Below are 46,970 nucleotides of genomic sequence, written 5' to 3' on the forward strand. Positions count from 1 at the left end.
TTCTCACATTAATTTTCCCGCCTAAAACTGCTTGCGAAATTGAAATTTGTTCCTGCGAATATAAATTATAACCCTCGCGTTTAAAATATTTATCTGGCCTGATATGCAAATGAATATATAAATCGCCCGCCGTCGCGCTCTTAGCGCCAGCTTCGCCATAACCAGCTAAACGAATAACCCCGCCGTCGTTTACACCGGCTGGAATTTTAACTTTAATATTCTGATATTGCTGGTATCGGCCCTCACCTTTACACTGCACACATTTCTTACTCGTTAATTTACCTTCTCCTCTGCATTCTGGACACTCACCAACAGTGCGAAAAGTACCAAAAAAGGTTGTCTGGTCTTGCGCTACTTGCCCGGTTCCGCGACAACGAGAACAATTAATAATTTTACTGCCTGGCTCAGCGCCAGTCCCGCCACACTTTTGACAGGTGGCATTTTTTTCTAGTCTTAATTCTTTCTCTGTACCAAAAACAGCTTCTTTAAAGTCAACGCTTATTTCTATTTCCATGTCCCGTCCGGTCTTTTTTCTGGCCCTTGTACGGCCACCGCTAAAACCGCCAAACAAGTCTCCAAAGATATCTCCCAAATCGCCGAACTCGGCTCCCTGAAATCCCTGATTGGTTTGATGACCATTTTGTTTCATAGCTTCGGCCCAAGTGGCCCAATCGCGGAAATTATCAAATCCAGAAAATCCGCCTTGTGAGCGAGCCTGTTGGAATGTTTCGCCATACTGGTCATACATCTTTCTTTTTTCGGCATCAGAAAGGGTCTGATAAGCTTCGTTCACTTCTTTGAATTTTTCCGCATTGCCACCGGCTTTGTCGGGATGGTATTTGTGCGCCAATTCACGAAACGCTCGCCTGATTTCATCAGCCGAAGCATTCTTATTGATTCCTAAAGTTTTATAATAATCTGCCATAAATCTTAAAATTTTTGATCCGCCGGCTGGCGGAGATAAATTTTTAGCAACAATTATGAGCACTCCGACTGTCTCGTCGGAGTAGCCATAAATATTAACGATAGAACTATTTGATAGTCATGCGAATAAAATTAATGATAGTTGGCCAACCAAAATAAGCAATAATAATTGCTATTATTATTCCGATAATTTTCCATAAATCTTTCTTAAACTCTCTACCTGATTTTATATCATCTGATTTTATAACGAGAGGAGGATAAAATCGAGGAAAGACCCGAATAATAAAATAAGCTATGCCTCCGCCCAATAGAATAAAAAATATAAAAAATAAAAATATATAAATAATACTAGGAGATTCATGAACGGAAATGAATTTTCGAGCTGGTATTATGAAAAGGGGTACTAATATTATAAACATTATCATGGGACCGAAGATGTCTACCCCCCTATAAATAAATGTATTCCAATTTTTATTTTGAAAAAATTCAACTATCTTTTTTTTATAAACTATCGTTAGTTTTTCGTCTGAACTAGTTATATCGAGATAAAGATCATCTTCATTATATGAAAAAACTATATCTATATCATGACCATAATATCTTAATTTTAATGATTCTATATTTAATATATCTTTCTTAATTCTATCTTCGAGTTCTTCTGATTTTTTAAATTCATAAATTTCTCCATTTTTAAATGATGCTATAAAGCATGGTTCTTTAAAATATTCATCTTTAAATATATTTTTTTCTTCTAAATATATGGTAATTAGAAAATCGGTTAACTTTTTTAAATCAATTAAATTTATACTAAAACTTTTAATTTTTGTTCTGGATTTAAACTTGCTCATATTATTAATTTATTTTTAAAAAGATTAAAACTTATTAATCAGAATGAAAAATAAGTTTATATTTTAATCACTTCTGCTTCTTTCATTTCTTTTTCAATAGAAACCACGTCAATCAACCTGAAAACATAGAAAATAATTTGTGTTAATATTAGACCGATTCCGGCTAAAAAGCTAAAAATAAATTTGGCTAATAAAAACACTATGATAAGAATTAAGTAAGAAATATATTTTCCATACGGACCAATAAAATCGCCCAAGCGGTTGTTGATAATGGTCGTTAAAATGTCGTCCATTTTTTCTTTACCGGTTAAAGTAATGCCCAACGATTGGCCCATATCAACTCTCATTTGAGTAATCAAATTCGGGTTAATTTTTTTTGCCTGTTGCGAAAGTTGCAATAAAACAGTTTGATTAATTTCTGGATTACCAGCCAAAGCGCTAAAGTCTATTTTACCCGTTTTCTTGTCGACAAACTTCTCTAGATTGATGGAATTAGGGTCTAAGCTCGGCTGAAATTCATTCGCCGCCAAAGACATCGACAATATTTCGTCCAGTGTTTTGTTTGAATCACAAAATGGTAATATTTTATTCAAGAACGGAGAAATAGGAACAATAGTCCATTTTATCAATTGTGGCGGCAGGGTAATTTTATTATTTTCAAACTTTATTAAAGGATGAACAAAATAGATAGATGAAAGAAAAATCGCCAAGCCGATTGATAATAGCGGAATACCGCGGCGGCAAAATCTTATTAGCGATACTTTGCAATATAAATCTTTTTCAGTCGCAATAAGCTCGAAAGCAATAACCAAAGAAAAATAAAAAATAACCAAACCGATTAAATACCAAATAAGCGTACCGTGGCCAAAATACCGAAAACCGACTGCGACAAACACGATCACCAAAATCAAGCTTGTGCCATAAATCACTCGCCTATCTTCGATTAAGCCAAAAAGCAACAAAACGGCGCCGAAGAAAAACACAGCAATAACCGCTGCCGCAATCGCATTAGCCGTAGAAATAGGCTTAACAAAAAAACTTAAAGTTTTATCTACAAGTAAAACTCCTGTTAATAAAAATAAAAACGATAAAATCAGAATAACTGCCAATTTCTTGGACATACTTCTGGTTATGAGCTAGCTTATATTGCTATCTTAATTCAAAACCTAACGTAACATTAACGGTAATTTCTTGACTACCCTGTTCTATGCTCGGGGCGCCGCCTCCACCAATACCGCTCATCGCCTTGTCTAAATAAATCGGTTGCGAATAAGTATATGTCCCGTCATTTTCAGAGAAAGAAACTACTCGACCAAGGGAAAAGCCAACGCTCTTGGCAATGTCTCTGGCTTTTTCTTTTGCCTGGGCAATAGCTTTTTCTCGAGCATCATTTCTTAATTTTTCCTTGTCGTCAATAATAAATTGAATATCGCCAACCTGATTGGCGCCACGAGAAACCGCACCATCAATAATTTCACTAACCTTATCCAAGTTTCTCATTTTTACTGAAATACTTGAGGTCAACTCATAGCCGCGATCGATTCTGATACCATCTCTCCAATCATAACGAGGGCTTAAATAATAGCCAGTTGTTTGAATGTCTTTCACGTCAACACCGCTGTCTTTCACGAATTTAATGATTTCGTTCATTTTACTGGAATTTTCTTGCATTACTTCTTTGGCCGTTAACTTATCGGTAACTACCGACAAAGTAACTAGGCCAATATCTGGTATGCCAATGGCCTTGCCTTCACCGCTGACAGAAATATTCTGCTGCGGATTAAATTTTGCCTTCCAGCCGCCAATTTGGCTAACCGACAAGGTCAGCAATAAAACAGCCAACAAAATCATAATAATGATTTTTATAGCTTTGTGGCCATGACACATTGGATGGTGCATCATTTGTTGTTCATCCATAAAATTTTAATTACGAATTAAATTTACCCTCACACCAAGTTAAAGGTATGGGAATTAATTATTTAATAATGTTTTTGCTTCTTTGATTAATTGCAATAAAATATTAAGGGGGATTCTGTTTGTTCTGGAAAATTTATCAGGATCGATCTTCAATAAGTCTTCGGCGAGCATTATTCTCTTGTTCGCAAAAATATCAAAATGAAATTGTTTTAAAGACGGTAAAATGGTAATGGGATATAATTTTTGGCTCTCAATATAATACTGTAAATTATTCGTTCCGGGATAACCCCAGCCCAACAATTTATTTCCTACGCAATTCGAGTAATCTATCGCCTGCTCGCTAAACTTAGTGTTGGTAACCAAAAGGCTGGAAATTTTGAGCCCGGCAAATTCTTTTTTATTAAAAAAGTTCCCTTGCTTAATGTCTAAAAATCTGGCGTGATTTGCCAGCGCCACCTTTAAATCAGTACGAAATCCCAAAACATTATGATACTTGCATTCACCGACAAAAAGCTCTTTATCCTTCTTAGCTAAAAAATCTATTTCGTAATCAACACAATAGCCCTTAATTATTTGATTGAGCTGCACCCAATAACCTTGTTTGGTTAAAATTGCAGCAATATATTTTTCAAATGGAAATCCACTCGGCCCTAATTTACGCAGAGAGCTCTTTAAGCTAAATTTAATAGCCACGGCCGGAACCTCTTTTCCTAAAAGTTGTTTAATGCGATCATAAATCTCGGTAGTTGTTATTCCGGGTCGAGCTTCTCGCCCAATAACTTCCATGGCCTTGCGCGCCACAAATTTGTCGGCTCCGGCGTGCCTAGCGCTACGATAAACCTTTTTTAAAGATAAAGGTTCTTTCTCTCCCAATAAATTAATGACGTAGATGGATTTCATGGCTACTATAAATTATAAATTTTTACTCTATATATCATACAGGAAATATTTTATAAAAACAAGCTAGTTTACTTCTTTAAGCGCCGTTGGCGGCGACTTAAACTCAAAGCAAAACGATGGGCCTCGTCGCGCACTCTTAAAAATACATTTTTTGACAATAAAACCATATCTTTTAGCGCTTTTTTACTTTTGGGCGGAAAAACCAACTCGTCTCCCCCGTATTTAGAAATGCCCACTAGAGGAATATTTATATTTTTATCTTTTAAAACTTTGGTCAAAAAATTAATCTGCGGACGCCCGCCATCGATCATTAGATAATCTGGGAACAGCCATTCTTTATGATTAAAACGCCTAATTAAAACTTCTTCAAGGGCCCGCAAATCGTCATTGGCTGGCGCGGTTCTAATCTTAAAAAGTCGATATTGATTCTTGTCTGCTGCCCCGTTAACAAAAACCACCATCGAGCCAACGGTTTCTCGACCGGTTAAATGGGAAATGTCATAACCTTCAATCTTGGTCAAGCGTTTGTCAAAATTCATATTCATTTCATTTTCAATAGACAACAAAGCTACATCTTGCAAGTGCTTTAAGGCTAAAGCTTGAGCCGGATTTTGCTTGGTTAATTTTTTTAGCAATGACTTCTTTTGTCCACGCAACAGGGCAATGATATTTTTTATACTTTCTTGGTATTGCTCATTTGATATCTTGCCAACGCAAGCTCCAGGACAAAGACCAATTTGGTAATTAAAACATGCTTCTCCGGACAATGGCCGGCAAGTGCTATAAGGAAAAACTTTTCTAATCAAACGCAAAAATTTTCTAACCAACATTAAACTTTGATACGGACCGAATATTTCAGCTCGGCTCGGCGGATATTTCTCCAATTCCCTTCGGCGCATCACCATCGGATACGGCCATTCGGTTTTCGGAATAACGATATAAATAAACGAACGGTCGTCTCGGTCTTTGATGTTATACTTCGGCCAATGTTTTTTTATCAAATTTGCTTCAAGAATTATTGCCTCCAAAACCGTATCAGTCGAAATGTATTTAATCTCTTTAGCCTTTTTTACCATCTCGAGTAGCCGTGATTCAAGATTTTTCTGAAAATAACTAGTCACTCGCCTTTTAAGCGAAGTGGCCCGGCCAACGTAAAGAATCTTTTTATTTTTATCAAGATACAAATATACGCCGGGCCGATCCGGTAAACTGCTGGCTCTTTTTTGTAATTTCCCCAAAGCCATAATTATTTCAAGTATTCCTTTAGATAATAACCGGTATATGAACCTCTTTTCTGGGCCACTTCTTCGGGCGTACCGGAAACGACAACTTCGCCACCGTGCTCGCCCCCCTCAGGCCCGAGATCAATCAGATAATCCGCAGATTTTATAAAATGTAAATTATGCTCGATAACAATAACCGTATTGCCTTTATCTACCAACTTATTAATAACCTTCAAAAGCATTTCAATGTCATGATAATGCAAACCAACCGTGGGCTCGTCTAATAAATATAATGTTTTTTTGCCTAAGGGCTGAGTCAATTCGCGGCCTAATTTTATTCTCTGCGCTTCACCGCCAGACAAAGTCGTAGCGCTTTGGCCCAGTTGAATATAGCCCAAACCGACTTCTTTTAAAACTTTTAATTTGTCAGTAATTTGATAGATGTCTTTGAAAAAATCGTAAGCTTCGTCGATGGTCATGGCCAAGACTTCGCTGATATTTTTCTTTTTATACTTAACCTGCAGCGTCTCTCGATTAAAACGCAAGCCACGACAGACGTCACATTGGACCAAAACCGGCGGCAAGAAATGCATTTCCACTAAATTAAAACCTGCTCCACCGCAAGCTTCACAACGGCCGCCAGGTACGTTAAAGGAAAAACGCGAGGCCTTATATCCTCTCTCTTTGGCTTCGGGTAATTCGGCAAAAAAGTCCCTAATCGGCGTAAAAATTCCAGTGTAAGTGGCTGGATTAGAGCGCGGTGTACGGCCTATCGGTGATTGATTAACCATCACAATTTTATCCAAATAATCGCTGCCGCTAATTTTACTAACTCCGATTAATTTATCGGAAATGTGATTTTTCATTTTATTGACATTTTGATACAAAACATCATGGACTAAAGTCGACTTGCCGCTACCGGAAACTCCGGTCACACAGACAAATTTGCGCAGCGGAATCTCGACGGAAATATTTTTTAAATTATTAATCTTAGCGCCAGTAATTTTCATTTTCTCGTTGATTTTCACGCGGCGATGAAGAGGTAGGGCGATTTCTTTTCGGCCACTTAAATAATCAAGCGTCATAGATTTTTTAAAGGAGCGCGAATTGATGATTTGCGGCAATTCGCCCTCGGCCACTATCTCGCCGCCCAATCGTCCAGCGGCCGGACCGAGATCAACTAAATAATCGGAGTTTAAAATAGTTTTTTCGTCATGCTCAACGATAATAACCGTATTGTTCTGATCGCGCAACGACTTAAGAGTTTTAATTAATTTTTCGGTGTCGCGTTCGTGTAAGCCAATTGTCGGTTCATCTAATACATATAGTGTACCAGAAAGTTGCGAACCGATTTGCGAAGCCAAGCGAATTCTTTGCGCTTCACCGCCCGATAAGGTCTCGGCTTCGCGCGATAAAGACAGATAATCTAAACCGACTTCCAATAAAAATTTCAATCGATCGCTTATTTCTTTAACCAAGGTTATGGCAATGGTTTTTTGCCGCGCAGTCAATTTTTTTTCATAATCGGCGAAGAAATCAGCCATCTGGCCAATACTCATTCTGGTTAATTGGCAAATATTTTTGCCGCCGATCTTGACTGATAGAGATTCGGGCTTTAAGCGTTTGCCCTCACAATCAGTGCAAATAGTATTTAAAAATAAATCTGTTTTACCCAAGCCATGACAAGTCGGACAAGCGCCCATCGGACTATTAAAAGAAAACAAACGCGGTTCGATTTCCGGAAAAGCGAAATTATCTTCTGGACAAGTCCAACGACTCGATAAAACAAATTCTGCTTCGTCTTTTTTGCCCTCCTTAAACACGAAGGTCACCAATCCCTTACTGTAATCAAGGGCATTTTCCACAGCTTCAAACAATCTTGTCTCATCGGTCAGCATAACGCGATCCATAACAATATCGATGGAGTGGACTTTATAACGAGAAAGAATTATTTGATCGTGAAGCGAATGCATTTTACCGTCAACTCTAGCTTCAGTAAATCCAAGATTAAGATAATCATAAAGCATTTGGTAATATTCGCCCTTTCTGCCGCGCACCACTGGCGACAAAATGGTTACGATTTTTTCCTGCGCTGCCTTGCCTTGCTTAATAATAATATTAACCATTTCCTCGACAGAAAGTTTTTGAATTTTCATATTACACTTAGGACAAAAAACTTCGCCCAAGCGCGCATATAAAACTCTCAAGTAATCATAAATCTCTGTTAAAGTGCCGACGGTTGAGCGTGGATTATGCGACAAAGCGCGCTGGTCAATGGCGATAGCTGGTGACAAGCCGGTGATTTTATCAACGTTCGGTCGATCCATCTGGCCCAAGAATTGCCGAACATAAGGCGACAGCGATTCAATGTAGCGGCGTTGGCCTTCGGCAAAAATTGTATCAAAAGCTAGTGATGATTTGCCGCTGCCGGAAACGCCGGTAAAAACTATCAATTTATTTTTCGGCAATTCTAAGTCCACATCCCTGAGGTTATGGACTTTAGCGCCCTTGATTTTTATGGTATCAATTGACATAAATTATTTTTCTTCTAAATTAATTAAATTCTCAATATTTCTTGAAACGGACTTAGCTACTAGGTGGTGTTTTTTATTATAAGCCATTTGTTTTTCCCGTCGACGGTTAACTTCGCTGACGGCACGCTTAATCGAACCGGTAATGTTGTTGGCATACAAAATAACGCGACCGCTAACATTGCGGCTGGCCCGGCCCATGGTTTGAATAAGAGATGTTTCACTACGCAAAAATCCTTCTCGGTCAGCATCTAAAATCGCGACCAGCGTTACTTCGGGTAAATCAAGACCTTCACGCAAAAGATTCACGCCAACTAAAACATCAAATTTGCCCTGGCGGAATTCATTTAAAATCTGCGTCCGCTCCAAAGTCTTGGTATCCGAATGCATAAACTTGGCCTTGTAATCTTTTTGTGTCAAAAAATCTGTCAAATCTTCGGCCATTTTTTTGGTTAAAGTATTAACTAAAATTCTTTCTTTTTTAGCGACAACCTTTTTTATTTCATCCATTAAATCTTCTATCTGGCTGTGGTTGTGGACCTTATCGAAAACCTTGCGCACCTCAACCGGCGGATCAATTAGGCCAGTAGGTCTGATAATTTGTTCAACCACTTGTTGAGATTTTTTTATCTCCCAATCGCTCGGCGTAGCTGAAGTAAAAATAACCGAACCGACACGTTGTTCAAACTCAGTAAACTTTAACGGCCGATTATCAAGCGCTGACGGCAAGCGCCAACCATATTGGACTAAAATTTCCTTGCGGCTGCGGTCGCCTGCATACATACCGCGAATCTGCGGCACGGCCACGTGCGACTCATCAATGATGGTAAGAAAATCCGGCCAGCCGTTTTTTTTGGGGAAAAATGACAATAATGTTTCCGGCGGTTCGCCGGCCAGCTTACCACTCAAGTGCCGTGAGTAATTTTCAATGCCATGACAATAACCCACGGTCTTAAGCATTTCTAAATCATATTTTGTCCGCCGTCCCAAACGGTCGGCTTCTAAATACAATTTTTTCTGTTTGAAATATTTTAGCCGTTCTTGCAATTCCTGCCTAATATCTTTAATGGCTTGTTCTCGTTGCGGTTCGCTGCTGATAAAATGTTTGGGCGGAAAAATAACAATATCTTGCAGTTTATTGACTATTTTTCTAGTAGTCGGATCAACCAACATTATTTCATTAACCTTCTGATCTAATAACTCTAAATAATAAACTACCTCGCCCGAGGCTGGCATTATCTCAACGATATCGCCGCGAGCCCGAAATAATCCGCGCGCTAAAACGCCGCTTGTCCGCTCAAAATGCATTCTGACTAATTGTCTGATTAAATCGCCGCGCGTTAAGGGCTTGCCGATTTCTAAATGTAAAGTCGCCGACAAATAATTTAATGGCACTCCTAAGTTATAAATACAAGAAACCGACGCGACAATAATCACGTCGCGGCGGGACAATAAAGCACTAGTAGCTTTGTGGCGCAAACGATCTATTTCTTCATTTATCATCGCCTCTTTCTCAATATAAGTATCGCTAGTCGGCAGATAAGCTTCGGGCTGATAATAATCGTAATAAGAAACAAAATAATTGACCGAATTATGAGGAAAAAAATTTTTATATTCTCGATAAAGCTGAGCGGCTAAAGTTTTATTCGGCGCCATAACTAAAACCGGCTGGTCAAAATGGCTTAAGACATTGGCCGCGGTGAAAGTTTTGCCTGAACCAGTCACACCCAAAAGCGTCTGGCGGTCATGTCCCTTTTTTAAACCAGCTACTAGTTTTTTTATCGCTTCCGGCTGATCACCAGCCGGGCGATACTTTGATTCTAATTTAAATAAAGACATATTTATATAATAAAATAATTTTCGTTAATTCAAGACTAACCTCAACTAACCAAAAAGTCCCGCTTGTCGCGGTCTAGGGGGCTATAGATCTGTAAAGATATTATAGCATAAATATAAATTTTAGCCAGAGATAAAAAGAGGAGGGCCAGCTTTCGCCGGCCCTCATTGCACTCCAGGTTGTAGTCTGTCTTTCGACAAGACCGAGCTCGCCATCCGAGACAACGATAGCCTTCTTAAGGCTTAGGTTATAACCCCGGCTGTTCGCCGAGCACCTGTTTTGTTGTCTCCGATAACTCGCCCGTATTCTAGTAGTCCTTCTCCACTGCGCCTCCATGGGGAGCCGCGCGACTCGACGCCGCACGACGGTTTAGAGCTTCCGGATCTTGCTCGACCGTACAGCGCACCAGTGAAACACCGGCGCGGCGGACAGACGATATCCGTTAGGACGTATCCATGATTATTAATATACCAAAAACAAAAAAAATGTCAAGGGATTTTTCCACAGACCTAACCCCCGCTTTCTTAGAAAGCGGGGGTTGACAAAAGCCAAAAAATATATTAAAATAAAAACATTCAAGGAGGCCTATGGCTCTTCCCATAACGAAAAATCCACCTACGACGATTAGTAGAGGTGACGTCATGAGGCGCCTAAGAGAATCCGGAAATCCTGTCTGGAGAAGCTTTGTCCTGCCAAGGCGCGAACATCTACGGCCCGATGAGAAACTCCGACTCTTCAGCTTCGCACCGGTTCAAGAGACTCTTCTGCCGATCCCCTTGTCAGTTGACGAACTGAGAATAGAAGCGATCGAAGGCGACCGGATCATCTTTGCCGATCCGTGGCAAGACGGCATTACGCCAAGACCCAGTCCGCTGTCCATCGTCGAAATACTCACAGACACAGTCAGGCTGACGCCGGAAGGAGAGTTCACGCTCTATCTGGTACGCCTTGAACGCCCCCGTCACTAATCGAAAGCCGGCTCGCGCTATACGCGGGCCGGCAATTAGTTTTTATGAATATTTTATCTTTTATTGATTGCCCATAAAAATCCCATCTTCTTGTCAAATTGCGAAGGGAAAATTTTCACGCTGAATCCATTACTTCTTAACTTTTCTTCTATTAAGCGATAATCGCGCCAATTATCATTATGATACTCTAAAACCATGGCTTCAATTATTTTAAAATCATCTATAGATAAACTATCGATTATCTGATATTCGCCGCCTTCGATATCCATTTTTAACAAACCTATTTCGGTAATTTTATTTGCTTGACGCCAATCGCTCAAATTATATATTTTTACCTTTTGAAATTTTTGCTCCGGAGCTGCTTCTTGCTCGGCTAAATGATGATTATGATTATCAGCTGCTATGACCAATTCCCCTTCTCCACTTTTCTCGCCTATCGCCGCTCTGATTAAATTAATCCGTAAATTATTATCTATATTTATTTTTTCAAGCGCTTTAAAATTATTTTCTTCCGGCTCGAAGGCGTAAATAAAAACATTCGGGTTTAAGGCCCGACAATATAAACTAAACAGGCCAATGTGGGCTCCGATATCTAAAATCGGCGCTTTGGCCTGTTTTATTTTATCTATAGCGCAACGATATTCTTCTATTTTAAATATCTCATTAAAAACACTCTGGTCAACTTCGTCGCGCAATAATACTTTAAAATCACATTGATTATAATTTAAGTTAATTAATTGCATATTAAGGCTGTAAAGAAGTCTCTGAATCGCCATTAACGGAAATAATCACGCTCTTTACCGTCGAAAATTGTTTTAGAGTTTCGGTAATTTCCGATCTGATGGCCGCCACTCGGCAAGAGCCGCCGACCTGATTTTGTATCTGCTCATTGAAATCAATTTTAGCTACACCATTTTCGATTGTCAGACTTTGAATTTCTACTCCCGGATTAATGCTAGTATAATATCCTTGCGTACGCTCAACTGCGGTCGGCCCCTTCAATAATTCACTAATAGCCGCCCTGGCTACAGCTTCGGTTTTGGGAACTTGCCTGTCAACGACAAAAACTTTATTACAAGAAACCTGCGGATCTAATTTGTCATTATTAAAATAAACTTTCACGGTCATTGCTTCGGTCGCGGGCGGAAATTGTACCGGCACCTCAAAGCTCTTTCGATTCTGGGGCAATCCGGAAGGATTGTCGTTTTGAAAAATTAATTTGCCAGTAGTGGCCAGGCCCTGATCAAAAGTCATTTCACCTTTAAAATGAACAAAATCTTCCGTCATCCAGTCTTCGGTGGCTTGAACTGGCATCTGAGCCAACAGATTTCCGTTTGCGTCATATAATTTCACCGGAAAGCTGGCCTCAAAAAACCACGTGCCCTTGGCTTGGCCTTCAAGCAACAACGGACTGCTGATGATAGCATTGGGCTGCGGCGAAGTAACGATAATCTCGCTTTCAATTGGCGGTGGGATTTGGCCAGGGCAAGGCGTAGTCGGCATAAGTGTTGAAGGCGCCCCATGTTTAACCCATTGGCCATTTTGGCAAAGCCAAGCATCTTCAGACCCACTAAATATTCTGACCACTATAAATAGTAAAATAGCTAAACCAAGGATAAATAATGAGAATAATAATTTTTTATTTTTCATAATTAAAATAACGAAGAAACAACTAAAATTCTTCGCACTTCAACTGATAAAACGATTGGGCATGATCACATGATGGACATTTTGCCGGAGGCTGAGTGCCAAAGTGAGCATAACCGCATTCACGGCAAACCCACCAAACCTCCTTGTCTTTCTTAAAAATCTTACCGGCTTCCAATTGTTCTAAAATCTTTTTATATCTTTCTTCGTGGTGCTGCTCGGCCTTGGCAATAGACCTTAACCTCATGGCAATCTCTTTTAAACCTTCTTTTTCGGCTAAATCGGCAAATTCAGGATACATTTTTGTATACTCGTGATTTTCTCCGCCGATCGCCGCCTTTAGATTCTCGATGGTCGTACCTAGCGTCGTCGGCATGCCGGCTTCAACTTTTATTTCGGATAAATCTTCAGACTCGCCGTTTTTTAACTCGTTAATTAGTTTAATCAGCCAGCTAGCATGCTCTCGTTCTTGATCGGCGGTTAATAGAAAAATCTCGCCGATTTGTTCGTAGCCTTCTTTCTTAGCAATCTTGGAATAAAAAGTATAACGATTGCGCGCCTGGCTTTCGCCGACAAAGGCTTTAGCTAAATTTAGAATTGTTTGTTTCATAAAAATATTACATTAAAAATTAATTATTAAAACATTAATATTATAAAGTAGGTAAAAATCGTGTCAATACAAAAACGCCTCACGGCGTTTCTGTAGCATAATCTTCTAATTTATTCTTCCCCATTCATCGCCCTGCCTAACCAGTAGATGTTTAGCCGCTTGGCCTTGTAACATTAACTCTTTTACTACTTGCTCCATTCTCATACCCTGAGAGCCTTTAACTAAAATTAGATCTCCCGGCTGAATTGATTCGTTTAAAAACTTTATCAATTCCCGCTTGTCATCGAAAGATTTTATCTTTTGTTCTGGCATTCCTGCTTCACGAGCACCAAGTGCTATATTTTTTGCTCCTTCGCCAAATGTTATTAAATGGTCTAATTTATCTTTGGCGACAGCCTCGCCTACCAGCCGATGCTGTTCAGTCGAATCTTTACCCAGTTCTAACATGTCCGCCAATACTATCCATTTTCTTCCGCACTCTTTTAATTTAATCTGTTTTATTGATTTAAGCGCTGACAAAACCGCATTGGGTGAAGAATTATAAGTATCATCTATAACCAATGTTTCACTTTTCCCGTCTATCGGTTTCATTCTACCGGGCAAAGACGCAAATTGCTTTAAACTATCAGAGGCCTCAACTAAATTAAAATCAAAGGTCATGCCTACGGCAATGGCAGCTAAAGCAGTATAAACGTTTGCCAGAGATATTGTTTGCGGCAAAAATACAGGTACGATACTGCCATGATATTTTACTTTAAAACGCAACCCGTTTATTTTAATTTTCCCGGTTTCACTTATTTCATAATCTAAATTAATTTCTACCGCCTGTACGTTAGCCTCGGCGCTGGTTCCATAAGTAATCAGTTTATTGTCTACTTTCTCTTTAATTTTGGCAATATTGGGATCGTCAATGTTTAATACCGCCCAACCACTCCTTTTTAAATTTGTCACAATTTCTTGTTTTTCTTTAATGACGTTATCTATATTTTTAAAATATTCTAAATGGCTCGGCCCAATGGCAGTTAAAACGCCTATTTGGCATGGCGCAAAATTAGTTAAATATTTAATATCGCCGGGGTGATCAGCGGCCATTTCTAAAATTAAAATTTCCGGATAAGACCGCTCCTTATACCAAATAGAGCCAAAAGCTAGCCAAAAAACCCTAAGCCAACCGGCTAAATTTTTACCAGGTGACATGCGGCCCAAAATTGTTAAGGGCACACCAATCTCATTGTTATAATTTTTTAAACTGCGGCGAACCCGGCGAAAATTTTTTAAAACATAATAAACAGCTTCTTTCGTAGCCGACTTGCCGACGCTGCCAGTTATGCCGATTATAATCGGCTGGTATTTATTTAATACCTTTTTGGCAAAAAAACGTAAAATTTTATGAAGTATTTTTTTCATCTTAATTATTGTTTGTTTGGCTGGACATTATAATATTTTAACACATATGGTGCAATTTGGCCAAATATCGGCGCCGCAGTCGATTCAGCAAAATTCCCGATCTTTGGTCTATCTATTTTAATTACTCCGACCATAATAGGATTATCGTGCGGCACAAAACCGACAAAACTATGAATCGTCTCCATTGAATAACCGCCGTTAGGATTAGCAACTTGGGCCGTACCGGTCTTACCGGCGGTCCAATAACCCGGCGTTCTCGCCAACTTACCATAACCATTTTCTAATGCCGAAACCATCATAGCGGTTAATGTTGTAGCCGTGGCCGGCGAAATAACTTGGCGAATAAATTTTGATTCATTAACCATGGTCGTGCCATCACTTTTGACAATTTTATCAATTAAATACGGTTTCATTAATTTGCCTTGATTGGCGATGGCGCCGACTGCCGCGGCCATTTGGACGGGCGTAATTGAAATGCCCTGCCCAAAAGAAGCAGTAGCTAAATAAATTTCACCTGATTTGTTTAAATTGGAAATATCTCCTAAAGCTTCGCCCGGCTGCTCAATACCGGTTAAGCTGGCAAGTCCAAAATTCTTAACGTAAGTGCGAAACATTCCCAGTCCTGTTTGCCTGGCGGCAAAAATAGCGCCGGTATTTAATGATTTTTCCAAAACATTGGTCATGGTCATGACTCCATGCGCTTTTAAATCGGAATTTTTAATGGTATAACCGGCGATTTTTTCGAATCCTGTATCAACATAAGTTGTTTCCGGAGCCACCTTTCCAGAATCAAGAGCAGCGGCCATAGTAATTATTTTAAACACAGAACCAGGCTCATATGCCTCAGCCACCGCAGAATTGAAAAAGGTGCTGTAATTTTTTACCTGATTATAATTATTAGGATCAAAATCAGGATAATTGCATAATGCCAAAATTTTACCCGTTACCGGCTCTATAATAACTGCCGAACCGCCGGCTGCCTGCGCCCTTTTAACTCCTTCGGCCAATGCTTTACAGGTGATATATTGTATAGATCGATCAATGGTTAGAACAACGTTAACGCCGCGTGTCGGTTTTTTTATAATTTTCTCCGAATCCAAAATTAAACTTCCAGACGGAGTTTTTTCGCCAGCTAATAGTCCGGCTTCGCCAGCTAGTTCATTGTTTAAATATTCTTCAATGCCGTATTGTCCGGACAGTTTATCGTCCTTAACTCCCAAAAACCCGACGACATGACTAAAAGTATTTTTTTCCGAATAATATCTTTTATAACCATCCTCAATAAATATTCCGGGCAGAGCCAACTCTTTTATCCCCCGCGCCTCTTCCTCGCTAATATCTTTTTTTAAAATTTTATAAAAATCATTTTTATATGATAGTGTTTTTACCAAATCCTTATATTCAGCGCTGTCCTTTGACTTAATATCCAAAAAGGGCGCAAGCGCCCCAACAGTATCTTCTGGATTTTGAACATTGGCCGGAACCGCACAAAGCGAATATGATTTTAAATTAACCGCCAACGGCTGTCCACTTATGTCTTTAATATCACCTCGTTCGGCATCAATAATTCTTTCAACGCTGCGCGTAGCTTCGGCCTGTTTTTTGTAATAACTGTATTTTAATATCTGTAAAGAAAATAGCCGAATGACGATGATGCCCCCGGCAATTAGAATTATTATAATCAACGCCCATAAACGGTTATTCTTCATGGCACTAAATTATTTTACCGCCACTACGCCGTCAGTGAATTTCAAATAATCAAATTGTTTAATCGCTACCAAGCCCGATTGACTGGCCCATTGTTCTAGACCAACCAGAGATTCTGATTTATTTAATTGAAGCTCTGTATTTTGATTGTTGCCTTCTAGTTCGGTGATTCTCTGCTTCAGAGCGTCCATCTTAAAAGTAAAAATCGATAATGAGTTTATTTCAACCAGATATGACAACACGCCGACAAAAAGTAAGCTCATTAAAATCATGTTAAAGCAAAATTGTTTTTTTGAGCATTGGAAATGTTTTTTAAGGTTGGAGTTGCCGACGTAGTAGGGTGTCATAAGATTAAAAGACTAAATTTTAAATATAGAATACTAATTCTTTTCGGCGATTCTTAGTTTTGCACTTCTGGCCCGTTTATTCTGTCTTAATTCTTCTTGAGTTGACGTTATCGGTTTTTTTGTAATTATGTTTAAATTTAAGTTATTTTTATAAAAATTCTTAACGATACGATCCTCTAAAGAGTGGAAAGAAATTACGGCCAGCCGGCCACCCGGAGCCAACAGATCAACGGCTTGAGGCAAAGCAGAAGATAAATATTCCAATTCATGGTTAACGGCAATGCGCAAGGCCTGAAAAATCCTGGCCAACGACTTAATGTGAAATTTTGGCCCTAAAATTTTTTTAATCGCTTCGGCTAAATCGACGGTTGTTTTGATTCTTTTCTGGCGGCGCTGGACAACAATGCCGCGAGCAATTTGATGAGCGAATCTTTCTTCGCCAAATTCTTCAAAAATTTCCGCCAAATCTTGTTCGGGCCATTGATTTAAAATTTCTAAAGCCGTTAAATTTTGTTTTAACGGATTAAAGCGCATGTCTAATATTTCGTTCTTCTGAAAACTAATTCCCCTGCCCCTGTTTTCTATCAAATCAGTCGAAAGCCCAAGGTCAAACAAAATCCCCCTGACTTTCAAAAATTTATTTTTTCTGGCAATTGATTCTAGATTAACAAAATTGTCGTTCACTAAAATCAATCTATCGTTTAAATTTTTGTCTATTTTGACTTTCATTTCTGAAATAGCTTCCATCGAAAAGTCTATTCCCAATAATTTTCCTAGCGGGGCGGTCTGCCTCAATATTTCCAGGGCATGGCCGCCGCCGCCCAACGTACAATCAATGAAATTATCATTCGGTCTCGGACTGAGACCGTTTAACACCTCATTTAAAAGAACTGGGGTGTGCATATGATGAAAAAATATTTTTAGACCCCGAGATCGGCCAGGGCTTCGGCAATTTCAGCGCTGTCGCCTTCGCTCTTTGATTTGTATTCTTCCCATTTATTTTCGTCCCAAATTTCTAGTCGATTATATAAACCAGCCACGACCACTTTTTTATTTATCGTGGCATAACGTCGTAAATAATCCGGCAAAATTATTCTCCCCTGTTTATCTAGGTCGGCATCCATGGCTCCGGCCAACATCAATCTTGAAAAAGTTCTATTATTAGACTGCGCCAGAGGCAATTGGGCAATCTTCTGCGCCAGCGAATCCCATTCTTTTTTGGGATATAAAAAAAGACAGGCATCTATACCGCGGGTCACCACTGCTCCCTTACTAAAAGCATCTCTAAATTTGACCGGAACGGCTAACCTGGCTTTTTCGTCTATATTATAATGGTATTCGCCAATAAACATAATAATTTTTAATGAATTTACTTATTTTGAGTTATCCACTGTTTTCTTCCCTTTTCCCCACCTTTATCCACACGACACCATTATAAACCATTTTCTACCACTAAACAACATTTTGCTTGTGGATAACTTCCGCACTCCCCTACTCCTAAAATTTTCATAAAAACAAAAAGATTACTATCACTAAGATAATAATCTTTTAAAAACAGGAAGCGGAGTAGCTAAATTTTATTCAAAAAAATTTTTCTGCTAACTAAAATTTAATAAACTTTAAACATTCTTTAGCAATGGCTAATTCTTCGTCTGTTTTAATGACCAATATTTTTGTCTTATTTAAAAATTTTAAATCTTTCACAACGGCCCGTCTCGTCGCCGGTTTGCCCGAACCGATTCCTCCGCTAAAAACAATCGCGTCAACTTTATTTAATATTCCCCAATAAGCGCTAATGTATTTTTCTAAACGATAAATAAAAATATCAAAAGCTAATTTTGCTCGAGGGCTTTTATCTTTAACTTTTAATAATTTCAAATAATGATCGCTGCCAAACAATCCTTTAATGCCCGACTCTTTGTTTAAAATATTATTCGTCTCAAATAAAAGATGTTCTGACTCTTTGTTTTTAGGATTATTTTTAATCAAAATTTCTTGGATTTCTAAAATTACCCCTGGATCTAAATCCCCCGGCCTGGTCGTCATCACCAAGCCCTCCATCGGCGTATAGCCCAAACTAATATCAATGGGCTGGCCATTTTTAATAGCCGCCACGCTGCAACCGCCGCCCAGATGACAGGTAATTAAATTAAGTTTGGCCACCGGTTTTTTTAGTTTAGCTGCAACGGTATCAACTAAATATTGATGGGAAATGCCGTGGAAACCAAAACGTTCAATACCGAATTTTTGATAATATTCGAAAGGGATCGGATAAATTTTCGCTTTAAGAGGCAGGGTTTTAAAAAACGCCGTATCAAAAACCGCAACGTTGGGGATATTGCTGAAGTATACTAAACAACTTTTAATGCCCATTAAGTTGTACGGATTGTGTAGCGGCGCTAAGCGATTATATTTTTCTAACAATCGCAAATTCAATTGATCGATTTTGGTCGGTGCGACAAATTCATTGCCGCCATGCACAACGCGGTGGCCAATAGCCGCGATATCGGTCAAGTTGCCGAGCGATCTAAGCAGCGATCGAATAGCCGCATCATGGCTCGTTCCCCTGTCTTCGCGCAGACCCTTAAAGTTACCTTCTTTAACTACTTTAACTACTTTAAGAGCATTATCTTTTCCAATGCTAAAAATTTTATATTTTAGGGATGTACTACCTGAATTAAAGACTAAAACCTGCTTCATAATTTATTTCTTGATAAAATATTTTAACCAAAACTGTTTGAAAATTGGCAATGTTAATGTAGAAAGCATAAAAGCAATGGCCGGAACAATAGCGTTTAACCACGGTTTTTCAATATTAATAATCCCCAAATAAATACCCATGGCAATATATGTAAAAATTATAATCAAAAGTCTACGAAACCAACTTAACTCCCAGGCTTTATCCTGTTCAACTTTTTGATTCCGATTATTAATTTTTATTATTTCTTGTTCTAATTCCTCTATGTTTTTCATAAATTACTTGTATTGAACAAAAATGATAGTTAAGATCGGCGCAATAATAAATAATGAACCGATTAAATAATAAACATAGGTCGGTAAATTTAAAGAATATTCCGGTTTACGATCACCCGCGGCCTTGGCTCGGCGATGCATGGTTAAAAGTAAAATTCCTTCGCCGGCGCCCAGCCATAAACCCAAAAACGACAAAATCCAAATAAAATTTTGCATGCCTAGCAAGAATAAGGCAATTGGAATAAGGCACACTAATAGCAGTGAAACAGCCTTGGTTATTTTAAGATCATAAATAAAAATCTTTTTTAAGGTAATGCCCATGACCAGATATGACGTGGCCACGCATAAAATTCCCAAAATCGCCGCTAAATCGACAATGGTTTGGCTAAATATTCCCTTCATGCCCATAATTCCTTCGGGGCTGGTTTTAGCACCGCTGGCGCCGACAATGCCCAGGCTAAAAACAAAATAAAAAATAATCGGCAGAACTGTTCCTAAAATAATTGCTTTCTTTATCCCTTTTTTGTTTTTATCTAATATTTCTTTAAGCTCGGGTACGGCCGAAGCGCCGGCAATTGAATAAAAAATCACCCCCCAGGGCAAAAACACATATTGCCAATTTACTAAAGTAATATTAGCGGCCCTAAAATGCATAAAACCAAAAACGGCGACAATAACAATCGCCAAAAGTAACGAAACGGTCATTATTAGATCTAAAAAAGAAACTTTTTTCCAGTCATAAATAACGCCTAGCGACAGCAGTGCCCAGAATAAAAAAACATAAAACAAATTATTGCCAATATCGCCAAAAATAGACGACAAAAAATTACCGCCCAAAATCAAATAAACCAAATTAGACATCAAGAGGTTTACTAGGGCGGCGACAAATAAAATATTTCTGCCCGATTTGCCTAAATATTTTTCGCCGTAACCGACTATTCTGTGCGTAGATGATGTTCTTAGGACAATTTCTCCGTAAACCAAGTGCATAGTCAGAATCATTAGGCCTAAAAGAATAAAATAAAAAACGCCGATTAATAAGCCGGCCTTCATAATGACATATGGTATGGCAAAAATTCCTGACCCGATAATGGTGCCAATAAGAATTGCGGTTGCTTCGAAAAAACCTTTCGTCTTATTCATGCTTAACTTTTATTTTATAATTTTATTTATCATCTGGCTTGTCTATTTGTAACGGCTCTATTTTATTATCTCCATCGGTTATTTTCACAATATCTCTGTCAATTTTATTTAATTCTTTATAGGCCGTATTATAAGAATTGACCGTCGTACCCAAATTGTTGCCTAACTTTTTAAAATATTCGTCATAGGTTAAAATATGTTTTCCTAATTGTTCGACTCTTTCGCGAATTTCTTTGGCCGATTCTTCTATTTGTAAGGCTCTTAACCCCTGTAAAACTGTTTGCAAATATGCCAAAAATGACGTCGGCGAAACAATTATAACTTTATATTTGCTTGCGGCTCGTTGAATTAAATTTTCAGTATCTTCGTCTTTTAGAGCGCCGATTTTATTAACGATCAAATCATAATAAATGGCTTCATGCGGAATAAACATGAAAGCAAAGTCCATCGTTCCTTGTGATGGCTGTATATATTTGGCCGTTTCCTGAATTCTTAATTTTAAATCGGACACAAATACTTTCTCTAATCTCGCCCGTTCAGTTTCGTCTTTTTCTTCAACTAAACGATTATAGTTCTCTAATGAGAATTTCGAATCAATAGGAATGACCTTATCTTTAACAAAAACCACAGCATCAACAATAGTTCCGTCTTTAAATGGATATTGCCTTTGATAGCTACCCGGCGGCAAAACATTCTTTAAAACAGTTTCTAAATAATATTCTCCCAAGACGCCTCGTTGCTTAGGGTTTTTTAAAATATCCTGCAAACTTTGAAGTTGATCGGTAAAATTAATTACTTGTTTATTTGTTTCATCTAGTTTAGTCAATTTTTCAGTAACGTCCCTGATAATTTGATTAGTTTGCCCAGACTGCCTTTGAACCGTCTGATGCACATCTCTTAATTTATTGTCCATCGTTTCTCTAATTTCTTTGAGTTGAGCTTGAATTAGCAACGGTGATTGGTCGTTAGCATTTTTACCGCCCAATAATTTAAGTTGACGAAATAGTAAAACCATTCCGGCAATAACGATTAATAAAATTATAAGTATTAAATAATTCATAAGTTATTATATTTTATCATTATTTTTAGAAAACAACAAGGCTAACAGACCGGCAATAAAAATGATAATAACTAATATTCTTAGATTAAACCATAATGTTATTGCGCCGGGCGCATAATCTTCAACAATTAACAATAAAATCAAAAGCGCGGCTCCAAAGAAAAATAAATTACGAGCTAAATAGTAAACAAGCAGGCGTTTCATATTATTTAAACTTATTTAAAAATTTCTGCCAAAAATTCAGGCCAGTATTAAAAAAGGTATGCCAAGTTAACGGTTCTCTAATTAGTTCCGCTTCTATCTTATATATTCTTATCTGCCCTTGATTTTTACTCAGGTCAGGCGCAGATAAAATAAACTCCAATTGCCGTCCAGCATCAAAATCAGAAGTAATTAAAAATTTTGCCTGTCCAACCTTTAAGTCGCCGGAAATCGCTGGCGTTACTTTCGGCTTTATTGTGTGATTTTCTATGTTTTGTATTTGAAATGCCCAATCTAATAGACCTTGGCTAATATTGCCCAGGCCGATTTGCAAAACATTTTGCCCCTGATTCTGATAATATATTTTTAATTTTGCTTCAATAAATTTCCTCGGTAAAATAATCTTGAAATAAGCCGGTTCAGAAATAATTCTTTGGAAACATCGTCCTAGATCATCAATTTCAACGTCGGCAACTCTATTGCCAGGATACAGATTTGAAATAAATTTTTGTTGCGGAAAAAATATAACAGAATAAGTCGCGCTTTGGCAAAAATCATTTACTACCATCAAGTGACCGCTGGAAATAGAATTTTTCCAAAAAAGCCAAAATAAAAAAACCAATATAATAATAATTATAAAAATGCTCCATAATTTAAGAATTAATTTCCATTTTTTTGACATAATTACTTTTTTGGCTGCCAATGCCAAAGATAAACATCGCCGATCATCTCTGGCTGACCTAAAATATCATTTAATCGCGTTAAAATTTCCTGACGATTATAAAGGTAAATCCACCTATCTTCAGTCATGACATAACAATCATCGGCACCCGTTATTGCTAAAGCCCGATTTATGTCTATAAGTGAAGGATTTTTATTTAAATTATCAAACAATTGGACTCGCTCAGGTTGGGCATATTCGAAATAAACCGGAAATCCGCCGGTAACAATTTGCCTGCCCGAAACGCCCTCCAGGGCCAATAACGGCCAGGTGTTCGCTAAAACACAATATTTTTTTTGGCCAGTGGCGCTAATTTTCTGCCATAAATATTTAGCCGCGGTCAATTCGTCACTAGTAACGGTTTGCATTTTTGGTCCAGAAGCATAAACGGTCGTTGACAAGAGCGCCAAAAATAAAACCGCAGTAATAATTTTAACAATCTGGCTAAATCTTTTTATGCTTAACCATGCCTCAATCCCCAAGGCAAGCATTACCATGGCTAAAAATGATGTAAAAATAACCAAGCGTTTGTTAAAAATATGATTGCCATCCATGAAATAAGTGGCTAAAAATTGATTGACTATAACTATAAGCAATAAAATCATCAACAATTTTTTGATGATATTATTTTTGTCGCGCCTTACCATTCCCCAGATCATAACCATAAACACAAGCGGCGCCAAAACAAAAGACCAGCGAATCAGCTTTAATAAATTGGCGCGGCTAATGTTTTGATTTGCCTGGGCGAAAAGCCAATTATCCTGCTCCATATTAAACATTCTAGGAAAAATCGGATTGGACAAAACTAAGGTCTTAATAAAATCAAATATGTCTTTTAAAAAATTATTTTTTATCCAATCCCAAGATTTAAAAACGTTGCCACCGGCTAAATCGACTATAGGCAAAAGAATGCAAAACAATAAAATCAAAATTATTAGCGAGACGATCCAAAAATATTTTGAATGAGAATCAACGCGATTAACTATCTTCTTAAGGCAAAATGATACAATAATGATTTCTAAAATTAAAATTAAATATAAAATATAATTTAAATAGTTTAATAAAATAGCAATAATAACCGCCCACCACAAATATTTATTTAATTTAAATTTTATAGCCTGACATAGTATTAATAGGGTGAATAAAAACCAGAGAAAACCAAAAGCATTTGACGTAGTAATGGCTCCATACATTTGAAATGGAGAAAAACAAAGAGGCAAAAAGGCTAAAAGCAGTAAAAACCTCTTTTTTGAAAGTATAAATTCACCAAACCTAAACAAAAGCAGGGGCAAAAATATTGAATATAGCAAAAACCCAAGCACCAAATCTATCCAAAATATATCCATTCCGCTCATCCAACTCAAGGCAATGGTCGCGCCCCACATATTAACATAAGAATTTTTATTGCCGACGATTAAAACTTCGGGAACGCTAACCGGACCGATTTTTTTCATATCAACCCTGTCACCAAATAAAACGGGATAATAGGGTTCACCGGCCATTAGCGATTGTTCTGCGCCTAAATGCCTCCACTTGTCACCGCCAAAGCCGGCTTTATATACAATTGGCAGATAAGCATGAAGCAATAGTGACGCCAAAATAATCAGCAAGAAAAATTTTCGAATTTTTATTTTCGAAAACACGGCAAAACCGACTATAGCAACCAATAGCCCCCAAACGTATAAATAATAAGGACGTATCACCTGCCAGGGCGAGGTAATAAACTCTCCCGTCCTCGATCTCAGTAAAAAAAACAACCCAACGGCCAAGAGAACGACAAATAAAATAAAAAAACTTTTAGGCATCCTTATGCCTTTATTGTCTTCTAATCTACGTAAACTCATACCCTCGGGCAAAGGGCAATATTTAACCGACAAGGAAATTAAAATTGTTAAGATTAATAAAACTATTAATAAGTGAATTGGTAAAAGTTTATAGAAAAAAATCGGAAAGGCCAAACCAAATCCAATTAAAAATATTAAAACGCATACTCCAAAAATAAATTCTAACTCTCTATCTAAATTAATAATTTTTACCAAGATTCGGCCCAGTAAAATTGCGTTCAAAATCAAATAAACGGCGCTAAAAATAATTGAAAAAATCTGGATGCGAAAGCCAATAAAATTAAACCACCAGCCCAGGGCGCATATAATAGTCACGCAGGTGTAAAAGAAATTCTTGTTTTTTTTAATCGAGTCAAGCATAAATTATTTTAAGTGTGCGTAAACTTCAGCAATTTCTTCGGCTATTTTTTGCCAAGAATATTTCTCTTCAATCATTAAACGGCCATTTCTCCCCCATTCTTGGGCCAAAGACGGGTTATTGATTAAAAAATCCAGTTTTTCCGCCAAATCATCGGCACTGCCAGGTATAACTTGAAGGCCATTATAATTATTTCTAACTAAAGATCGCGGTCCGGGCAAATTAGAAACAACAACCGGCTTAGCCGAAGCCATAGCATTTAAAACAACTAAACCAAATGATTCTGATTGGTCGATTGACGGCAAAACAAAAACATCGGCTAAATTATAATATTCAGGCAATTCTTTGTTAGTTACCGAGTCAGCAAAAACAATGTGCTGATAAACCCCCAGTTCTCTAGCTAACTCTTTATAACTACTTTTTAAATTGCCCTTGCCGACGATTAATAATTTTATAGATTCGTTTTTCTTTTTTAGTAATGTGGCAACGGCTTGGATTAAAATATTAACGCCCTTAAAATAATGAGCACGATCCAAGCCGCCAACGAATAAAATTATCCGATCAAATAAAGACAAGTTGTACTTAGATAAAATATTAAAATCCTTATCGTGAAGATAAAAGCATTCCGCTTCCACCCCCAAGGGTATTTCAATAAATTTATCGTAATAATTATTAAAAAATCTCTTTAATTGCGATTTTTGCGCATAATCTAGGGTAGAAACAATAATCTTGTCGGCTAATTTTACCATCAAGGGCAGCCACAGCCAAACATAAATTTTAAAGATCGGACGAAAAATATTGTGGCCGATTAAATCCATCTGATATTGAACGATTAGTTTTTTCTTGGGATGAAATAATTTCCAGTACAAAGCCGCTTCGGCGCCACCGATAAATGGCCAATGAAGATGGACAATGTCAAATTTTTTTAATTGACATAGAACTTGCGGCGTCCAAGCGGCATTGCCATATCTTAACCAGGGCTTTAAATAAACAATCTTATGTTCCGATTCGGCCACGGTTGCTTTTATTTTTTGTTTTTTATCTTTTATGTAATACTCGGGCGTCAAAACCGTCACCTCGCAGTTGAGCCGACTTAAATATTTTGCTTCAAAATAACAGGTATTGCCAATTCCGCCCTGATATGGCGGATAAGTGCAAACCAAGTGAGCTACTTTCGGCATAATCTTGCCCTTCCTATAAATAAACGTATAATTAAGATATTAAAATTATAATACAAACTAAAGAATAAACAATATGGCAAAAGTTAAGGTCTTAATTCAAGGCTACGCTAAAAAATACAAAAATGGCTGGAAGGCGTCTTCGACGTGCGTTTTAATTCAGGACAAGGGTTTAAATATTCTAGTTGATCCCGGTACTAATAAAAAATTACTACTAACCAATCTCAAAAAATCAGGATTAAGGCCAAAAGACATCGATCTGATTTTTTTGACCCATTATCACCCCGATCACTGGCTTGGCGCCTCTCTTTTTCCTGATATAAAAATTTTAGACGGAGACATTATTTATAATGGAGATTTAGAGACCGGTTTTAACAAAAAAATACCTCATACCGACATTGAAGTCATTGCTACTCCCGGACACGCGCACGAGCATGCTGTCCTTATGGCAAAAACAGCCGAGGGTAAAGTTGCTATCGCCGGAGATTTGTTTTGGTGGAAAGACGAAGAAAAACAATCAACTGATTATAAATCTTTATTAAACAAAAAAGATCCTTATACTAAGGATCGAGTAGCTTTAATAAAAAGCAGAAAAAATATCTTAAAATCAGCCGATTATATCATCCCCGGACACGGCCAGGTAGTGGAGGTTAAATAATGGATTTTTTAAAATAATTTAAATGAATTTATAAAAATGCGCACTTTTTCTCGGCCGAGAAAAAGTGCGCATTTTTATTTTTTATTAATATTAATTTTTTACCTTAAATCATCCACTATTGTATAAATGTCACCAGCTCCCATAATCAAAATAACGTCATCAGGCTGAGCAAACTCAAGAACCTTCTTGGTTGTCTCGTTTAAATCAACCGCATAATAAATATCCTTAGCTGGATATTTTTGTTTTATTGCCTTTACTAAATCCTGCGAACTAATATCGCTGTCTTGCTCCTCTTCTCGTCCGGCTACGTCATAAATTTCCGAAACAATAATAATATCTGCGCCATCAAAGCTATTAATAAAATCATTGAATAATTTTTTCGTGCGATTGTGATGATGAGGCTGAAAGACGACCATCAAACGCTGATTGGGAAAAAATTCTTTAGCGGCTAAAATCGTGCCCTTAACGGCGCTAGGCGTATGTGCATAATCACTAATAATGACCTTGTCCGAGTTAATCCGCTCGAATCGCCGCCAAATTCCAGTAAACTGCTCTCCCCTATTTTTTATTTCTTCCATCGGCACGCCAAGAGAATGAGCCACGCTAATGGCTGCTAAAAAATTATAAACATTAAAAATCCCGGGGATTTTTATTTTAAAATGGGCATTCAGATTAAATTTCTGACTAACCAGATCAAATTCTTGCCAACCTTGGCCAACTTTGATATTTTGAGCCATCAGGTCAGCTGGATTTTTTATGCCATACGTTAAAACCCGACTGCGCGGTTTTAATTTTTTTAAATTATCATCATCCACGTTTATCACCAATAAATCTTGTTTATCAAGTTTTTCAATATACGCCTGAAAAGTTTCTGTGATGTGGTTAATATCGCGATAATAATCGAGATGATCTTCTTCTAAATTAGTCAAAACTATCATCTTGGGCGATAAGTTAAGCATGTGTGCATTCCATTCACAAGCCTCGACGATAAAATATTTGGAAAGGCCTAAACGAAAATTACCATCCCATTCGGTTAATTTACTGCCGACGATTACGGTCGGATCAAGTTGGCCAGCCATTAAGCCTAATATAGCCGTGGTCGTGCTTTTACCATTAGTGCCGGAAACTGCCACGGTAAATTTATCTTTTGATAGTTCGCCCAAAAATTCCGGATAAGATAGTTGAGCGATGTTTAATTGGACTGCCCTGATTCTCTCCGGATTATCTTCCGGCACGGCTGCAGAATAAACTACCAGGTCAACATCGCTAGTCAAATTACTAGCTTGATGGCCGATAAAAATTTTCGCGCCCAGCTTCTCTAGTTCATCGGTTCCTAAAGATGATAAATTAGAGCCGTTCACCGTTTTACCGGCCTTCAACATCATACGGCAAATAGCTGACACGCCAATGCCACCTATGCCAATCAAGTGAATTTTCTTAATCTTATTTAAATCCATAGATCAAATTTAACATAAAATACTGCCTTCGTCAAACTGGGGGAAAAGTAAACCCGGGCGCGAAAGGCGCGCCCGGGCCAACGGAATCAAACCGTTTTCGGATTTCGGCTTGGTGTGTACACCGTGTTGTAGTGCAACTTACTGCTGGAGAGGCGCGTATGTGGACCCCTCTAGAGACGGTGATCGGGGTTAGCACAGCGCAGACGGCGCAGGCGACGTCTTTAAGGGGGTGCTGGAGCTCTCAGCGTTGCCGGATAGAGTTACCGGCTGTCGCCCAGGGCAATGCCAGAAGTCGTGCTTTAGGTTCATCTAGTAGAAATGTCTGCGGGGATTCCCCATGTATTGATGGTTGTCGGTGCCATACCGACGCAGCGGCTACCCGTCTCCTATGTGTAGCTGGCTGGAACTACACAGCCTTGAATGCGCTACTTTACAGCAACACCAAGGAGGTCTTTCTCATCATGGATCCTCCATTGCCACGAGAGTACGTGGCCTATTTACTATAATAAAAATAATTAAATTGTCAAAACTAAAACGAGCCCAAGGCTCGTTTTGTAGAATTGTCTATAATTTTATTTTATGGAAATAAATTTTTGAATATTTTTTTGGTCCAACCAAAATTTAAGTTCGGCGAATATGATTTGTGAGATAAGTGTTGCGTTTTTCTACCCCAGAGGATCAGACCCACGGCCGTGGAAAAACTCGGATTATAAATTTCTTCAACCTGCGAAGTAGTAAATCCCGCCGGCGTGCCTATGCTAACCGGCAACTTAAAGGTCTTCTTGGCCAACTCGACTAGACCTGCCAAATTTGCTCCAGCGCCGGTTAAAATCACCCCGGCCGGCAATTTACCGCTACGGCCGATGTTCTGCAGTTCTTTGTCGGCTAATTTAAAAATTTCTTCACAACGAGCTTCAATAATTTCGGCTACTTCTTTTTTTGAATAAGAACCCTGTTCTGGAGTATTTAAATCTTTCAAATCAATCGTCTCGCTTTTATTGACCAAGGGCGGATATGCTGTACCATGGCTAATTTTTATTGACTCGGCCAAATCAAGCGGAATACGCAAACCAATAGCCACGTCATTGGTAATATAGCGCGCGCCAATCGGCAAAACCTTGGCTAATAAAATATCTCCTTCTTCGAATACGGCCAGCGAAGTAGTAGTGCTGCCGATGTTTATCACCATCACGCCCAATTCTTTTTGCCGCTTATTTAAAACTGCTTCCGAACAAGCTAATGGCGTGAAAACCAATTCCTCTTCATTAACTCCAGCGCGATAAAGGCATTTTTTTAAATTTTTTATTTGCGCGCCCAGACCCAAAATAATTTGTGCATCAACTTCGATGCGTACACCAGTCATACCGACTGGATCTTTGATGTTGGGCTGATTATCGACTATAAATGAACGAGGCAAGATGTGTAAAATTTCATAATTTGGCGGCGTGGCCATACTTTGGGCAATATCCAAAACCCGACTAACATCGTCTTTTCTGATTTCTCCGTCAGCCCGCGAAACAGCCACCACCCCCCGACTCTCTTGGGAAATAATATGCGTACCGGAAATACCGATATAGGCTCGGCTAACCGGCAAGCCCGTTACTTTTTCTATTTTATCTAAGGCCTGAGAAATGCTCGAGATCGTGTCTTCTAGATCAACGATGACGCCTTTGTTGACGCCTTCTGATTTTGCTTCAGCTCCGCCTAAAATCCTGATTTCGTTTTCCGGCGTCACCTGAGCGACCGCGATTCTAATCGCTGATGAACCAATATCTAAACCTGTAATAATATTATCCGCCATAGATAAGTTACTTGATTAATAAATTTTTAAATTGCGGCCAAAAGATCAGCCAACCGATTATTATAGAAACAACCGCTGCGAGCAAAACCGCGCCGGCCATAATATCTTTAATTATTTTCGCCACATTGTCAATACGCGGCTTGAATAAATCTACGATTCTTTCTAAAACAGAATTGATTAATTCTAAAAGTAAAACCATAGCTACCAACAAAATTATTACCACCCTTTCATAGAGCCGAAGCGGAAAAATAAAAGCCAAAATCAAAACGATAATGGCGATAAAACTTTGAATACGAAAAGATAATTCATAACGAAAAGTATAAACCAGTCCCCTGTAAGCATCTTTGAAACTTCTTTTAAACTGACCAAAGCTCATAAATTTTTTATTAAACTAGCTAATTTTTTATTCATTTTTTTCTCCTGCGTGTCCGTCTTATGGTCATAGCCTATTAAATGCAAATAACCATGCGCTAATAAATTTTTTAATTCTTCGTCAATGGTCAAGTTCTGCTCTTTCGCCTGTTTCTTGGCGCGATCAAGGCAGATGATTATTTCATTGATTTTTTCGAAAGACAGCACATCGGTAACCTTATCAAGGCGGCGATATTTTTTATTTAATTTTTTAATAGTTGCCGGACTTACCAGCGCCACTGACAAATCGAGATCCTGGCCGGTCCGACTCATTAAACCATATAAAAAAATTCTTAAAAAAGAAATCTTTGCCCTGTTTTTGGTTTGGTTATTGATTTCGACGCTAGCCATATATAGATTAGGCTCTAGCCGAGGGAATTAAAACCGACTTGAGGTTTTCAAAGTCTTCTAAAATCAATCCGGCACCGCGGACCGAAGTGGTCAAGGGGTCATCGGCCAAATGAATTGGAATATTTATTTTCTTTTGAATCAACTTATCGATATTTCTCAAGAGCGAGCCGCCGCCAGAGACAACTACGCCGCGTTCATAAATATCGGCGACTAACTCGGGCGGAGTTTTTTCGATGGTATCAGAAATACTTTCAACTATTTGTTTTAAAATCGGCAAAATCGCCTCTCTAACCTGAGCATCAGTAATATTAATTTCTTTTGGCAAACCGCTGATTAAGTCCCTCCCACGAACCTTTATCTCTTGTGGTTTGTCATTCGGAGCAGCTGCACCAATGCGAGTTTTTATTTCTTCTGCGGTTTGATCTCCCAATAAGATGCCAAATTTTTCTCTTAAATATTGGATCAATTGTTTATTTAGAGTTTCTCCGCCAATTTTTAATGATTTCCAGGTCACTACGCCGGACAACGAAATAACTGCCACTTCAGATAAGCCGCCGCCCAATTCTACCATCAAATTACCGATTGATTCGTGAATCGGCAAGCGAGAACCGATCGCCGCAGCCATTGGTCGTTCAACTAAAAAAACCTGGCGTGCGCCGGCTTGTAAAATTACGTCTTCTAAAGATTTTTTTTCAACCTCAGTCACGTCAAGCGGAATTGTCGCTACGACTCTCGGACGCGGAGTGATAAAAAAATTACCGTGATGGATCTTTTCAAAAATCAAGCGCAACATTTTTTCCGCTACTTCAAAATCAGATACCACGCCATTAACAATCGGCTTTACTATCTGGATGTGCGGCGGCACCTTACCAATCATTCTTAGCGCCATTTGACCCAAAGCAATGATTTGATCGGTACGGGTGTTAATCGCCACGACTGATGGTTCATTTAAAACCAATCCCCTATCTTTGATATAAATACGGGTATTAGCGGTCCCCAAATCAACTCCAATATCTTTGGCGAATAAACCTAAAAGATTATTAAACATGCCAAAATTATTAAAAAATTAAAAATGAAATTCGTAAATTTTTTCCCTGCCTGCCGGCAGGCAGGCATAATTTTGAGCATCCCGCAGGGGCGGGATAGCTAAAAATTATTACCCCTTTATTTTATCAATAATTTTCTTAATGTCAATCAGCTCAAATTCTTTTTTAGCGCGCTCTTTGTATTCAATTTTATCTCCTGTTTTTTGGCTGACAATTAAACGCACCGGGATGCCAATCAAGTCGGCATCTTTAAATTTTATTCCTGGAGAATCTAAACGATCATCAAAAAGAACATCAAAGCCATTTTCAACCAGCTCTTGATAAACTTTTTCTGCTTTCTCGGCGATTTTTTTGTCATCTAAATCAAGCCCAATTAGATGAACATCAAATGGCGCAACTGACCTTGGCCAAATAATCCCCTTATCGTCATTCGAGACTTCGACAATAGTCGCCAAAAGTCGCCCCAAGCCAATACCATAACAACCCATAACCAAGGCCTCTTCTTTGCCATCTTTATTCATGAAATTGGCTTTCATCTTTTCGCTGTATTTTTTGCCCAACTTAAAAGCATGGCTAGCTTCAATACTATTTTTAATTTCTATTTGGCCGCCACATTTTGGACACTTACTGACGTCTTTTGCCACTTCAAGATTAGCTCCCCAGTCTCCTTTGGTGCAAATAGCGATTTTATCTTCGCCCGAATTCGCCAAAACCATAAACTCATAAGAAAAATTTCCACCAATTGAGCCAGACGAAGCCTCAACGGCCACGGCCTTTAATCCGCAGCGCTCATAAATTCTATAATAAGCAGCTACAACTTTATTAAAATAATCATCTAGGTCTTCCATATTGGCATGAAAACTATATAAATCTTTCATGACAAATTCGATGACGCGCAATAAACCGCCAGTTGGCCGCATTTCATTTCTAAATTTATTTTGAATTTGATAAACAGCTAGGGGTAAATCTTTGTAAGAATTAATAAATTGCCTTGCTAAATCAGTAATAACCTCTTCGTGAGTAGGACCAAGGCATAGCCATTTATCGTGGCGATTTTTTATTTTAAATAATGGCGGGTCAATAGTATCCCAACGGCCGGTCTCTTGCCACAAGTCTTTTGGCTGAAGTGCTGGCATAACTAATTCTTGCCCACCGATGGCATTTATTTCTTCGCGAATAATATTAGCAATTTTATCATGAACTCTTAAACCAAGCGGTAATAATGTCCAGACGCCGCTGGTTAATTGATTGATAAATCCGGCGCGAACCAATAATTTGTGACTGATGGTTTGCGCGTCTTTTGGGGCTTCGCGTAGTGTTTTCGAAAATAATTTACTTTGTCGCATATCAGGTAGTAGAGGTTTGACAAATTAACTGAATAAATTAGTTAATTTAAGTCTAAACTTTAAATTACATATTAATAATCAAACAAGTGGTGCCAAGTAGTTTCGACTTAGGTGGTCGAAAAATAGTCAAACTTTCCCTGCCTACCGGCAGGCAGGACTACCTGACATGTCAAAATTATAAAAAATTTAAATTTGCCGCACAGCGATGAAAAAAATTTTATGACAAACAAGATTAAAGATTCTAAATTGTTACGCACCTGTCCGCCTGCTACACGACTACCGGGCGCACCGAAACCCAATGCTAAAGTACGAATCACCCGCACCCCAACTCACGCGCAAGCTGAACACCCCGGCGTCAGCCGCATTAGGCCAAGGCCCGCCACGGATGCCCACGCGCGCGGTGGTAGCAGCCGAGTTAGAATTGTCGTAAATCTTGCCCACTCCGTTAGCCGAATTCCAGGCATCATCAGAAGGACGAAAGACGGCCTTGCCGTCAGTGTAGCCGGTGGTAAAAGTGTTGGCGCCATTGTTGTTCAGGGCAGTAAATTCATAGTAGTTCCAACCTGAAACATCGTCATCGTCTGGCTGGTCCAATTCCTGATGGGTGGCGTCAGCGCCAGAAGGCGTAAAAGACACGTGTTCCCAGACATTACCGGAGATATCCCAAATAGTTGAACCATTAGACAGGGTCAGCATGGCTTTGGAGTTTCTGCCTAAACCTTTCTCCGGATCAGCGCCATTGTAGCTGGCTGAATCGGAAATACCGACATTGCCTCGTTTTAAACCGCCGCCTGAAGCCACGGTGGAACCGATCTGGCTATTGGCCCAGTTTGAACTAACCTGTTCCGCGTCGCGGGCAATGGCCATCCATTCGTCATTGGTAATTAAGTGATAGCCGGTCGGGCAAGCCGAAAGAGCGTCAGTATGAGTAATACCGGCAATGGGTGACCCTTCTGGAGAAGAAACCACTTTATTACCATCTTTATCGGTTTTATTCCAATCATAAGTATCGTAAAGTACATCTACTCTGTGGTCTGCATCTGCGTCATTGCCTATGCCGTCTCCATCAGAATCATATTTAGCCTCATACTGAAAAACATAGAAACCGGTTTTGCCATTGAGGACTGACCCAGCGCGATCAAAATAGTAAGCGTTGTTATTGTTTCTAGAGACTAAAATATCTCCTCTGGTTAATTGGTTGGCATTGTTACCGCCATAGACCTCGTAAGAAGTAGTTTCCTGGCCACCGTCATTAATAGCCGGGGCATAGTTGCTTGATTCAATATATGTCGAGATATGGTATTGGGAGCCTGAATTAGCCGTACGATACCAATAGCAGTGATCAGGGTAAACTGTATCTTGGAAGAGTGGGTCTTTGGGGATTTGGGCCATATATGAACTCATCAAAGTGGCAAAGTCAGTTGATTGCTCAAGGCAAAAACCATAGCTTGAATCGCTACTACTGGGACCAATGGCACCATTAGGATAGGAACCGCTGTCAGCCAGGTAAAGTTCCAGAGTAGTAGAAAGAGATTTTAGGGCTTGGGCCCGTTTGGCGTCTCTGGCTTTGGCCAAAGCCGGCGTAATACTGAAAACGGCAAAAGCAGTCAAGAGACCAATGATGGCAACCACAATCAAAAGTTCGACGAGAGTAAAAGACCGTCGATGAGATGATTTTTGAAAATAAAAAAACTTCATGAAATGATTCATAACTTATGACAACACGCTTGAGCGTAATCTTGCAACATGCCAAAATTATTAAAAATTTAGAACGAAATTAGTAGGTTTTCTGCCTGCCGGCAGGCATAATTTTGCCCGTCCGCCGAAAGCGCGGCGGCGAAGGAGAAAGCATCCCGTGAGTCCGATCATGGTCGGACTTTTACGGGATAACCTTAATTATGGTCAAAATTTTAAACCTAATAAAATAAATTATCTAAAATTAACTTAAACTAATGCACAATTAGTTTCATGATGTCATTGTAGGTTACATAAATGATTAAAATTAAAAGAAGAGTAAAGCCAATCCCATTAATAGCATTTTCTATACTCGGCTTAACCGGTTTGCGAAATATGCCTTCAATAACAAAGAACACTCCTCGCCCACCGTCAAGCGCCGGAAAAGGAATAAGTTGAGTAACGGCAATAAGTAAAGAAACCACGGCTACGAATTGCATTAAATAAACAATGCCCATTTTAGCCGCATCGGCAGTCATGGCAGCAAGGCCGACTACGCCGGCCGCTTCGGCGATCATTTTGTGGTGAAAAATTAATTCCTTAAAAAATAGATAAAATCCCTGAACAATCGAACCGAGCAAAAGAAAGGTTTTACTAATGCCGCTCCAAACAGCCAAGTGAATTGGATAATAAACTCGACCAACCTTACTAATGGCCACGCCGATTACTCCGCCAGTGCTGGTCTCATCAGGAAAAACCTGATTAGCTGGTTTTGGCTGAACCGATAATTCAATTTGTTGATTATTACGTTCAACGATTATTTTTATAGTTTTGCCAACTTTGTCCTTGAAATAATTCTGAATATCAACGACCTCTTTAGGCGCTTGGCTATCAATGTTGATTATTTTATCATTTACCTTGAGTCCTGATATAGAAGCCGGTGAATTCGGGCTAATTGCTATTAACTGAATTCTAATATCTTTAATGACTAAACGGCTATTTAAAATTTCCGGAGTAATTTCTTGATAAGAACCAAGACCGGATGTAATGGCCAATAGGATCGCGGCTAAAATTATATTCATTCCAGCGCCGCTTAAGGTAATGAGTAAGCGCTGCCACCATGGTTTAAACGAAAAACTATCTGACTCCTTTTTGCCGCCCGCCTCTTCCCCTTTTAATCGGTTAAATCCACCAAAAGGAATCCAGTTAAAAGAATAAATTGTCCCGTGTTCTTCTTTGGGTTCTCGACGTCCAAAGAAGAATTTATTTTTATTGCCGACTTTAGTAAGGCCAAAAAGTCTGGGTGGATAACCAAAGCCAAATTCTTCAACTCGTACTTTGAATAATCTGCCAACGATAAAATGACCTAATTCGTGGATAAAGACAATTAAACTCAGAGAGATAATTATAGCTAAAGCTATGAGCATGTAAAATTAATAAAAAACTAAAATACTAAATTTAATAAAATTTAATTTCCCGAACAATTTGTACAATTGCTGCATTGAGCCTGGGTCCAATATATTCTACAATGTTCACAAACCTCACAAGACTGAAGGGCTCGATTATAAATCCTGACATTGTCCATCCAACCGCTATATCCGGCTAATCCACTAGCATGAGTACCTAATAAAATTGCATCGCTATTTGTTTGAATAAGTTGAGTCGAGGTTAATGTGTTATTCAACATTCCATTAAGATAAAGGCAACCATTATTAGCCCCTCCATCAACATCGTAAGTCCCAGCAACATGATACCACACATCATCTGATAATCCTGCCGTAGATTGAACTTAACCGATATTTGGAACTCCATTCTGAAAACCCAACGTAACTTTACCGATACTATTGTCAACAGCTATATAATACTGCCACCTTTTAGCAATAACACGAGAATATGATCCCTGTGCTCCGGTTTTTTTAATCCAGGCTTCAAGAGTAATTGCACGGGTAACATTGAATATCGCATTATGAGGAATAGAAATATAATCATCCGTTCCGTCAAACAATCCGCATTTACCTGCCGTGCAATCAGTTTCTCCGCCCACCGGCCCCGTAATATTTGGGCATGACTTGCCATTATTACTATAAGAAGAAGAATCAAGAACGTTATAAGTAGAACAGTTGTTAGTCCAACTGTCTTCGTCCATCTTCCACCAACCAAGTAACGACGTATCCTGATATGTCTGCCAACTGGTCATGGCGTTATTAAGGCTCGCATCGGTCAAAGACACTTGGCTTATTTGCTGCCCAGCAGATCTATAAATTTCATAATAATTAGAAGCAGTGCCGCTGTCATTTGAAGCAGAAGTGGTGTCTCGTTCTAAATAAGCAGCTATTTTGTAGTTAGTGCCGGTTGAATCAGTGATATAGTAATAACAATAACGAGAAGAATTAGGATCAATAGGCAAAGAATTAAGGTAGGTAGAGTTAATTAGGGCAGTGCTTAAAGGATTGTAGGGATCTGAAGTGCATCCTCCAGAGGGCCAAATGGGGTAAATTCCATTGGCAGTAAGATAGACGTCAAGTGTTTTAGAGAATTGGACTAAATCGCCTATTCTACGTATATCCCTGGCTTTGGCAGAAGCCGTAGAAACCGAGATTAAGGCGACGGCGACAAAAATACCAATAATGGCGACGACGACCAGGAGTTCGATGAGCGTAAAGGAGTAATAAAAATTATTATCTTTATTCTGCTCTGCTTTTAGCTTATCGTAGGACAACATGAAATTAAAATTAAAAGTCGTAAATATATTTTCTTTGAGTTTCTAGATCTTAAGTTAAGCATAATTAAATGGTTGTGATTTCTTTTTCTTTTTTAACGCCAATCTGATCAATTTCTTCCATAATTTTAGACGATGATTTATCCAGATCTTCGAAAAATTCAAACTTATCGTCTTCGGTAATTTCTTTGTCCTTAGCGGCTTTATTTATTTTCGACCTGAATTCATCGCGCTCTGACCGAATTTCATTACGCCAATGTTCAAGTTTCTGATTTAAAATTTTGACCAAATTTTTTCTTGTTTCTTCGTTTAATGGAGGTAAATTAACATGAATTAAAGATTCCCTGACCGACGGCAAAGTGCCTAAATTAGCTTGTGTTAAAGCTATTTCTATTTCTTTAACGAGATTTCTGTCCCATGGTTGAATAATAATCAACCTCGGTTCCGGTATAGTAATACTCGCCAGTTGATCAATCGGCGTTCTAACCCCATAAGCTTCAACCAAAATATGACTGATTAAATCAGCAGTAGCTCTACCGGTTCTTATGGTTTGAACGTCTTTTTTCAGAGCTTCTAAGGTCTTTTGTACGTTCTCTTGAAAATTTTTTAAATCAATGGCCATAAAAAAATAATAATTATCCCGACGCTTCATTTAATAAATATAAAAGAAGTCGGGACCCCCGACTTTACGTCGGGGGAATTATCAACCCGAAGCCCGTCTAACGGACAGGCAGGCTGACCCGCCTATGGCGGAAAATATTAAATAATCTTTTTCTTGCGCAAAAAAGCTGGGATTTCCAATTCGTCAGCCGGTTCCGGAATCAAGTGCCCATCTTTAAATGTTTCTTTGGACTCAAATTCTATCTCTTTTTTTGTTGTCGGCTGATTAACAGAAATACTGGTTTCGTCTCGCTCTATTTCTAATTGAGGCCTAATACTAGCCCTGGTTTCTAGCTTTGGTATCGATCCACTATTAAATCCAGTGGCAATAACAATTATTTTTAATTTATTGCCCATAGCCTTATTAGCTGAAACCCCGAAAACAACCCGACAGTCAGAGTCAACCGATCCGATGATATATTTAGCTGCCTCGTTAATTTCATAAATGCTGACATTCTCAGCGCCACTCACAATAAAAATAATACCCTTGGCGGCCTTAAAGGATAGGCTGAAAAACGGGCTTTCAATAGCCGATCGTACCGCCCTAATAGCCCGCCCCTCACCCTCGGCCTCTCCAATGCCCAGTAGCGTTCGGCCAGCTTTTGATAAAATTGTTTTTAGATCGGCCAAGTCAAGATTAATCAATCCGGAAAAATTTATAATCTCAGTAATGCTGCGAATTGTGTCTTCTAAAATAGCGTCAACGGCGCGAAAGGCGTCGGTTAAAGAAGTTTTTCGGTCAATTAAAGATAAAATATTTTCGTTCGACAAAGAGATTAAAGAATCAACGCGTTGGGCCAAAGAATTATAACTTTGTTCGGCGATATTAATTCGGCGTGAACCCTCAAAAGTAAACGGTTTAGTTACTAAAGCAATGGTTAAAATATTTAAATCTTTTATCAAGTCAGCGATAGCTGGCAAAGCGCCACTGCCCGTACCGCCACCCAAACCGGCAATGAAAAAAATTATCTCTGCATCTTTTAATGTCTCTTTAATTTTTTTACCACTCTCTTCAATTGCCTGAGCGCCAATTCTTGGGTCCATTCCCGTGCCAAAGCCTTTAGTTATTTTTCTACCAATGCGAATTTTTTTATGCGCTAAACTTTTAGCTAAAGATTGGCTGTCGGTATTAATGGCGATGAATTCTATTTTTGGAATCTTTGCTTTTACTAAACGATCAATAACCGCACAACCAGCACCGCCCACACCAACAATTTTAATTTTTGTCGTTGATTTCTTGCCTGAAACTTTCTTTTTTTTCTTGGCTTTAGAGGGCATGGGCTTTGATTAAACTATTTTATTAATTACTTATTGTAGCAAATTTGCTTTAAATGATCAATTATTTTCTCCGCTGCCCTTGGGTCGGCCATTTTCTTCATCCGCTCGCCCAAGCGCGTTCGTTCTTCTTGGTCAGTTAATAAATTTTTTATTGTTTTGAAAAAATTATTATAAGAAATATTTTTTTGACTCATTAATACCACCGCTCCTTGATCAGCATAAATCTTAGCATTGATTTCTTGGTGTGAATCAGGCATAGGGATTAAAATTGTCGGCTTGCCTAAAATAGACAATTCTGTCAAAGCGCCTAAACCGGCCCGAGAAATGATCAAATCGGCAACTGCCAATGCCTTAGGCCAGCCGTCGGTCAAAAATTCAAAACGGTGGTAATTTTTATTGTCTTGCCCGATGTTTTCATTTATTTTGTTTTTACCGGTTAAGTGAACAATCTGGCAAACCAAGGTTAAATCATCCAAATTATCCCAAATAAGTTCGTTTATTTTTTCCGCTCCCAATCCTCCGCCATAAACCAACAAAACCGGCAAATCTTTATTTAAATTAAATTTTACTCTCGCTTTTTCGGCATTCCCGGATAAAACAAATTGCCGCACCGGATTGCCGGTTAAATAACTTTTTTTGGCTGGGAAACCAGCTAAAGATGACTTGAAATTAACAGTAATACGCTTAGCGAAGGGAATCATAATTTTATTTGCCAACCCCGGTAAAACATCCTGCTGATGGATTAAACTTGGCACACCACAAACATAACCGGCAATAGTCATGGGCACGGCCACAAATCCGCCGGCCGAAAAAATGACATCTGGTTTAAATTTTTTAATGATGCCGATTGATTGGAAAAAACCTATTTTTAAATAAAATAAATCTATAAAATTTTTCCAGCTAAAATAACGGCGTAATTTTCCACAAAAAATTCCTTGATATTTAAGTCCGGCATGTTCGGCCATTATTTTTTCTGGATGGCCATTTTTAGTCCCAATAAATAAAAAATCATGAGCATTCGGCTCATCTTGCTGTAATTTTTCAACTATGGCTAAAAGTGGCGAAACCGGGCCTGAACTCCCACCGCCAGCTAAGATTATTCTCATAATTAATATAGTAATATTATAGTTTTTTTCTAAAATTAGTAAAGAACCCCACCCTAAAAGCAAAACCCTTACTTAAAGGGTTTTTGCTTCAACTCTAACTTATTAAAAAAAGTTGCCAAAGTTAATTTACGATTTTAATTGACTTTTAAAATCGGAATTAATACAATATATTCATATTATATGGACATTCAAAAGATAGATATCGCCCACCCAAATTATCCCCGGCTTTTGAAAGAAATTTATGATCCACCCAAACAACTATACGTTTGGGGCGAATTACAGGCCGAAGAAAACTATCCACTCGCCGTAGTCGGCACGCGCAAAGTGACTTCTTACGGACGGCAAGCGACCATTGAACTAACACGCAATTTAACCAAGGCTGGCCTAACAATCATTAGCGGTTTAGCGCTGGGCGTTGATGGCTTGGCTCATCAAGCGTGTCTTGATGTCGGCGGCCGCACTATTGCCGTCTTGGGTTCAGGACTAAAAAAAATCTATCCGGCCGAACACAAAAAATTGGCCGAAAAAATTGTGGCTAGCGGCGGCGCAGTTATCAGCGAATACGAACCAGATCAAGGTCCGGCTAAATGGACTTTTCCGGTGCGTAATCGTATTGTTGCTGGCATGTCGCTAGGCGTTTTGGTTGTCGAAGCGCCAGAGGGTTCTGGATCGCTTATCACCGCTTCGTGCGCGCTTGATTTAGGACGGGAAATTTTTGCCGTACCAGGTAATATTTACAGCCAAAATTCTTTCGGCACTAACCAACTAATAAAATCGGGTGCTAAGGTAATTACCCGGGCCAGCGATATCCTCGACGCGCTTAATTTAGAGCTTAATCCGGAGGTAAAAAGAGAAATTATTCCGGCCAATGAGGAAGAAAAAATAATCTTAGAAATTATAAGTCTTGAGCCGATACATATTGACGAAATTATAAAAATTAGTAAATTAGAAGCACCGGTTATCAGCGCCACTTTAACTGTTATGGAAATGATGGGTAAAATAAAAAACCTCGGCGGAGGTAAATATAGTATAAAATAAATTTAATATAAATTTTAGCATGCATTTAATCATCGTCGAATCACCAACTAAGGCCAAAACCATCTCCCGCTTTGTCGGTGATGATTTTATCGTAGAGTCATCGCAAGGCCATGTCCGTGATTTGCCGCGCGGTAAAATGGGTATTGATATTGAGTACGACTTCCAGCCCCAATACGTCATTCCTACCAAAAAAAGAAAGCTTGTCAACCAACTAAAGAAAAAAGCTGCCACGGCCGACTTAATCTATTATGCCTCCGATGAGGACCGCGAAGGCGAAGCTATTGCTTGGCATTTACAATATCTTTTAGGCGATGAAAAAAATCCGGAGCGAAATAAACGCATTGCCTTCCATGAAATCACCGAAGAAGCAGTTTCTGAGGCGCTCAAAAATCCTCGTGCCATTGATTTAAATTTAGTTAATGCCCAACAAACGCGCCGCACCCTAGATCGTTTGGTCGGTTATGAACTATCACCTTTACTTTGGCAAAAAATCGCCAAGGGCCTATCAGCCGGCCGAGTGCAATCCCCTGCTCTGCGCCTAATCGTCGAACGCGAAGAAGAAATAAATAAATTTAAACCTGAAGAATACTGGACATTGTCCGCTGAATTAAAAAAATCCAACGATAAATTTGAAGCAAAGCTAATTAGAATTAATGATAAAGCGCTAGATAAATTAGCCATTAAATCAAAAACAGGAGCCGATGATATTTTAAAAAATTTAGAAAATGCCGATTATGTTGTCACGAGCGTTGAACAAAAAGAAAGCAAAAAATCTTCTTCTGCGCCCTTAACTACCAGCTCTTTACAACAAGAATCATATAAAAAACTAGGATTCTCTTCCAAAAAAACCATGATGGTCGCCCAACAATTATACGAAGGTCTTGAGCTGGGCGCCAAAGAGGCAGTCGGTTTGATTACTTATATGCGCACCGACTCGCTCAACTTGTCAGAAAAATTCCTGAAAGAAGCTGAAGAATTCATCACGCAAAATTACACGAAAAATTATTTAGATATTAAGCGGTTTAAGACCAAGTCAAAAGTCGCCCAAGAAGCCCATGAAGCCATCAGACCAACTTCTTGTTATCGTGAACCGGAAAAAATCAAAGAATATCTGACGCCCGACCAATTTAAATTATATGATTTAATTTGGCGCCGGACATTGGCTTCGCAAATGTCAACCACTATATTTATCAATACTGCTGCTGACATTAAAGCTAAAGAATATATTTTCCGCGCTAACGGCCTAAGGATAAAGTTCGATGGTTGGATGAAAATATTTCCAGAGAAACAAAATGAGACGCTCTTACCTGATTTAAAAATTAATGATAAAATTAATCTAATAAAATTAATTCCCGCCCAACATTTTACCGAACCTCCGGCGCGCTTCAATGACGCCAGTTTGGTTAAAGCGCTCGAAGCCCTGGGCATCGGCCGACCGTCAACCTATGCGCCGATTATTGCTACGCTTCAGGCCAGAAATTATATTTATCGCGAACAACGAGCGCTGAAGCCGACAGAAATCGGTCTGATGGTCAATAAGTTATTAGTCGAACATTTTAGCGACATTGTTGACTATCAATTTACCGCTCGCCTGGAAGATGATTTGGATGAAATCGCTAACGGCCAAATGGAATGGCTGCCCATGATTAAAGAATTTTATGATAAATTTAAAAAAAATCTTATGGTTAAAGAGAAAGAAATTACCAAAACATTTAACGATGAAAAAACCGATGAAGTCTGCCCAAAATGCGGAAAACCGTTAGTGATTAAAATGAGCCGCTATGGCAAATTTTTGGCCTGCACCGGATTCCCGGAATGCCGCCATACCAAGTCTATTAGCAATCATATCGATAGTTCCGGACCATTAGGAAAATGCCCGAAGTGTAAAGAAGGACAGATCTTGCCCCGACGAACCAAAAAGGGACGGGTGTTTTACGGTTGCAATCGCTGGCCCGACTGTGACTACGCAACCTGGACAAGACCTAACGGAACAGAAGATGATTAATAAATATTACAATATAAGGAATCTACGGCAGGCAAGCAGGCCTGACTGTTCCGCCTTCGCCAGTTGGCGAATGGCGGATACGCTACCTGGACGCGGCCAAATAATAATGAAAAATAAATAGCTAAAATAAAAAACGGGCCATCATGACCCGTTTTTTATTATCTAAAATTACATTTTTATTTTTGATTGCTTTTTAAAAGGCAAAATCTGTGAAACCTTGTCCCAAATTTTATCGTTAACTTCTTCTATGCTTAATAGCTTATCATCTTTGACGCACTCTATTACTTCCCACTTAAACAATTTAGCCGCGTGAAGATACGACGTTTCAGCGCCTCTAAGGTGCGATTCACTGCCTTCATGGGCGTCTTTATTGCTCGATTTAATATATTCGCGCTGTTTTTTCTTTTCGATCAACTGCATTGCAATGGGCGTAGGAATATGTAAAAACAACATTAAATCCGGTTGAGGCAAGCCCATTTCTTCAAATTCCATTTTATAAACCCAATTAAAAAGTCTTTCCCGCTCTTCCGGATCATCTACCTTGGCGCCCTGGTGGCCAATATTTGAAGTCGTATAGCGATCGCCAATAACTACTCGGCCATAATTCAGCCAATCTTCGATTCTCTCTTTATTTAATAAACGATCAATGGCGTAAAAAGAAGAAACAAAACGGGGGTCAACTTTAGTCGCATCTCCAAAAAATCCATTCAAATATAAATCAACTAATTTAGCCGATAGCTCTCCGTGTCTGGGAAAAGCAATGGTTTCTATGTCATGGCCTGATTTTTTTATACGTTGCGCCAAAAGAGCGGTCTGCGTCCCCTTACCCGAACCATCCGTGCCTTCAATGACGATAAATTTTCCGCGCATAATTAAATGACAATGTTGATTAATTTTCCAGCCACAAAAATAATTTTTTTAATTGGCTCACATAATTAATACTTTCAAAAGCCCATTGGCCCTAAGGAAAAATTTAGTCCCTCACCCAGAAATTTTGATTGATTTTTCAGACAGACCATTAATAACCATAATTTCTAGGCGAATCTGTCTGCTATTCTAACTAATTTAAAAAGCAATAAAATCAATCCATGGTCTGGCTAAAATTTCTGGGTGAGGGATTACTTTGATCCCTTAAGGATGCGGGCTTTTTGATTTCCCTGTTCGGTCAAACCTCTAGCTGCCATTATTTTTGATCTACTAAGGAGAGGAACGAAATCCGTAGTCTTCTGACGCTGGCTCATGCCCGTAGGCATTTTGCTCTGGCCAGAAAAAAGAGTACCGGGCGCATCGCAACCCAATGTTGTTGTTCGAATTCGACGTGTTATAGTTCAAGTTCAAGTTGAACGCTCCGGCATTGGACCCATTGTTCCAGTTACCGCCACGAATGAACACGTGAGCGCTTTGACTTTGTCCCTTTGATTAACAGCTGCTCTTCAGCCAACCGCCGAGCATTTTGCCGATTTCATTAATTTTCTCCGCGGTCAGGCTATATTGTTTGAGACTGACAAATTTCAAGTCCTTGCTTAAACGAATTAAAATTCTTAATTTATCCAAGTCAATACTAGCTTGCTTAAGATAAGCCGTCTTGTTTCTTTCCGCGTTGGCCTGGATAATGGTTTTCAAAACTTCCAAAATCGTATTCTCTATCTGCTGACCCAGCACAAATCGCTGCGATTTGGGGAATTTGTTAATTACCGGATGCAACCAGAGAATTAAATCGTAAATTTTTTGAAAAATAGGCAAACTTTGAAGCATTATTTTAGTATTTCTTAAAAAATAAAATCTGTGGATAACTTTATTGATTAGGTTTCGCCCTGTGTTATACTAAACTATAGATAAACAAGTCCTTTGCTAGCGAAAGTCGGCTTCACGCCGTGCTTCCGAGTAATCGGAACTAGCTACAAAGGGCTTATTTTATTTAGATCAAATTTATTTTTCTGATTATAAAAATTTTTTGGGTATTTATTAAAGTCATAAATGTCCACTAAATAAGATATCTTCTCCATCATGAAGTTTAAAAACCTTGTTTCCTTTTTTATAAATGCCCGCTGAACCGCCCAATTCATATAATCTATAACCTGTAGACAAGGTTCACCAATGGGTGTTTGCACTTTAATATCATAATCAGTATTAATTTTTTTATCCCACTTTTTCTCAAATTTTAACCTTGCTTTTATAACTGCATTCTCTATAGGCTCTTGTCTCTTCCTGTCCCCTCGCTGCGCGAAATAAATTTTGCTATCTTGCTTGTGCAGTTTATTTTCAAATAATTTTATTATCATATCATCATAAAATTCTTGTATCTTGCGATGGTGGCGTTTAATAAAAATATCTTCTTTTTTACGAGCAACAATAAATTCAGCCTTAAAATTTAAATTGATCAATTGTTTAAAAACCTTTTCTCTTATCTCTGGACAATCATCTTTGGCGTGAAAATAAAGTAAAGACTTTTGTAATGAAGGAATCTCTTGAAAATATTTATCAGCGGCAATTTCGCTTCTTAATTTTTCTAAGGCCACCCTGATTGGTTTCGGATCGTCTGTGCGCATTAAACCAATTAATAAGATTGGCGAACAGCCAGGACGTCCCACGATCACCCTACCTACTTTATCGTAAAAAACTGGATCGCCTGATTCGTCGACAAAATAATGGGTCAACATAAATTATAATTTATAGAAATTTTTGAATTTTGAGGGGCTAAGACAAAGTCTCAATCCAACCCGCCCGCTGGCGGGCCAAATACCAAATATCTACGGGGACTACCGGGCGCAGCGAAAACCAACACTGCCGCCCGAATTCGACGCGCTCCAAGTCAAGTCCAAGTCGAAGACCCCGGCATTCGACGTATTGCTCCAGCTGCCGCCACGAATGAACACGTGAGCGGTGGTAGCAGCCGAGTTAGAATTGTCGTAAATCTTGCCCACTCCGTTAGCCGAGCTCCAAGTATCGTCAGAAGGACGAAAGACGGCCTTGCCGTCAGTGTAGCCGGTGGTAAAAGTGTTGGCGCCATTGTTGTTCAGGGCAGTAAATTCATAGTAGTTCCAACCTGAAACATCGTCATCGTCTGGCTGGTCCA

At 38.9% G+C, this 46,970-nt stretch carries 44 protein-coding genes (1 of these 44 cut by a window edge); 4 read left to right on the forward strand and 40 right to left on the reverse strand.

Annotated features, from left to right (window positions below):
• The 24 genes from dnaJ to PHV78_04020 form a co-directional block, all read right to left on the reverse strand.
• Positions 1-925, reverse strand: the 5' portion of a protein-coding gene (gene dnaJ / locus PHV78_03905) for a molecular chaperone DnaJ (protein MDD5396367.1). The gene continues 200 nt to the left of window position 1, outside the view; 925 of the gene's 1,125 nt are visible here — the first part of the coding sequence; it begins with the start codon at positions 923-925; the stop codon falls past the left edge of the window.
• Between the two features lie 106 nt (positions 926-1,031).
• Entirely contained in the window at positions 1,032-1,772 is a 741-nt protein-coding gene (locus PHV78_03910; GenBank protein ID MDD5396368.1) for a hypothetical protein, read from the reverse strand.
• Positions 1,773-1,828: 56 nt separating this feature from the next.
• Positions 1,829-2,893, reverse strand: a complete 1,065-nt coding sequence (locus PHV78_03915; protein ID MDD5396369.1) for a hypothetical protein — start codon at positions 2,891-2,893, stop codon at positions 1,829-1,831.
• Between the two features lie 28 nt (positions 2,894-2,921).
• Complete coding sequence (locus PHV78_03920; protein MDD5396370.1) at positions 2,922-3,689, reverse strand: SIMPL domain-containing protein; 768 nt, start codon at positions 3,687-3,689, stop codon at positions 2,922-2,924.
• A gap of 54 nt (positions 3,690-3,743) precedes the next feature.
• A complete protein-coding gene (locus tag PHV78_03925) occupies positions 3,744-4,589 on the reverse strand; it encodes an ATPase (GenBank protein ID MDD5396371.1) in 846 nt (281 codons plus the stop codon).
• A 68-nt stretch (positions 4,590-4,657) separates the two neighbouring features.
• On the reverse strand, positions 4,658-5,833 hold the full coding sequence (locus tag PHV78_03930) for a GIY-YIG nuclease family protein (protein MDD5396372.1): 1,176 nt from the start codon (positions 5,831-5,833) through the stop codon (positions 4,658-4,660).
• Positions 5,834-5,835: 2 nt separating this feature from the next.
• Entirely contained in the window at positions 5,836-8,346 is a 2,511-nt protein-coding gene (gene uvrA / locus PHV78_03935; GenBank protein ID MDD5396373.1) for an excinuclease ABC subunit UvrA, read from the reverse strand.
• Positions 8,347-8,349: 3 nt separating this feature from the next.
• Positions 8,350-10,182, reverse strand: a complete 1,833-nt coding sequence (gene uvrB, locus PHV78_03940) for an excinuclease ABC subunit UvrB (protein ID MDD5396374.1) — start codon at positions 10,180-10,182, stop codon at positions 8,350-8,352.
• 1,019 nt (positions 10,183-11,201) lie between these two features.
• Positions 11,202-11,891, reverse strand: a complete 690-nt coding sequence (locus PHV78_03945; GenBank protein ID MDD5396375.1) for an FkbM family methyltransferase — start codon at positions 11,889-11,891, stop codon at positions 11,202-11,204.
• 1 nt (position 11,892) lies between these two features.
• Positions 11,893-12,798, reverse strand: a complete 906-nt coding sequence (locus PHV78_03950; protein MDD5396376.1) for a GerMN domain-containing protein — start codon at positions 12,796-12,798, stop codon at positions 11,893-11,895.
• A gap of 22 nt (positions 12,799-12,820) precedes the next feature.
• Positions 12,821-13,405, reverse strand: a complete 585-nt coding sequence (locus tag PHV78_03955; protein MDD5396377.1) for a ferritin family protein — start codon at positions 13,403-13,405, stop codon at positions 12,821-12,823.
• Between the two features lie 105 nt (positions 13,406-13,510).
• Positions 13,511-14,812 (reverse strand): UDP-N-acetylmuramoyl-tripeptide--D-alanyl-D-alanine ligase, encoded by a 1,302-nt coding sequence (locus PHV78_03960; protein MDD5396378.1) that lies wholly within the window; start codon positions 14,810-14,812, stop codon positions 13,511-13,513.
• Between the two features lie 5 nt (positions 14,813-14,817).
• Positions 14,818-16,521, reverse strand: coding sequence for a penicillin-binding protein 2 (locus PHV78_03965; protein ID MDD5396379.1), 1,704 nt, complete (start codon positions 16,519-16,521; stop codon positions 14,818-14,820).
• A gap of 9 nt (positions 16,522-16,530) precedes the next feature.
• On the reverse strand, positions 16,531-16,866 hold the full coding sequence (locus PHV78_03970) for a hypothetical protein (GenBank protein ID MDD5396380.1): 336 nt from the start codon (positions 16,864-16,866) through the stop codon (positions 16,531-16,533).
• Between the two features lie 33 nt (positions 16,867-16,899).
• A complete protein-coding gene (rsmH, locus tag PHV78_03975; protein ID MDD5396381.1) occupies positions 16,900-17,769 on the reverse strand; it encodes a 16S rRNA (cytosine(1402)-N(4))-methyltransferase RsmH in 870 nt (289 codons plus the stop codon).
• A gap of 17 nt (positions 17,770-17,786) precedes the next feature.
• Positions 17,787-18,218: a division/cell wall cluster transcriptional repressor MraZ gene (mraZ, locus tag PHV78_03980; protein MDD5396382.1), complete on the reverse strand. Its 432-nt coding sequence runs from the start codon at positions 18,216-18,218 to the stop codon at positions 17,787-17,789.
• Positions 18,219-18,468: 250 nt separating this feature from the next.
• Entirely contained in the window at positions 18,469-19,566 is a 1,098-nt protein-coding gene (locus PHV78_03985) for an acetate/propionate family kinase (GenBank protein MDD5396383.1), read from the reverse strand.
• Positions 19,567-19,569: 3 nt separating this feature from the next.
• Positions 19,570-19,839 (reverse strand): hypothetical protein, encoded by a 270-nt coding sequence (locus PHV78_03990; protein MDD5396384.1) that lies wholly within the window; start codon positions 19,837-19,839, stop codon positions 19,570-19,572.
• A gap of 3 nt (positions 19,840-19,842) precedes the next feature.
• Positions 19,843-20,982 (reverse strand): aromatic amino acid transport family protein, encoded by a 1,140-nt coding sequence (locus PHV78_03995; GenBank protein MDD5396385.1) that lies wholly within the window; start codon positions 20,980-20,982, stop codon positions 19,843-19,845.
• Positions 20,983-21,004: 22 nt separating this feature from the next.
• On the reverse strand, positions 21,005-22,042 hold the full coding sequence (locus PHV78_04000; protein ID MDD5396386.1) for a DNA recombination protein RmuC: 1,038 nt from the start codon (positions 22,040-22,042) through the stop codon (positions 21,005-21,007).
• A gap of 6 nt (positions 22,043-22,048) precedes the next feature.
• Positions 22,049-22,246, reverse strand: coding sequence for a hypothetical protein (locus tag PHV78_04005; protein ID MDD5396387.1), 198 nt, complete (start codon positions 22,244-22,246; stop codon positions 22,049-22,051).
• Position 22,247: 1 nt separating this feature from the next.
• Positions 22,248-22,925, reverse strand: a complete 678-nt coding sequence (locus tag PHV78_04010; GenBank protein ID MDD5396388.1) for a hypothetical protein — start codon at positions 22,923-22,925, stop codon at positions 22,248-22,250.
• Between the two features lie 2 nt (positions 22,926-22,927).
• Positions 22,928-25,168, reverse strand: a complete 2,241-nt coding sequence (locus PHV78_04015; protein ID MDD5396389.1) for a hypothetical protein — start codon at positions 25,166-25,168, stop codon at positions 22,928-22,930.
• Positions 25,169-25,171: 3 nt separating this feature from the next.
• A complete protein-coding gene (locus PHV78_04020; GenBank protein ID MDD5396390.1) occupies positions 25,172-26,347 on the reverse strand; it encodes a glycosyltransferase family 4 protein in 1,176 nt (391 codons plus the stop codon).
• 73 nt (positions 26,348-26,420) lie between these two features.
• On the opposite strand from PHV78_04020, the gene PHV78_04025 reads away from it, so the two are divergent.
• A complete protein-coding gene (locus PHV78_04025) occupies positions 26,421-27,002 on the forward strand; it encodes an MBL fold metallo-hydrolase (protein MDD5396391.1) in 582 nt (193 codons plus the stop codon).
• Positions 27,003-27,100: 98 nt separating this feature from the next.
• Here the strand turns inward: PHV78_04025 and murC are convergent, their stop codons facing one another.
• The 12 genes from murC to murG form a co-directional block, all read right to left on the reverse strand.
• Positions 27,101-28,459 carry a UDP-N-acetylmuramate--L-alanine ligase gene (murC, locus tag PHV78_04030; GenBank protein ID MDD5396392.1) on the reverse strand — a complete coding sequence of 453 codons (1,359 nt, stop codon included), beginning with the start codon at positions 28,457-28,459 and terminating at the stop codon, positions 27,101-27,103.
• 577 nt (positions 28,460-29,036) lie between these two features.
• Positions 29,037-30,260, reverse strand: a complete 1,224-nt coding sequence (gene ftsA, locus PHV78_04035) for a cell division protein FtsA (protein MDD5396393.1) — start codon at positions 30,258-30,260, stop codon at positions 29,037-29,039.
• Between the two features lie 7 nt (positions 30,261-30,267).
• Positions 30,268-30,636: a diacylglycerol kinase family protein gene (locus PHV78_04040; GenBank protein ID MDD5396394.1), complete on the reverse strand. Its 369-nt coding sequence runs from the start codon at positions 30,634-30,636 to the stop codon at positions 30,268-30,270.
• A complete protein-coding gene (gene ybeY, locus PHV78_04045; GenBank protein ID MDD5396395.1) occupies positions 30,633-31,022 on the reverse strand; it encodes an rRNA maturation RNase YbeY in 390 nt (129 codons plus the stop codon). Before ybeY ends, PHV78_04040 begins: the two co-directional genes overlap by 4 nt.
• 7 nt (positions 31,023-31,029) lie before the next feature.
• The gene (locus PHV78_04050) at positions 31,030-32,070 is read right to left on the reverse strand and encodes a rod shape-determining protein (protein MDD5396396.1); all 1,041 of its coding nucleotides are present in this window, start codon (positions 32,068-32,070) and stop codon (positions 31,030-31,032) included.
• A gap of 108 nt (positions 32,071-32,178) precedes the next feature.
• Complete coding sequence (gene proS, locus PHV78_04055; GenBank protein ID MDD5396397.1) at positions 32,179-33,414, reverse strand: proline--tRNA ligase; 1,236 nt, start codon at positions 33,412-33,414, stop codon at positions 32,179-32,181.
• Positions 33,415-33,690: 276 nt separating this feature from the next.
• Positions 33,691-35,124: a type II secretion system protein gene (locus PHV78_04060; protein MDD5396398.1), complete on the reverse strand. Its 1,434-nt coding sequence runs from the start codon at positions 35,122-35,124 to the stop codon at positions 33,691-33,693.
• Positions 35,125-35,363: 239 nt separating this feature from the next.
• Positions 35,364-36,515, reverse strand: a complete 1,152-nt coding sequence (locus tag PHV78_04065; protein MDD5396399.1) for a site-2 protease family protein — start codon at positions 36,513-36,515, stop codon at positions 35,364-35,366.
• A 362-nt stretch (positions 36,516-36,877) separates the two neighbouring features.
• A complete protein-coding gene (locus PHV78_04070) occupies positions 36,878-37,810 on the reverse strand; it encodes a type II secretion system protein (protein ID MDD5396400.1) in 933 nt (310 codons plus the stop codon).
• A gap of 64 nt (positions 37,811-37,874) precedes the next feature.
• The gene (gene frr, locus PHV78_04075) at positions 37,875-38,459 is read right to left on the reverse strand and encodes a ribosome recycling factor (protein ID MDD5396401.1); all 585 of its coding nucleotides are present in this window, start codon (positions 38,457-38,459) and stop codon (positions 37,875-37,877) included.
• Positions 38,460-38,566: 107 nt separating this feature from the next.
• Positions 38,567-39,745 carry a cell division protein FtsZ gene (ftsZ, locus tag PHV78_04080; GenBank protein MDD5396402.1) on the reverse strand — a complete coding sequence of 393 codons (1,179 nt, stop codon included), beginning with the start codon at positions 39,743-39,745 and terminating at the stop codon, positions 38,567-38,569.
• Between the two features lie 26 nt (positions 39,746-39,771).
• Positions 39,772-40,851, reverse strand: coding sequence for an undecaprenyldiphospho-muramoylpentapeptide beta-N-acetylglucosaminyltransferase (gene murG, locus PHV78_04085; GenBank protein ID MDD5396403.1), 1,080 nt, complete (start codon positions 40,849-40,851; stop codon positions 39,772-39,774).
• A gap of 180 nt (positions 40,852-41,031) precedes the next feature.
• On the opposite strand from murG, the gene dprA reads away from it, so the two are divergent.
• Complete coding sequence (gene dprA, locus PHV78_04090) at positions 41,032-41,889, forward strand: DNA-processing protein DprA (protein ID MDD5396404.1); 858 nt, start codon at positions 41,032-41,034, stop codon at positions 41,887-41,889.
• 19 nt (positions 41,890-41,908) lie between these two features.
• Positions 41,909-43,894 carry a type I DNA topoisomerase gene (gene topA, locus PHV78_04095; protein MDD5396405.1) on the forward strand — a complete coding sequence of 662 codons (1,986 nt, stop codon included), beginning with the start codon at positions 41,909-41,911 and terminating at the stop codon, positions 43,892-43,894.
• 168 nt (positions 43,895-44,062) lie between these two features.
• On the opposite strand, the gene PHV78_04100 is transcribed toward topA, so the two are convergent.
• Entirely contained in the window at positions 44,063-44,764 is a 702-nt protein-coding gene (locus tag PHV78_04100) for a thymidylate kinase (GenBank protein MDD5396406.1), read from the reverse strand.
• Positions 44,765-45,133: 369 nt separating this feature from the next.
• Between PHV78_04100 and PHV78_04105 the strand changes: the two genes are divergently transcribed.
• Positions 45,134-45,313: a hypothetical protein gene (locus PHV78_04105; protein MDD5396407.1), complete on the forward strand. Its 180-nt coding sequence runs from the start codon at positions 45,134-45,136 to the stop codon at positions 45,311-45,313.
• Here PHV78_04105 and avd read toward each other — a convergent pair whose 3' ends face one another.
• From avd to PHV78_04120, 3 genes are all read right to left on the reverse strand, one after another.
• Positions 45,314-45,649, reverse strand: coding sequence for a diversity-generating retroelement protein Avd (avd, locus tag PHV78_04110; GenBank protein MDD5396408.1), 336 nt, complete (start codon positions 45,647-45,649; stop codon positions 45,314-45,316).
• Between the two features lie 143 nt (positions 45,650-45,792).
• The gene (locus PHV78_04115; protein MDD5396409.1) at positions 45,793-46,554 is read right to left on the reverse strand and encodes a DUF3800 domain-containing protein; all 762 of its coding nucleotides are present in this window, start codon (positions 46,552-46,554) and stop codon (positions 45,793-45,795) included.
• 99 nt (positions 46,555-46,653) lie between these two features.
• Positions 46,654-46,970, reverse strand: a 317-nt coding sequence (locus tag PHV78_04120) for a hypothetical protein (GenBank protein ID MDD5396410.1), incomplete at its 5' end; no start/stop codon positions are given.

It is taken from the genome of Patescibacteria group bacterium (assembly GCA_028715115.1).
Taxonomy (GTDB): domain Bacteria; phylum Patescibacteriota; class Patescibacteriia; order UBA2591; family UBA4787; genus JAQUSN01.

What these genes read in the sequence shown, in the direction of transcription:
- mraZ (MDD5396382.1), bottom strand. Translation starts at nt 18,218, where the DNA reads ATGTTTATTGGCGAATACCATTATAATATAGACGAAAAAGCCAGGTTA.
- PHV78_03955 (MDD5396377.1), bottom strand. Translation starts at nt 13,405, where the DNA reads ATGAAACAAACAATTCTAAATTTAGCTAAAGCCTTTGTCGGCGAAAGC.
- rsmH (MDD5396381.1), bottom strand. Translation starts at nt 17,769, where the DNA reads ATGCACACCCCAGTTCTTTTAAATGAGGTGTTAAACGGTCTCAGTCCG.
- avd (MDD5396408.1), bottom strand. Translation starts at nt 45,649, where the DNA reads ATGCTTCAAAGTTTGCCTATTTTTCAAAAAATTTACGATTTAATTCTC.
- PHV78_03960 (MDD5396378.1), bottom strand. Translation starts at nt 14,812, where the DNA reads ATGAAAAAAATACTTCATAAAATTTTACGTTTTTTTGCCAAAAAGGTA.
- PHV78_04040 (MDD5396394.1), bottom strand. Translation starts at nt 30,636, where the DNA reads ATGAGCTTTGGTCAGTTTAAAAGAAGTTTCAAAGATGCTTACAGGGGA.
- ftsZ (MDD5396402.1), bottom strand. Translation starts at nt 39,745, where the DNA reads ATGCCCTCTAAAGCCAAGAAAAAAAAGAAAGTTTCAGGCAAGAAATCA.
- PHV78_04105 (MDD5396407.1), top strand. Translation starts at nt 45,134, where the DNA reads ATGCCCGTAGGCATTTTGCTCTGGCCAGAAAAAAGAGTACCGGGCGCA.
- dprA (MDD5396404.1), top strand. Translation starts at nt 41,032, where the DNA reads ATGGACATTCAAAAGATAGATATCGCCCACCCAAATTATCCCCGGCTT.
- PHV78_04025 (MDD5396391.1), top strand. Translation starts at nt 26,421, where the DNA reads ATGGCAAAAGTTAAGGTCTTAATTCAAGGCTACGCTAAAAAATACAAA.
- PHV78_04050 (MDD5396396.1), bottom strand. Translation starts at nt 32,070, where the DNA reads ATGTTTAATAATCTTTTAGGTTTATTCGCCAAAGATATTGGAGTTGAT.
- PHV78_03965 (MDD5396379.1), bottom strand. Translation starts at nt 16,521, where the DNA reads ATGAAGAATAACCGTTTATGGGCGTTGATTATAATAATTCTAATTGCC.
- murC (MDD5396392.1), bottom strand. Translation starts at nt 28,459, where the DNA reads ATGGATTTAAATAAGATTAAGAAAATTCACTTGATTGGCATAGGTGGC.
- PHV78_04060 (MDD5396398.1), bottom strand. Translation starts at nt 35,124, where the DNA reads ATGAATCATTTCATGAAGTTTTTTTATTTTCAAAAATCATCTCATCGA.
- PHV78_03985 (MDD5396383.1), bottom strand. Translation starts at nt 19,566, where the DNA reads ATGAAGCAGGTTTTAGTCTTTAATTCAGGTAGTACATCCCTAAAATAT.
- PHV78_03910 (MDD5396368.1), bottom strand. Translation starts at nt 1,772, where the DNA reads ATGAGCAAGTTTAAATCCAGAACAAAAATTAAAAGTTTTAGTATAAAT.
- PHV78_04070 (MDD5396400.1), bottom strand. Translation starts at nt 37,810, where the DNA reads ATGTTGTCCTACGATAAGCTAAAAGCAGAGCAGAATAAAGATAATAAT.
- uvrB (MDD5396374.1), bottom strand. Translation starts at nt 10,182, where the DNA reads ATGTCTTTATTTAAATTAGAATCAAAGTATCGCCCGGCTGGTGATCAG.
- frr (MDD5396401.1), bottom strand. Translation starts at nt 38,459, where the DNA reads ATGAAGCGTCGGGATAATTATTATTTTTTTATGGCCATTGATTTAAAA.
- PHV78_04115 (MDD5396409.1), bottom strand. Translation starts at nt 46,554, where the DNA reads ATGTTGACCCATTATTTTGTCGACGAATCAGGCGATCCAGTTTTTTAC.
- PHV78_03995 (MDD5396385.1), bottom strand. Translation starts at nt 20,982, where the DNA reads ATGAATAAGACGAAAGGTTTTTTCGAAGCAACCGCAATTCTTATTGGC.
- PHV78_03950 (MDD5396376.1), bottom strand. Translation starts at nt 12,798, where the DNA reads ATGAAAAATAAAAAATTATTATTCTCATTATTTATCCTTGGTTTAGCT.
- proS (MDD5396397.1), bottom strand. Translation starts at nt 33,414, where the DNA reads ATGCGACAAAGTAAATTATTTTCGAAAACACTACGCGAAGCCCCAAAA.
- PHV78_04100 (MDD5396406.1), bottom strand. Translation starts at nt 44,764, where the DNA reads ATGCGCGGAAAATTTATCGTCATTGAAGGCACGGATGGTTCGGGTAAG.
- ybeY (MDD5396395.1), bottom strand. Translation starts at nt 31,022, where the DNA reads ATGGCTAGCGTCGAAATCAATAACCAAACCAAAAACAGGGCAAAGATT.
- PHV78_04005 (MDD5396387.1), bottom strand. Translation starts at nt 22,246, where the DNA reads ATGAAACGCCTGCTTGTTTACTATTTAGCTCGTAATTTATTTTTCTTT.
- PHV78_03990 (MDD5396384.1), bottom strand. Translation starts at nt 19,839, where the DNA reads ATGAAAAACATAGAGGAATTAGAACAAGAAATAATAAAAATTAATAAT.
- PHV78_04020 (MDD5396390.1), bottom strand. Translation starts at nt 26,347, where the DNA reads ATGCCGAAAGTAGCTCACTTGGTTTGCACTTATCCGCCATATCAGGGC.
- murG (MDD5396403.1), bottom strand. Translation starts at nt 40,851, where the DNA reads ATGAGAATAATCTTAGCTGGCGGTGGGAGTTCAGGCCCGGTTTCGCCA.
- PHV78_03920 (MDD5396370.1), bottom strand. Translation starts at nt 3,689, where the DNA reads ATGGATGAACAACAAATGATGCACCATCCAATGTGTCATGGCCACAAA.
- PHV78_03970 (MDD5396380.1), bottom strand. Translation starts at nt 16,866, where the DNA reads ATGACACCCTACTACGTCGGCAACTCCAACCTTAAAAAACATTTCCAA.
- PHV78_04015 (MDD5396389.1), bottom strand. Translation starts at nt 25,168, where the DNA reads ATGCTTGACTCGATTAAAAAAAACAAGAATTTCTTTTACACCTGCGTG.
- PHV78_03945 (MDD5396375.1), bottom strand. Translation starts at nt 11,891, where the DNA reads ATGCAATTAATTAACTTAAATTATAATCAATGTGATTTTAAAGTATTA.
- PHV78_04065 (MDD5396399.1), bottom strand. Translation starts at nt 36,515, where the DNA reads ATGCTCATAGCTTTAGCTATAATTATCTCTCTGAGTTTAATTGTCTTT.
- ftsA (MDD5396393.1), bottom strand. Translation starts at nt 30,260, where the DNA reads ATGGCGGATAATATTATTACAGGTTTAGATATTGGTTCATCAGCGATT.
- PHV78_03930 (MDD5396372.1), bottom strand. Translation starts at nt 5,833, where the DNA reads ATGGCTTTGGGGAAATTACAAAAAAGAGCCAGCAGTTTACCGGATCGG.
- topA (MDD5396405.1), top strand. Translation starts at nt 41,909, where the DNA reads ATGCATTTAATCATCGTCGAATCACCAACTAAGGCCAAAACCATCTCC.
- uvrA (MDD5396373.1), bottom strand. Translation starts at nt 8,346, where the DNA reads ATGTCAATTGATACCATAAAAATCAAGGGCGCTAAAGTCCATAACCTC.
- PHV78_03915 (MDD5396369.1), bottom strand. Translation starts at nt 2,893, where the DNA reads ATGTCCAAGAAATTGGCAGTTATTCTGATTTTATCGTTTTTATTTTTA.
- PHV78_03925 (MDD5396371.1), bottom strand. Translation starts at nt 4,589, where the DNA reads ATGAAATCCATCTACGTCATTAATTTATTGGGAGAGAAAGAACCTTTA.
- PHV78_04000 (MDD5396386.1), bottom strand. Translation starts at nt 22,042, where the DNA reads ATGAATTATTTAATACTTATAATTTTATTAATCGTTATTGCCGGAATG.
- PHV78_04010 (MDD5396388.1), bottom strand. Translation starts at nt 22,925, where the DNA reads ATGTCAAAAAAATGGAAATTAATTCTTAAATTATGGAGCATTTTTATA.